This window comes from Methylobacterium sp., from assembly GCF_019745455.1.
GTDB lineage: Bacteria > Pseudomonadota > Alphaproteobacteria > Rhizobiales > Beijerinckiaceae > Methylobacterium.
On record NZ_JAIETD010000115.1, the window covers coordinates 1 to 54,945 of the forward strand.

The 54,945-nt window shown below is 68.3% G+C and carries 55 protein-coding genes and 1 pseudogene (1 of these 56 only partly in view); 29 read left to right on the plus strand and 27 right to left on the minus strand.

What is annotated here, in order from left to right; translation table 11 throughout:
• Positions 1-74: 74 nt before the first annotated feature.
• Positions 75-173, minus strand: a pseudogene (locus K2Y56_RS20100) (GIY-YIG nuclease family protein); the annotation flags it as partial.
• 196 nt (positions 174-369) lie between these two features.
• Here K2Y56_RS20100 and K2Y56_RS20105 point away from each other — a divergent pair.
• Positions 370-927, plus strand: coding sequence for a DUF4337 domain-containing protein (locus K2Y56_RS20105; protein ID WP_292511725.1), 558 nt, complete (start codon positions 370-372; stop codon positions 925-927).
• Positions 928-930: 3 nt separating this feature from the next.
• Here the strand turns inward: K2Y56_RS20105 and K2Y56_RS20110 are convergent, their stop codons facing one another.
• From K2Y56_RS20110 to K2Y56_RS20120, 3 genes are all read right to left on the minus strand, one after another.
• Entirely contained in the window at positions 931-1,869 is a 939-nt protein-coding gene (locus K2Y56_RS20110) for a prephenate/arogenate dehydrogenase family protein (protein ID WP_292511727.1), read from the minus strand.
• Positions 1,862-2,986 carry a histidinol-phosphate transaminase gene (gene hisC / locus K2Y56_RS20115; RefSeq protein ID WP_292511730.1) on the minus strand — a complete coding sequence of 375 codons (1,125 nt, stop codon included), beginning with the start codon at positions 2,984-2,986 and terminating at the stop codon, positions 1,862-1,864. Before hisC ends, K2Y56_RS20110 begins: the two co-directional genes overlap by 8 nt.
• Positions 2,987-3,090: 104 nt before the next feature.
• Entirely contained in the window at positions 3,091-3,933 is an 843-nt protein-coding gene (locus tag K2Y56_RS20120) for a chorismate mutase (RefSeq protein WP_292511733.1), read from the minus strand.
• Positions 3,934-4,152: 219 nt separating this feature from the next.
• On the opposite strand from K2Y56_RS20120, the gene K2Y56_RS20125 reads away from it, so the two are divergent.
• Positions 4,153-5,367, plus strand: coding sequence for a homoserine O-acetyltransferase (locus tag K2Y56_RS20125; protein WP_292511737.1), 1,215 nt, complete (start codon positions 4,153-4,155; stop codon positions 5,365-5,367).
• Positions 5,364-6,035: a methionine biosynthesis protein MetW gene (metW, locus tag K2Y56_RS20130; protein WP_292511740.1), complete on the plus strand. Its 672-nt coding sequence runs from the start codon at positions 5,364-5,366 to the stop codon at positions 6,033-6,035. The genes K2Y56_RS20125 and metW overlap by 4 nt, the downstream gene beginning before the upstream one ends.
• Before the next feature lie 30 nt (positions 6,036-6,065).
• Here the strand turns inward: metW and K2Y56_RS20135 are convergent, their stop codons facing one another.
• The 3 genes from K2Y56_RS20135 to K2Y56_RS20145 all read right to left on the minus strand — a co-directional run bounded on the left by K2Y56_RS20135 (position 6,066) and on the right by K2Y56_RS20145 (position 8,830).
• Positions 6,066-6,824 (minus strand): methyltransferase domain-containing protein, encoded by a 759-nt coding sequence (locus tag K2Y56_RS20135; protein ID WP_292511743.1) that lies wholly within the window; start codon positions 6,822-6,824, stop codon positions 6,066-6,068.
• A gap of 125 nt (positions 6,825-6,949) precedes the next feature.
• Positions 6,950-7,567, minus strand: coding sequence for a LysE family translocator (locus tag K2Y56_RS20140; RefSeq protein WP_292511746.1), 618 nt, complete (start codon positions 7,565-7,567; stop codon positions 6,950-6,952).
• Between the two features lie 30 nt (positions 7,568-7,597).
• Positions 7,598-8,830: an amidase gene (locus K2Y56_RS20145; RefSeq protein WP_292511748.1), complete on the minus strand. Its 1,233-nt coding sequence runs from the start codon at positions 8,828-8,830 to the stop codon at positions 7,598-7,600.
• Between the two features lie 114 nt (positions 8,831-8,944).
• On the opposite strand from K2Y56_RS20145, the gene K2Y56_RS20150 reads away from it, so the two are divergent.
• Together K2Y56_RS20150 and K2Y56_RS20155 are read left to right on the plus strand one after the other, a co-directional pair.
• Positions 8,945-9,955, plus strand: coding sequence for an extensin family protein (locus K2Y56_RS20150; protein ID WP_292511750.1), 1,011 nt, complete (start codon positions 8,945-8,947; stop codon positions 9,953-9,955).
• Positions 9,956-10,063: 108 nt separating this feature from the next.
• Entirely contained in the window at positions 10,064-10,447 is a 384-nt protein-coding gene (locus tag K2Y56_RS20155) for a nuclear transport factor 2 family protein (protein ID WP_292511751.1), read from the plus strand.
• Between the two features lie 54 nt (positions 10,448-10,501).
• Here K2Y56_RS20155 and K2Y56_RS20160 read toward each other — a convergent pair whose 3' ends face one another.
• Positions 10,502-11,233, minus strand: a complete 732-nt coding sequence (locus tag K2Y56_RS20160; RefSeq protein ID WP_292511752.1) for a GDSL-type esterase/lipase family protein — start codon at positions 11,231-11,233, stop codon at positions 10,502-10,504.
• Positions 11,234-11,523: 290 nt separating this feature from the next.
• Between K2Y56_RS20160 and K2Y56_RS20165 the strand changes: the two genes are divergently transcribed.
• The 3 genes from K2Y56_RS20165 to rlmJ are packed head-to-tail and all read left to right on the plus strand — an operon-like array spanning position 11,524 to position 13,506.
• Entirely contained in the window at positions 11,524-11,991 is a 468-nt protein-coding gene (locus tag K2Y56_RS20165; protein ID WP_292512089.1) for a hypothetical protein, read from the plus strand.
• Positions 11,988-12,656 (plus strand): ribonuclease T2, encoded by a 669-nt coding sequence (locus K2Y56_RS20170; protein ID WP_292511754.1) that lies wholly within the window; start codon positions 11,988-11,990, stop codon positions 12,654-12,656. The genes K2Y56_RS20165 and K2Y56_RS20170 overlap by 4 nt, the downstream gene beginning before the upstream one ends.
• A gap of 4 nt (positions 12,657-12,660) precedes the next feature.
• Positions 12,661-13,506, plus strand: a complete 846-nt coding sequence (gene rlmJ / locus K2Y56_RS20175; RefSeq protein WP_292511756.1) for a 23S rRNA (adenine(2030)-N(6))-methyltransferase RlmJ — start codon at positions 12,661-12,663, stop codon at positions 13,504-13,506.
• Here the strand turns inward: rlmJ and K2Y56_RS20180 are convergent.
• From K2Y56_RS20180 to leuS, 6 genes are all read right to left on the minus strand, one after another.
• Positions 13,464-13,637, minus strand: a complete 174-nt coding sequence (locus tag K2Y56_RS20180; protein WP_292511758.1) for a hypothetical protein — start codon at positions 13,635-13,637, stop codon at positions 13,464-13,466. The genes rlmJ and K2Y56_RS20180 overlap by 43 nt on opposite strands.
• Entirely contained in the window at positions 13,634-13,864 is a 231-nt protein-coding gene (locus K2Y56_RS20185) for a hypothetical protein (RefSeq protein WP_292511760.1), read from the minus strand. The genes K2Y56_RS20180 and K2Y56_RS20185 overlap by 4 nt, the downstream gene beginning before the upstream one ends.
• Complete coding sequence (gene chrA, locus K2Y56_RS20190; RefSeq protein ID WP_292512092.1) at positions 13,861-15,075, minus strand: chromate efflux transporter; 1,215 nt, start codon at positions 15,073-15,075, stop codon at positions 13,861-13,863. Before chrA ends, K2Y56_RS20185 begins: the two co-directional genes overlap by 4 nt.
• A 417-nt stretch (positions 15,076-15,492) precedes the next feature.
• On the minus strand, positions 15,493-16,521 hold the full coding sequence (holA, locus tag K2Y56_RS20195; protein WP_292511762.1) for a DNA polymerase III subunit delta: 1,029 nt from the start codon (positions 16,519-16,521) through the stop codon (positions 15,493-15,495).
• 22 nt (positions 16,522-16,543) lie between these two features.
• The gene (gene lptE / locus K2Y56_RS20200; protein ID WP_292511764.1) at positions 16,544-17,080 is read right to left on the minus strand and encodes an LPS assembly lipoprotein LptE; all 537 of its coding nucleotides are present in this window, start codon (positions 17,078-17,080) and stop codon (positions 16,544-16,546) included.
• A 388-nt stretch (positions 17,081-17,468) separates the two neighbouring features.
• Entirely contained in the window at positions 17,469-20,093 is a 2,625-nt protein-coding gene (gene leuS, locus K2Y56_RS20205; RefSeq protein WP_292511766.1) for a leucine--tRNA ligase, read from the minus strand.
• 172 nt (positions 20,094-20,265) lie between these two features.
• Between leuS and K2Y56_RS20210 the strand changes: the two genes are divergently transcribed.
• Together K2Y56_RS20210 and K2Y56_RS20215 are read left to right on the plus strand one after the other, a co-directional pair.
• Complete coding sequence (locus K2Y56_RS20210; RefSeq protein WP_292511768.1) at positions 20,266-20,955, plus strand: YggS family pyridoxal phosphate-dependent enzyme; 690 nt, start codon at positions 20,266-20,268, stop codon at positions 20,953-20,955.
• A 466-nt stretch (positions 20,956-21,421) separates the two neighbouring features.
• The gene (locus K2Y56_RS20215; protein ID WP_292511770.1) at positions 21,422-22,498 is read left to right on the plus strand and encodes an HD domain-containing phosphohydrolase; all 1,077 of its coding nucleotides are present in this window, start codon (positions 21,422-21,424) and stop codon (positions 22,496-22,498) included.
• A gap of 34 nt (positions 22,499-22,532) precedes the next feature.
• On the opposite strand, the gene K2Y56_RS20220 is transcribed toward K2Y56_RS20215, so the two are convergent.
• On the minus strand, positions 22,533-25,418 hold the full coding sequence (locus tag K2Y56_RS20220; protein ID WP_292511772.1) for a phosphoenolpyruvate carboxylase: 2,886 nt from the start codon (positions 25,416-25,418) through the stop codon (positions 22,533-22,535).
• A 325-nt stretch (positions 25,419-25,743) separates the two neighbouring features.
• On the opposite strand from K2Y56_RS20220, the gene K2Y56_RS20225 reads away from it, so the two are divergent.
• The 3 genes from K2Y56_RS20225 to K2Y56_RS20235 are packed head-to-tail and all read left to right on the plus strand — an operon-like array spanning position 25,744 to position 27,175.
• Positions 25,744-25,998 (plus strand): hypothetical protein, encoded by a 255-nt coding sequence (locus tag K2Y56_RS20225; RefSeq protein WP_292511774.1) that lies wholly within the window; start codon positions 25,744-25,746, stop codon positions 25,996-25,998.
• On the plus strand, positions 25,995-26,732 hold the full coding sequence (locus tag K2Y56_RS20230) for a hypothetical protein (protein WP_292511776.1): 738 nt from the start codon (positions 25,995-25,997) through the stop codon (positions 26,730-26,732). Before K2Y56_RS20225 ends, K2Y56_RS20230 begins: the two co-directional genes overlap by 4 nt.
• Complete coding sequence (locus K2Y56_RS20235) at positions 26,729-27,175, plus strand: cupin domain-containing protein (RefSeq protein ID WP_292511778.1); 447 nt, start codon at positions 26,729-26,731, stop codon at positions 27,173-27,175. The genes K2Y56_RS20230 and K2Y56_RS20235 overlap by 4 nt, the downstream gene beginning before the upstream one ends.
• Here the strand turns inward: K2Y56_RS20235 and K2Y56_RS20240 are convergent.
• The 3 genes from K2Y56_RS20240 to K2Y56_RS20250 form a co-directional block, all read right to left on the minus strand.
• Positions 27,117-28,034 (minus strand): EamA family transporter, encoded by a 918-nt coding sequence (locus K2Y56_RS20240; protein WP_292511780.1) that lies wholly within the window; start codon positions 28,032-28,034, stop codon positions 27,117-27,119. The two genes, K2Y56_RS20235 and K2Y56_RS20240, sit on opposite strands and share 59 nt — an antisense overlap.
• Before the next feature lie 179 nt (positions 28,035-28,213).
• Positions 28,214-28,942, minus strand: coding sequence for an acetoacetyl-CoA reductase (gene phbB / locus K2Y56_RS20245; RefSeq protein ID WP_292511782.1), 729 nt, complete (start codon positions 28,940-28,942; stop codon positions 28,214-28,216).
• A gap of 140 nt (positions 28,943-29,082) precedes the next feature.
• Complete coding sequence (locus tag K2Y56_RS20250; protein WP_292511784.1) at positions 29,083-30,261, minus strand: acetyl-CoA C-acetyltransferase; 1,179 nt, start codon at positions 30,259-30,261, stop codon at positions 29,083-29,085.
• Positions 30,262-30,574: 313 nt separating this feature from the next.
• On the opposite strand from K2Y56_RS20250, the gene phaR reads away from it, so the two are divergent.
• Together phaR and K2Y56_RS20260 are read left to right on the plus strand one after the other, a co-directional pair.
• Positions 30,575-31,180, plus strand: coding sequence for a polyhydroxyalkanoate synthesis repressor PhaR (gene phaR, locus K2Y56_RS20255; RefSeq protein ID WP_292512095.1), 606 nt, complete (start codon positions 30,575-30,577; stop codon positions 31,178-31,180).
• A 111-nt stretch (positions 31,181-31,291) separates the two neighbouring features.
• Positions 31,292-31,519, plus strand: coding sequence for a hypothetical protein (locus K2Y56_RS20260; RefSeq protein WP_292511786.1), 228 nt, complete (start codon positions 31,292-31,294; stop codon positions 31,517-31,519).
• A gap of 59 nt (positions 31,520-31,578) precedes the next feature.
• Here K2Y56_RS20260 and rpmF read toward each other — a convergent pair whose 3' ends face one another.
• Positions 31,579-31,767, minus strand: coding sequence for a 50S ribosomal protein L32 (gene rpmF / locus K2Y56_RS20265; RefSeq protein ID WP_003601373.1), 189 nt, complete (start codon positions 31,765-31,767; stop codon positions 31,579-31,581).
• A 252-nt stretch (positions 31,768-32,019) separates the two neighbouring features.
• Between rpmF and K2Y56_RS20270 the strand changes: the two genes are divergently transcribed.
• The 10 genes from K2Y56_RS20270 to K2Y56_RS20315 all read left to right on the plus strand — a co-directional run bounded on the left by K2Y56_RS20270 (position 32,020) and on the right by K2Y56_RS20315 (position 42,534).
• Entirely contained in the window at positions 32,020-32,394 is a 375-nt protein-coding gene (locus K2Y56_RS20270) for a helix-hairpin-helix domain-containing protein (protein WP_292511849.1), read from the plus strand.
• 96 nt (positions 32,395-32,490) lie between these two features.
• Positions 32,491-33,117, plus strand: a complete 627-nt coding sequence (locus tag K2Y56_RS20275) for a ribonuclease D (RefSeq protein ID WP_292511852.1) — start codon at positions 32,491-32,493, stop codon at positions 33,115-33,117.
• A 179-nt stretch (positions 33,118-33,296) separates the two neighbouring features.
• Positions 33,297-34,025 (plus strand): lipopolysaccharide-assembly, LptC-related protein, encoded by a 729-nt coding sequence (locus tag K2Y56_RS20280; protein WP_292511855.1) that lies wholly within the window; start codon positions 33,297-33,299, stop codon positions 34,023-34,025.
• Positions 34,022-34,681 (plus strand): LptA/OstA family protein, encoded by a 660-nt coding sequence (locus tag K2Y56_RS20285; RefSeq protein ID WP_292511858.1) that lies wholly within the window; start codon positions 34,022-34,024, stop codon positions 34,679-34,681. The genes K2Y56_RS20280 and K2Y56_RS20285 overlap by 4 nt, the downstream gene beginning before the upstream one ends.
• A gap of 8 nt (positions 34,682-34,689) precedes the next feature.
• A complete protein-coding gene (gene lptB / locus K2Y56_RS20290; RefSeq protein ID WP_292512098.1) occupies positions 34,690-35,556 on the plus strand; it encodes an LPS export ABC transporter ATP-binding protein in 867 nt (288 codons plus the stop codon).
• Positions 35,557-35,855: 299 nt separating this feature from the next.
• Positions 35,856-37,424 carry an RNA polymerase factor sigma-54 gene (gene rpoN, locus K2Y56_RS20295; protein WP_292511862.1) on the plus strand — a complete coding sequence of 523 codons (1,569 nt, stop codon included), beginning with the start codon at positions 35,856-35,858 and terminating at the stop codon, positions 37,422-37,424.
• A 121-nt stretch (positions 37,425-37,545) separates the two neighbouring features.
• Entirely contained in the window at positions 37,546-40,911 is a 3,366-nt protein-coding gene (locus K2Y56_RS20300) for a PAS domain S-box protein (protein WP_292511865.1), read from the plus strand.
• An 81-nt stretch (positions 40,912-40,992) separates the two neighbouring features.
• Positions 40,993-41,592 carry a ribosome-associated translation inhibitor RaiA gene (raiA, locus tag K2Y56_RS20305; RefSeq protein WP_292511869.1) on the plus strand — a complete coding sequence of 200 codons (600 nt, stop codon included), beginning with the start codon at positions 40,993-40,995 and terminating at the stop codon, positions 41,590-41,592.
• Positions 41,593-41,728: 136 nt separating this feature from the next.
• Positions 41,729-42,196 (plus strand): PTS IIA-like nitrogen regulatory protein PtsN, encoded by a 468-nt coding sequence (ptsN, locus tag K2Y56_RS20310; RefSeq protein WP_292511872.1) that lies wholly within the window; start codon positions 41,729-41,731, stop codon positions 42,194-42,196.
• On the plus strand, positions 42,196-42,534 hold the full coding sequence (locus tag K2Y56_RS20315; RefSeq protein WP_292511875.1) for a hypothetical protein: 339 nt from the start codon (positions 42,196-42,198) through the stop codon (positions 42,532-42,534). Before ptsN ends, K2Y56_RS20315 begins: the two co-directional genes overlap by 1 nt.
• 4 nt (positions 42,535-42,538) lie before the next feature.
• On the opposite strand, the gene K2Y56_RS20320 is transcribed toward K2Y56_RS20315, so the two are convergent.
• The 3 genes from K2Y56_RS20320 to ftsE all read right to left on the minus strand — a co-directional run bounded on the left by K2Y56_RS20320 (position 42,539) and on the right by ftsE (position 45,160).
• Positions 42,539-43,318: a YdcF family protein gene (locus K2Y56_RS20320; RefSeq protein WP_292511878.1), complete on the minus strand. Its 780-nt coding sequence runs from the start codon at positions 43,316-43,318 to the stop codon at positions 42,539-42,541.
• Positions 43,319-43,493: 175 nt separating this feature from the next.
• Entirely contained in the window at positions 43,494-44,462 is a 969-nt protein-coding gene (locus K2Y56_RS20325) for an ABC transporter permease (protein ID WP_292511881.1), read from the minus strand.
• 2 nt (positions 44,463-44,464) lie between these two features.
• Positions 44,465-45,160 (minus strand): cell division ATP-binding protein FtsE, encoded by a 696-nt coding sequence (gene ftsE / locus K2Y56_RS20330; protein ID WP_292511884.1) that lies wholly within the window; start codon positions 45,158-45,160, stop codon positions 44,465-44,467.
• A gap of 186 nt (positions 45,161-45,346) precedes the next feature.
• On the opposite strand from ftsE, the gene K2Y56_RS20335 reads away from it, so the two are divergent.
• From K2Y56_RS20335 to K2Y56_RS20345, 3 genes are all read left to right on the plus strand, one after another.
• Positions 45,347-46,162 carry a zinc-ribbon domain-containing protein gene (locus K2Y56_RS20335; RefSeq protein ID WP_292511887.1) on the plus strand — a complete coding sequence of 272 codons (816 nt, stop codon included), beginning with the start codon at positions 45,347-45,349 and terminating at the stop codon, positions 46,160-46,162.
• Positions 46,163-46,175: 13 nt separating this feature from the next.
• The gene (gene hpt, locus K2Y56_RS20340; protein WP_292511890.1) at positions 46,176-46,745 is read left to right on the plus strand and encodes a hypoxanthine phosphoribosyltransferase; all 570 of its coding nucleotides are present in this window, start codon (positions 46,176-46,178) and stop codon (positions 46,743-46,745) included.
• Between the two features lie 137 nt (positions 46,746-46,882).
• A complete protein-coding gene (locus K2Y56_RS20345) occupies positions 46,883-47,248 on the plus strand; it encodes a response regulator (protein WP_292511893.1) in 366 nt (121 codons plus the stop codon).
• A gap of 270 nt (positions 47,249-47,518) precedes the next feature.
• Here K2Y56_RS20345 and K2Y56_RS20350 read toward each other — a convergent pair whose 3' ends face one another.
• On the minus strand, positions 47,519-50,941 hold the full coding sequence (locus tag K2Y56_RS20350; RefSeq protein WP_292511896.1) for an acyl-[ACP]--phospholipid O-acyltransferase: 3,423 nt from the start codon (positions 50,939-50,941) through the stop codon (positions 47,519-47,521).
• 215 nt (positions 50,942-51,156) lie between these two features.
• Between K2Y56_RS20350 and K2Y56_RS20355 the strand changes: the two genes are divergently transcribed.
• Entirely contained in the window at positions 51,157-51,810 is a 654-nt protein-coding gene (locus tag K2Y56_RS20355; protein ID WP_292511899.1) for a TetR-like C-terminal domain-containing protein, read from the plus strand.
• Here K2Y56_RS20355 and K2Y56_RS20360 read toward each other — a convergent pair.
• The 4 genes in view from K2Y56_RS20360 to mnmG are tightly spaced (at most 42 nt apart) and all read right to left on the minus strand, a layout consistent with a single transcriptional unit that may run on beyond the window.
• The gene (locus tag K2Y56_RS20360) at positions 51,788-52,693 is read right to left on the minus strand and encodes a ParB/RepB/Spo0J family partition protein (protein WP_292511902.1); all 906 of its coding nucleotides are present in this window, start codon (positions 52,691-52,693) and stop codon (positions 51,788-51,790) included. The two genes, K2Y56_RS20355 and K2Y56_RS20360, sit on opposite strands and share 23 nt — an antisense overlap.
• A 42-nt stretch (positions 52,694-52,735) precedes the next feature.
• Positions 52,736-53,578 carry a ParA family protein gene (locus K2Y56_RS20365; protein WP_292511905.1) on the minus strand — a complete coding sequence of 281 codons (843 nt, stop codon included), beginning with the start codon at positions 53,576-53,578 and terminating at the stop codon, positions 52,736-52,738.
• Positions 53,575-54,210, minus strand: a complete 636-nt coding sequence (rsmG, locus tag K2Y56_RS20370) for a 16S rRNA (guanine(527)-N(7))-methyltransferase RsmG (protein ID WP_292511908.1) — start codon at positions 54,208-54,210, stop codon at positions 53,575-53,577. The genes K2Y56_RS20365 and rsmG overlap by 4 nt, the downstream gene beginning before the upstream one ends.
• Positions 54,210-54,945 carry the end of a tRNA uridine-5-carboxymethylaminomethyl(34) synthesis enzyme MnmG gene (mnmG, locus tag K2Y56_RS20375; RefSeq protein ID WP_292511911.1) on the minus strand. It continues 1,145 nt past the right edge of the window, so only the last 736 of its 1,881 coding nucleotides appear in the window; its start codon lies beyond the right edge, outside the window; the stop codon is at positions 54,210-54,212. Before mnmG ends, rsmG begins: the two co-directional genes overlap by 1 nt.

Here is a 54,945-nt window from a genome sequence, read left to right on the forward strand (position 1 = left end):
CAATCGGTGCAACACATTCCACACCAAGGGCTGGCTTGATGGCTTCGCCGACTCCACGCGATAATCCGGATAACCGATTTATGCTCACGGACACGGCGAGCCAGATTGTTGGTGACGCCGATATACAATGTTCCATGCCGGCCGCTCGCGAGCATATAGACAAAGCAAGTCATACAGGTCATTGGGCCCGGATCCCATCACGATTCTGGGCGCCCTGCACAGTTTAGCGCCTTCCGTGACCTTGTCCTGTGTTTCTGGATTCCGGGCTCGCCTGCGGCGCCCTGGAATGACGGTGCCCGACGAAACGGTTGCGCTTGGGTGCCCGATCGGTTGTGAGTCCGCGCAACGAATCGCCAACACGGGGGCATCATGTCGGGACACGGTTCTGTCGAGGGGTCGAACAAGAAGGTCGCGCTGCTGATCTCGGTGCTGGCCTTGTTCCTGGCGCTTGCCGAGACGCTGGCGAAGGGCGCGCAGACCGAGGCGCTCAGCGCCAACGTCGAATCCGCCAACCAGTGGGCGTACTTCCAGGCCCGCACCATCCGCGGCACGATCCTGCGCACCGCCGACGAGACCCTGGCGCTGACCCCGCCGGCGGGGGCCGACCCCGAGGCGATCAAGGCCAAGCGCGCCGAATGGGCGAAGAACCTTGCGCGCTGGGAATCCGACCCGGCCAGCGGCGAAGGCCGCAAGGAGCTGCAGGCGAAGGCGATCGCTTCGGAGGGCCGTCGCGACCTCGCGCTCCACCGCTATCACCAGTACGAGTTCGGCTCGGCCGCCTTCCAGATCGGGATCGTGCTGGCCTCGGCGCAGGTCATCACCGGGATCGCGGCCCTGGCCTTCCTCGGCGGCGGGCTCGGCGTGATCGGGATCGCGCTCCTCGGCTTCGGCTTCTACGCGCCACACGCCCTGCCGTTCTTTCACTGACGATCAGGGCGCCTCAGGCTTCGAGCCCGAGCGCCCACGCCCGAAATCGGGCTCGGCGGTCTCCTGGCCCATGGCGACGATGCCGCGGCGGATGGCGCGGGTGCGAGTGAACAGGGCATGGAGCGCGTCGCCGTCGCCCCACCGGATGGCCCGGGCCAGGGCCGACAGATCCTCGTTGAAGCGCCCGAGCATCTCCAGGACCGCATCCTTGTTGGCGAGGAAGACGTCGCGCCACATGGTCGGGTCGGAGGCGGCGATGCGGGTGAAATCGCGAAACCCGCCGGCCGAGAACTTGATCACTTCCGACTGCGTCACCTCCTCCAGATCGGCGGCGGTGCCGACGATGTTGTAGGCGATGAGATGCGGCACGTGGCTGGTGATGGCCAGGACGAGGTCGTGGTGCTCGGGCGTCATCGTCTCGACGATGGCGCCGATGCCTTCCCAGAAACGCTGGACCCGCTCCACCGGCTCGGGATCGCTCTCGGGCAGCGGCGTCAGGATGCACCAGCGCCCGGAGAACAGGGTCGAGAAGCCTGCATCTGGGCCGGAATACTCGGTGCCCGCCACCGGATGGGCCGGCACGAAATGGATGCCGGGCGCCAGATGCGGACTCAGCGCCTGGACCACCGCGACCTTCACGGAGCCGACATCGGAGACGATCGCGCCGGGCGTGAGATGCGCGGCCATGGCTTCGGCCACCGCCCCGACGGCCCCCACCGGCACGCACAGGATGACGAGATCGGACTCGGCCACGCCCGCGAGATCGCCGGTGACCTCGTCGGCGAGGCCGAGCGCCCTCACCCGGTCGAGCACGGCCGGATCGCGGTCGATGGCGACGATGGACTCCGCCATCCCGTAATGCCGGGCGGCGCGGGCCAGGGAGGAGCCGATCAGCCCGAGCCCGACGATGGCCAGGCGGCGCAACGGGGCAGGGTCAGCCACGTGCACCCTCCACGAACGCCGTCAGGGCATCGAGGAAGGCCTCGTTGGCCTCCTCGGCCCCCACGGTCACCCGCAGGGCGTTGGGCAACCCGTAAGCCGCCACACGCCGGACGATGATCCCGCGCGCCGTGAGGAAGGCGTCGGCATCGGCGGCATTGCGGCCGGGCTCGTTCGGAAAGTGGACGAGTAGGAAGTTCGCGACGCTCGGCGTCACTCTCAGTCCGAGGTCCGAGACGCGCTCGCTCATCCGCCGGAGCCAGTCCTCGTTATGGGCGATGGCAGCGGCCACATGCGCTTCGTCGGCGATGGCGGCGGCCCCGGCGGCGATGCCGATCCCCGACACGTTGAACGGCCCCCGGATGCGGTTGACCGCGTCGGCCACCTCCGGCGGAGCCACCATCCAGCCGATGCGCAGGGTCGCCAGACCGTGGATCTTCGAGAAGGTCCGGGTCATCACGACGTTGTCCGAGTCGAGGACGAGTTCGAGCCCGGCGCTGTAATCGTTGGCGCGAACATATTCGGCATAGGCACCGTCGAGGACGAGGAGCACGTTGCCCGGCAGGCCCGCATGCAGGCGCCGCACCTCTTCGAACGACAGGTAGGTGCCGGTCGGGTTGTTGGGGTTGGCGATGTAGACGATCCGCGTGCGCGGAGTCACGGCGGCGAGGATCGCGTCGACATCCGCCGTCAGATCGCGCTCGGGCACGACGACGGGCATGCCACCGGCCGCCAAGATCGCGATCCGGTACACGAGGAAGCCGTGCTCGGTGAAGATGCCCTCGTCGCCCGGCGCGAGGTAGGCGTAGGCGAGATTCGACAGAAGTTCGTCCGAACCGGCGCCGCAGACGATCCGGGCCGGGTCGAGCCCGTAGCGCGCGGCGATGGCCGAGCGCAGCTCTGTGGCATTGCCGTCGGGATAGAGCGCGAGCTTGCCCGCCGCCGCCTGCAACGCCGCCAGAGCCTTCGGGCTCGGCCCGAGCGGCGTCTCGTTCGAGGAGAGCTTGTGGACCTTGTGCGCGCCCGGCGCCCCGCTCTTGCCGGGCACGTAGGCCTCAATGGCGAGGACACCCGGACGAGGCATGGGTCGGGCCGGGCTTGCGTCTGTCTGAGCGGTCATCACGGGATACGGCGCCGGAAAGTGGGCGAAGCGGCCCCTCTAGCGCATTTCGCACCGCCCTGGACACCGGCGAATGCGCAAAACAATCGCCGCACCCGTCAGGATCACACCCTGAACCGGGCGGCGTGGCTGCCGATCTCGTCGAGGGCGGCCGGTCCGGCGCCGGCGCGGTCCAGGGTTTCGTGGAGCTGCCGGGCGCCGACGCCGCCAGGCACCGCCAGGAGGAGGCTGTCGCCATCGCGGGCGACGAGCTCGCCGTAGAGGTCCTGCACCGCCCGGATCGCCTGCGGCGTCGTCTCGGTGACCTTGGTCGCGTAGAGTACCCAGTCGCGCTGGGCTGCGGCCGGATCGTCGAGGGGGTTGGCGACGACGAAGACCGGGGTGCCGGCCGGATGGGTCGGCCGCTCGATGAAGGGCAGGCGCGCGATCACCTTGGGCCGCCCCTCTCCGACCAGGCCCTCCCACCAGGGAGCCGCTGCAGAGGTCGGCTCGGAATCGAGCCGGAAGATGCCGAGATCCCCGCGCGAGGCCGCTACCGCCTCGATCACGGCGAGGCAGGTCGGGTGCGGCCGGTAGGGCACCGTGAAGCCGAAATGGAACCTCACGGAATCGCGCATCGCCGCGTCCCCACCCGAGATGTCCGCATGCACGGCGAACGGCGCCTGGACCCACGTGAACGTGGCGATGATGACGCGCCAGATCCCCTCGACGGTGTCGAGGGGCAGGAGCCCGCGGTGGCGCTCGGCGACACGCCGCATCATCGAGGCCTCTCGTCCGGGCCGGAAGGCCGAGCCGGAGGCCGATGTCTTCTTCACGGCGATGAGGCGGTCGATGATCGAACCGCGCTGGATCAGCAGCGAATGCATCTCGGCATCGATCCGGTCGATCTCCGCCCGCAAGGCGGCAAGGTCCTCCAGGGGTGGGGCGGAACGCGGGGTGAAGCGCATGAGGGGTCCGGAACAGCTGGCTCGAGCAGTGTCTCTCGAGCGAAATCTGGGACTTGGTCTAAGGTCTTGTGCGGACGAGGGCCACCCGGCCTTTCGTTGACGCTCACGAGGGCGCACATTACCTCCGCTCGAACATCAGCGTCATGGCCCCAATGTCATGATGCCGTCTTTGCCGTCTTTCCAACAGTTTCACGACGGACGCGGCCGTCCGGACCCGCCATGGACACCTCCCTCGACCTCGCTCCAGCACCGGGCGCCTCCCATGAGGAGGCACGTCTGCGAGCATTCGCACCCGAGGTCTCGCAGGCCGCCGATCCGACGAGCCCCGTCGCGTCGTTCGGGCCGGACGAGCCGCTGGCGATGGATGCCGGCGTCGCGCTCAGCCCGTTCCAGATCGCCTACCAGACGGCCGGCACGCTCAATGCGGAGCGCTCAAATGCGGTCCTGATCTGCCATGCCCTCACAGGCGACCAGCATTTCGCCCACACCCATCCGGTGACGGGAAAGCCCGGCTGGTGGGAAACCCTGGTGGGGCCGGGCAAGCCGATCGACACGGATCGCTACTTCGTGATCTGCTCCAACGTCATCGGGAGCTGCATGGGCTCGACCGGGCCGGCTTCGATAGACGCCGCAACAGGGCGACCCTACGGCCTCGATTTCCCCCTCGTGACCATCCGCGACATGGTCCGGGCGCAGGCGATGCTGCTCGATCGATTGGAGATCCCCGACCTCTTCCTGTGCATCGGCGGCTCCATGGGTGGAATGCAGGTGCTGCAATGGGCGGCGAGCTATCCGGAGCGGGTCTTCGCCGCAATGCCGATCGCCACGGGCGCCCGCCACTCGGCCCAGAACATCGCCTTCCACGAGGTCGGCCGACAGGCGATCATGGCCGACCCTGCCTGGGCCGAGGGGCGCTACCTCGAAGAGGGCACCCGCCCGGCCAAGGGTCTCGGGGTCGCCCGGATGGGCGCGCACATCACCTATCTCTCGGAGCCGGCTTTGCACCGCAAGTTCGGGCGACGCTTCCAGGGCGGCTCGGCCCCGACCTTCTCGTTCAACGCCGATTTCCAGATCGAGAGCTACCTGCGCCACCAGGGTCTGAGCTTCGTCGAGCGCTTCGATGCCAACGCCTATCTCTACCTGACCCGGGCGATGGATTATTTCGACCTCGCGGCCGATCAAGGCGGCGTGCTCGCCAATGCCTTCCGGGGCACCAAGACCCGCTTCTGCGTGATGTCCTTCACCTCGGACTGGCTGTTCCCCACAGCTGATTCACGGGCGATCGTGCACGCCCTCAACGCGGCCTCGGCGCCCGTCGCCTTCGTCGAGGTCGAGAGCGACAAGGGCCACGACGCCTTCCTTCTCGACGAGCCGGTGATGTTTGCCGCCGCCAAGGGCTTCATCGAGGCCGCCGCCAGGGCGCGTGGGCTGTGACGACCCTTCGCGAGACGGCGCCCTGGCAGAGCGTCGACACCCTGCCGCGCAGCGACGGCGCCCGCGTCGACCACCTCGCGGTGCTCGGCCTCGTGCCGCCGGGCGCGCGCGTCCTCGATATCGGCTGCGGCGACGGCTCGCTCCTGGCGTTGCTGCGCGACCGGCGCGGCGTCGACGGGCGCGGCATCGAGCTCTCCCGCGAGGGCGTCAATGCCTGCCTCGCCCGCGGCCTGCCGGTGATCCAGGGCGATGCCGACACCGATCTCGAGAATTACCCCGACGATGCCTTCGACGTGGTGGTCCTCTCCCAGACCATCCAGGCGACGCGGAACCCGCGCATCGTGCTCGAACACCTGCTGCGCATCGGCCGGCAGGTGGTGATCTCGTTTCCGAATTTCGGGCATTGGCGGGTGCGGGCCGAGCTCGCCTTCCGCGGGCGGATGCCGGTGACGGCTCTGATGCCCGAGGCCTGGTACGAGACCCAGAACATCCACCATTGCACCATCCGCGACTTCGTCGGCCTCTGCCGCATGGTCGGCGCCCAGATCGAGACCGCCAGCGCCCTCAATGCCAGCGGCCGGCCGATGCGCTTCGCGATGCCCTGGTGGGTCTGGAACCTGATGGGCGCCCAAGGGGTGTTCCTGCTTCGCCGTGGCGAGCGGAGTTGAGAGGGCGCATTCGCTGTTTCACGTGAAACCTCAGAGGCGCCGAATCAGGCAGGTGGCGACCTCATAGGTCACCGCTGCACCGGCGCGATCGAATCGGCGCAATACCTTCCTCAGGGCGCCGGGCGAGGCCGCGTTTGCACCGTCGGGCGTGCCGGCGCCGATCGCCTTGAGAGAGCGGAGGAAGGCGCGCCCATCCGCATGGGTCTCGGTCAGCGGCTCCACGGAGACCGAGACCGAGCATCCGCCGATCTGCAGCGCGCGAAGGGCTTCCATCGTCGGATAGGTCGGCGTCGACGGCCGCGAGCCGGTTCCCTCATGAGCCTCGGCCCATTCGCGGAACGTGCCGGCCGCAAGAGTCGTCAAGGCGATGAGGCCGCCCGGCGCCAGCAGCCCGGCGAGGCCCATGAACGCACGGGGCAAATCCTCGAACCATTGGGCTGCGAGGCTCGATGCGACGAGATCGAAACCCGGAAGCAGGCAGGGGCGCTCGGCGTCCATCGCGAGGAAGCATGTCCCCTCGGCGAACCCGCCGCCGGCGCGGCAGCGCTCCACCATGGCTGGAGCGAGGTCCGACACGACCATCGCGGCACCTGGCAAGGCAGTGCTCAACCTGCGGGTCAGCAACCCGGTGCCGCAGCCGACTTCGAGGATCCGTGGCACCGGAGGCAGGCTTTGGGAACCGACGACGCCTGCAAGTCGAGTGGCGGCCAAGACCTGGATCGCCGCGAAGGATTCGTAATCCTCGGCGCGATCGAAGGCTCTGGCGACGGCGTGTTTCCAGGATGGCATCGGATTCGGGCGACCGGAACCGTGGCGTGGAGCGGGTGCGGCTCGACGAAGCTCCACACCGGGACAGACGGCGATCCTCTATGGCATCGACCCGGAAATTGGGACTCGGTTCGTGACCGATGGTTCTATCGGGCCGTCGCATAGGCGAACCAGACGGCGATGCCGGCCAGGACGAGGGACAGAGTTCGGCGCAACACCCTGCTTCGGCTTGGGTCTTCGAGGAAGGGCCGGGCCGCCCCGGCCAGGACGACGATGCCGGAATGGATCGCGGTGGCGATGGCAACGTAGATCGCCGACAGCAGAACCGTCTGCTGGAGCACCGCGATGCCGGCTGTGACGAAGCTCAGCAAGACGGCGACATAGAAGACCGCCGCTTTGGGGTTGAGCAGGTTCGTGACGAGACCGCGGGCGAAATAGCCCGCATCGCCCGCGGGAGCATCGGCCTTTGCGGCCGAGGTTTCGGCGTCGCGCCAACCATCCCACGACAACCATAGCAGATAGACGACCCCACCCCAGCGCAGAGCCTCGTAGGCCAGCGGCGACGTGGAAATCAGCGACGCGAGACCGAAGGCGGAGGCGAGCCCGACGGCGAGGAGGCCGAGCGCTATACCGACGGTGGCAGCGAGCCCGGCGCGTCGTCCGCTTACCGCGCTCAGAACCGCGAGATAGGCCATGTTCGGCCCCGGCGTGATCTCGATGAGAAGGCAGGTGACTGCGAATGCGACGAGGTTCTGCGTCGACATTTCCGCCTCCGTTCGAGAGGCGCGGGTGCCTCAGGCCGCAAGTGCCAGCTCGATGAACCGCGCCGCCGCCAGAGCGCGGCCGTCGTCGCCGAAGGGAGCGATGATCTGGACGCCGAGGGGCAGGCCCTCGCCGGGGACCGGCACGGTCACGCAAGGCACGCCCATCAAGGTCCATAGCCGGTTGAAACAGGATGAGCCGGTGCTGCCGAGGCCCATTGGTGCCCGGCCGGGCGCCGAGAAGGTAAGAATGACGTCGACCTCCCCGAATACGTCCTTGAGGGCACGCCGGGCGCGGTGGGCGCTGCGACGGGCGCTGTCGTAATCGTCGGCCGTGATCGCCTGCGCGGCGTCGAGCTGCGGTCCAAGCATCGGGCCGAAGGCGGCGCGATGGGCCGCGTACTCCCAGGCCAGCGCCTGGCGCGCCTCGAAATCCTGAATGGTGCCCTGGGCGTGAAAGGCGTCCGCCAGGATGTCAGGCAAGGAGATCGTCGCCACGTCTGCACCTGCCGCCTCGGCAGCGCGGACGGCGAGCGCCAGGGCCTCGATCGCCTCGGGCTCCGCTTTGCCGGCAAAATCCTGGGTCACGAGCCCGATCCGGGGAACGCCCGGTGCCTCGCCCAGGTCGATGGCCGGACGATCGGCGATCACCGCGAGGGCGTGGGCAATGTCGCGCACGCCTGCGCCGAACAGCCCGAGGGTGTCGAGGGCCCAGGAAAAGGTCTTGATCCCAACCATCGGCAGGAGCCGGAACGAGGGCTTGATCCCGGCGATGCCGCAATAGGCCGCCGGCCGGATCACCGATCCTCCTGTCTGGGTGCCGAGGGCGAGCGGCAGCATGCCCGCTGCCACCGCCGCCGCCGAGCCGGCCGAGGAGCCGCCGGGCGTATGGTCGAGGTCGCGCGGATTGCGGGTGAGCGTCGGGTCCAGGCTGGCGAAGGGGCAGGTCGTCGTCTTGGCCAGCGGCACCGCGCCAAGCCCCCGGAGCCGCGCCACGATCGCCGCATCGGCCTTCGGCTGCCAGCCGGAATAGATGGGCGAACCCATCTCGGTCGGCATGTCGGCGGTATCGATGATGTCCTTGATGCCCACCGCAATGCCGGCGAGGAGACCGGAGCGAGGGATGACCGGGTCGGCCTGATGCCGCACCAGGGCGCCGATCGCCGGCTCCTGTCGTGCGATCGCCTCCTGCGACAGGGCGATGGCTGCCTCCGGGGTCAGGCTGCCTGAAGCGATGCGAGTGCGGAGATCGAAGAGGGAAAGCATGGGCGTATCCCTTCGTCGCGGCACGGCCGCTGTCAACAGGCGTCCACAGGCACCGTGGGAAGGCGCGATCAGCGTTGACGCCCCGTTTACGCAATCCCTCGCATTCTCCCTGGCATGTGGCGTAGCGTTCTCGCGTTCTCCGCCCTTGCGCTCGTCGGCGCGGGGCTCACCGGCTGTGCGCTCAACAGGTTCGAGCAGCGCGAGCCTTGGCGCGACCAGGCCGAGCAGGCCTGCCTGTCGAAGCGCCTCGTCGAGACCACCGAGTTCATCACGCCGGCAAAGGCGATCGAGGGTCCCGGCACCTGCGGCATGCAGCAGCCGTTCCGGGTCACGCGGCTCGGCGGCGGCTCGGTCGTCATGAAGCAGCGCATGACCCTGGCCTGCCCGGCCCTCGCCGAGGCGGAAGCCTGGCTCGCCGACACGATCCAGCCGGCCGCCAACCTGTATTTCGGGCAGCCGGTGGCGGAGATCAATGCCGGCTCCTATGCCTGCCGCGGTCGCAACAATCAGGTGGGCGCCAAGCTGTCGGAGCATTCCTTCGGCAATGCCGTCGACATCATGTCGTTCAAGCTCGCCGACGGCTACGTCATCACCGTCAAGGGCGGCTGGCGCGGCACCGAGGCCGAGCAAGGCTTCCTGCGCGAGGTCTTCTACGGGGCCTGCCAACGCTTCTCGACCGTGCTGGCACCAGGCTCGGACATGTTCCACTACGACCATTTCCACGTGGATCTCGCCCGCCACGACCCGCGCGGATTGCGCCGGGTCTGCAAGCCGATCCTCAAGTTCGAGTCGCAGCTCGGCGCCGGCGGAATCGCCCGCCCGGCCACGCGCCGCCCTGCCCCGGCCTATCAGCCGGCCCCGCCGCAGGCGCCCGTCGACATCGAGGAGGACGATCCCTACGGCGTCTCGCCGATGTCCTCGCGGAACGCACCCCGTGCGCCGTCGCAGGTCGCCCGCGCGCCGGCGCCGCCCGCGCCCTCCGCCTATGCGACAGTGCCACCGGTCCGCGCCTATGCCCCTCGGCCCCCGGCCCAGCGCACGGCCCAGTTCGACGAGCCGGCGCCCGGATTCGAGGAGCCCCTGTCGCTGGCCGCGCCTGGTGCGATGCCGGGGCCGATCTACTAGGGATCACGGCTGAAGCAGGCTGCCGCCCAGGAGCGATCAGGCATGGAGGCGATCGAGCAGGCCTCAGGGCATCCATCATAGGATCCGGCCCGAACTGAGGAGGACGGCATGACCGACCTTGCGCAAAACAAGGCGAATGTGATCGCCTTCTACGAGCTGATGTTCAACGGGTGCCGGCCGCGCGAGGCCATCGAGTGCTTCGCCGGCGACGAGTACATTCAGCACAACCCGCATGTGGCGAGCGGCAAGGACGGCTTCATCGCCTATTTCGAACGCATGGCGCGGGAATGGCCCGGCAAGCGGGTCGAGGTGAGGCGGGCGATCGCGGAGGGCGATCTCGTCGTGCTTCACTGCCTCCAGCACTGGCCGGGCGACCACGATTACGCGGCCATGGACATCTTCCGGCTCGACGGCGGCGGGAAGATCGTCGAGCACTGGGACGTGCTGCAAATCCTGCCCGAAAACTCCGCCAACTCGAACGGGGTGTTCTAGGCAGACTGTCGCTCGCCGTCGATGAACGGGGTGCTCAACGAGAGCTCGCCTGCCTCATGGCGTCTTCGCCGCATCCAAAGCGCTGCGAACGGCTGCGCCGAGCGCAGCGTATCCCGGCGGCGCGAGATGCACCATGTCCGGCGTGAAACTCGCGCACTGGTCCTCCTCGCAGCGAAGGGCGGCTTCGGCAGCATCGACCATCACGGCATGGCCTCGCTCCCTCAGAAGCCCCCTCACCTCGCCGTTGAGGCTCACGCGCTCGGCGTCGCGAAACGAGGACTTCCTGCCTCTCGGCAGGATGCCCACGACGACGAGGAAGGGCTTGTGCCATAGGGTGTCGATCCGTTCGACGATCCGTCGGATGCCTTCCCGGATCGCGCAGGTTTTGTCGCCCGAACCGAGACCGTTCGTCCCGATCATCAAGAACACGGTCCTGGGTGAGAGCCGCGCATAGCGCTCGTCCTGCAGGCGCCAGAGTACGTTCTGGGTACGGTCGCCTCCGACCCCGAGATTGAGGACGTTGGGCCCGAACACCTCTTGGACCGAGGAGTCGGGCCACAGCTGTGTGAGACTGTCTCCCAGCAGGGCGGCGTCCGCATCCCGTGTCCGGCCCGCCATATCTCCGATCTGCTGAGCACGCCGGTAGGCCGTCGCGCTCTGCGGCGGCACCGGAAACGTCGCGACGGCCAGATCCGCGACATCGCATGGGGCCTCCGTGGCGCGCGCCCGAGCGGGATACAGGAGACCGAGCGCCAGCACGGCGGCGACGTAGGTTCCTCGCGTCATGGCTGACCCGATCGTGCGTTGCTCGCTTCGCAGCATCATGTCCCTTCACCATCGGTCCCGCGACGAGCGACGCCGATCGATGCCTCATGGCAGAGGCGGGTGGAAGCGGTATCCCTTCCATAGCGGAGTCGAGGCGGCGACGCGCCTCCCGATATCCTGACCTTCGCACTGTGCCCGCCAAACCCCAGCCCCTCACCAAAGCACCGTGCCACCAACCCGCGAGCTTGACAGACGGGCGGCAGGGACCATCGTCGATGACACATTTCGAACCGCTATTGGATGACGCCGGCATGCGCTCGAATCCGCTCTTCACCGCCCTCGCCCTCGGTCTGATCCTCGCAGGCGCGCTTCAGCCCGCCCTCGCCCGCTCTGCGCGCGAGGAGATCACCCCCGCCGAGGAGCGCGAGTTCCCCTTTGACGGCGACATCCCCGGTTGCCAGGATGCGAGCGTGCTCGAGCGGGTCGCGACCCAGTTCGCCGAGAAGGAGGCGAAGTTCTGGAACTCGTCGCTCACCATCGTCGCCTACGACAAGATCGAGCGAACCGCCTGGCGGCCATGGGGCCTCGACTACTACCCCCGCCGGTTCTGCTCGGCGGTGGCCACCACCTCGGACGGCGTGCGCCGCAAGGTCGATTACTCGGTGCGCGAGGGGCTCGGCCTCATCGGCGCGGGCTGGGGCGTGGAGTTCTGCGTCCACGGCCTCGACCGCAACCTCGCCTTCGCCTACGCCACGGCCTGCCGCGAAGCCCGGCCTTGAGGCGCCTTCCCGCGCTCGCCGCGGCGGCGCTGTTGGCGATCGGCGGTCAGGCGCTCGCGCAGGGCTTCGGTGGCGATCGCGGCGGCACGCCGGGCGAGTTCGACTTCTACGTCCTCGCCCTGTCGTGGTCGCCGGCCTATTGCGAGGGCACCGGCGGGCGCCGCGATGGCGACGGCCAATGCCGGCCGGGGCGTGGCCTCGGCTTCGTCGTCCATGGGCTTTGGCCGCAATATGCCCGCGGCTACCCCTCCGAATGTTCGAGCGTGGTGCGCTCTCCGACCCGCCAGGCGATCGAGGTCGCGGGCGAGGTCTACCCGTCTGAAGGGCTCGCCCGCTACGAGTGGCGCAAGCACGGCACCTGCTCGGGCCTCGACCCGACCCGTTATTTCCAGGCGACGAAGCAGGCGCGCCTCGCCGTGACGATCCCGGACGCCTTCAGGTCCGCGAACGAGGAACGGCGCGCGGCACCGATCGAGATCGCCCGCCAGTTCGTCATGGCGAACAAGGGCCTGCGCCCCGACATGATGTCGGTGACCTGCAAGAGCGGGCGTCTGCAGGAGGTGCGCATCTGCTTCTCGAAGGACCTTCGCGACTTCACTCCCTGCCCCGAACTCGCCCGCCAGAATTGCCGGGCCGGCGAGGTCACGATCGAAGCGGCGCGCTAGTCTCGTGAATTACCGCCACGCCTTCCATGCTGGCAATTTCGCCGACGTCCTCAAGCACTTCGTGCTGACGCGGGTGCTGGTCCATCTCCAGCAGAAGCCCACCGCCTTCCGGGCGATCGACACCCATGCGGGCCTCGGGTTCTACGACCTTATGGGCGACGAGGCCGGGCGCACCGGCGAGTGGCACGAAGGCTGGGGCCGCCTGGAAGACGCGTTCGCGGACGAGATCGAGGCTCTGCTCGACCCCTATCGCGCGGCCGTCGCATCCGTCAGGGCGCGCCATGGCGAGACGATCTATCCGGGTTCGCCCGCCATCATCCGCGAGTTCCTGCGGCCGGGCGACCAGGGCGTCTTCGTCGAACTCCATCCGGACGACGCCGAGACGCTGCGGGCGCGCTACAACCAGGATGCCCGCACCAAGGTGATGCATCTCGACGGCTGGACCGCCCTCAACGCGCTGATCCCGCCCCCGGAGCGCCGCGGCCTGGTGCTGATCGACCCGCCCTACGAGGAGGCCGGCGAGATCGACCGGCTCGGAGCCTCACTCGCAAAGGCGGTCGCGAAATGGCCGACGGGCATCTATCTCGCCTGGTACCCGATCAAGGATGTGGCCGCCATCGACCGCATGGTGGCCGAGTTGCACCGGGCGCTGGACCGGCCGGCCCTGCGCCTCGACCTGATGGTCTCCGAGCCCGATCCGACCCGGCTCAACGGCAACGGCCTCATCGTCGTGAACCCGCCCTGGAAGCTCGCCGAGGAGGCGGGCCTGTTCCTCCCGGCACTCGCCGAGCGGCTGGCGCGGCGCGATTACGGTGCGTTCCGGTGCGTGCCCTTCGGGGCCGAAGGGTGAGCTGAGCCCTTGATCTCGGGCGCGGGCATCGATCGGCGAAGGCTGCGCTCGTGCCAGCGCACGGCGAGATAGGCCGTGCCGAGGGCCAGCACGGGAATGCCGAACAGGACGTAGGCTTCGAGGAAGGTCATGGCTTCAGTCCCCGCAAAACGCGGCGTGCCAACAGATGTAGTGCCGTTCCGACGAACAGCCAAATGACGGAGAAGGCGACGGTCCAGATGCTGATCGGCGGCGAGTTCGGGACCTGGAAGCTCAGGGCGACGACCGGCGTCACGAAGCCCGCGATGACGAACCCGCTGCTGGCGCGGTCGAGGTTGGCGGCCAGGAGCTTGGTCTGCTCGTTCTCGATCTGGCTCATCCGAGCATCGCTCCAACCAAAGCCCCCCCGATCACCACCGACCAAGGCGGCAGTTGCCACACCGCCAGGGCGAGGTAGGCCGACGCCGCGAGCCCGGCATCGGCGGGGCCCCGGATGCCGCTGGTCCAGACCGGGTCGTAGAGGGCGGCGAGCAGGAGCCCGACCACGGCGGCATTGACGCCGGAGAGCATGCGCCGCGCCCGGACGCCGCGGCGCAGAACCTCCCAGAACGGCAGTGCCCCGAACACGAGGAGGATCGCCGGCAGGAAGATGAAGCCGAGGCAGAGGAGGGCTCCCCGCCATCCGTTCGGCTCCGGCCCCATCGCGGCCCCGAGATAGGCCGCGAAGGTGAAGAGCGGCCCCGGCACGGCCTGGGCGGCGCCGTAGCCGGCGAGGAAGGTATCCGCGCTCATCCAGCCCTTCGGCACGATCGCGGCCTGGAGCAGCGGCAGCACCACGTGGCCGCCGCCGAAGACGAGGGCGCCGGCCCGGTAGAACGCGTCGGCGAGCTGCAGCGATTGCGTCGGAAAGGCCGTCGCCAGCAGCGGCAGGGCGACGAGGAGGACGCCGTAGAGGGCGAGAGCCGCGGCCCCGAGGCGGCGGCTGAGCCTCGTCCTCCGCCCGCCGGTCTGAGCAGGAGCCGTGTCGCCCGGCAGGAACAGCCCGATCACCGCTCCCAGGAGGATCGTGCTGACCTGGCCGATCGATCCAGGGAACGCCAGGGCGACGAGGGCGGCGGCCACGAGCAGCGTCGCCCGCGCCCCGTCCGGTGCGAGATTCCGGGCCATGCCGAACACCGCCTGCGCCACGACCGCCACGGTCACGGCCTTCAGCCCATGGAGCCAGCCGCCACCGAGGCCACCCGCCATCGTCAGCCCGTACGCGAAGGCCATGAGGATGAGCACCGAGGGCAGCGTGAAGGCGGTGAAGGCCGCGAGCGCGCCGAGCGGTCCTGCCCGCATCAGGCCGAGGCCGAGGCCGACCTGGCTCGAGGCCGGGCCCGGCAGGAACTGGCACAGGGCGACGAGGTCGGCATAGGCGGCCTCGTCGAGCCAGCGCCGCCGCGCCACGAACTCGGTGCGGAAATAGCCGATATGCGCCACCGGGCCGCCGAAGGCGGTGAGCCCGAGCTTGAGGAAGGCGGAAAAGACCTCGCCGACGCTTCCCGCGGGTGCCTCGGTCTGCGGCAGGTCGGATGGCGCTGGGGCCATTGGGTGCGGGCGGGAAGCGGGAGCGACCATGTGTGAAGTTTCCGGCAGATGCCGGCCCCTACCACGCCGACGGATGTGCGTCGCGGTCAGGGACACACGCCTCTCGTCCCCCTCGCGGGGAGGAGCAGGGAGGTGGGGGTGGCTGGGTGACCCTGGGCTCGTTCAGGCGGAACCAGCCCACCCCTAACCCCTCCCCACAAGGGGGAGGGGAGTGCAGATCTCGTTTACCCTGCCGGGAAACGCGCCCTTCACCTGGAACGGATATCGATCATGACACTTGACCGTTCGAAGTGCTCGTCCTTCCCAAGGTTCGCACTTTGACGCGGCCGTCGGATCCGTCTCAACAGCGTTCGATCCTGCCGGCCGGTACTGGCCCCGCGACCCGATCGTTTCGGTCCCGTCGCGGGGCTTTTTTGTTCAGCGGCGCCTCGCCGCTTCCCCGGCGATCCTCAGCAGCGCGGACGAGGCCTGCGCATGCGCCAATTCCGGGTCGGAGCGGCGGCAGGCGAGGATCGCCTCCTGCAGGAGGCTAAGGGCATGGCGCAGGGCGGCCGGCGACCAGCGGGTGAGCTGCGTCTCGACGACGGCCTTGCGCCGGAAATGCAGGCCGCGCCAGTTCGCCACCATGGCGCTCGCGCTCTGGCCCTCGCCGGCGAGCCGCGTCGCCAGAAGGGTGAGGGCATGGCGCAGGGCGCTCCCCAGCATCACCGATGGGTCCATGCCCTCGTGGCGGAAGCGGCGGTAATCGCGCTCGACCTCGTCGCTGCGCCCGGCGAAGGCCGCGTCGATCAGCGTGTTGAGGACGCTGCCAGCGACATCGCTGACCACCGCCTCGACGTCGTCGAGGCTCACCTCGCTCCGGCCGTTGGCGTAGAGGGCGAGCTTCTCGAGTTCCGACAGGCTGGCGCGGCGGTCGCCGCCGAGGCTCGAGGCCAGGACGTCGCGGGCCTCGCGGGCGATGCGCAGGCCGCTCTCCTGCAGGGTGCGGTCGATGAGTTCGGCGAGCGCCCGGTCGTCGTCCGGGTAGCAGGGCAGCGCCAAAGCCTTGGGCGAGCGCTCGCACAGTGTCCGCAGCGGCGCGGATTTCCCGAGATCCCCGGCCTCCACCACGATCCGGGTGTCGACAAGGGTCGCAGCCAGCACCGCCTCGACAGCGGGAGCGTAATTGCGGTTGCCCGGGCGCACCCATATCGTCCGCGAACCACCGAACAGCCCGACAGTCCCCGCCTCGTCGACGAGCCGCCCGGCATCCTGGGCGAGGGCGTCGCCGTCGATCTTCACCAGGGCGAAGGGGTCGTTCGGGTCGGGCACGAAGGCTTCGGCCAGGCGCTTGGCCCGGTCGAAGACGAGGCCGGTATCGGGACCGTAGAGCAGGATGACGCCGATCCGCGGGTCCGGCCCGCGCCGGATCAGCCCTTCGACCTCGTGAGCCTTGACGAGCGTCATCGTCTTGCCCCGGCCGAGCGGCTCAGGGCTTCGTCACCAGAACGGAGGCGAGGCGGGTCTTGATCTGCTCGGCGAGCACCTTGGCGAGGCGGATCTCGGCGTCGCGGGCGGCGCGAAGCGAGGCGAAGCGCTGGATCGAACGGTCGTAGGTCGCCGTGGAGGTGGCGACGCCCTCGGTGATGATCTTGGTGCCGTCGAGGTTCTCCAGGGAGTACTTCACCGTGCCGATGATCGTGCCGGCCTCGGCGCGGCCCGTGGTCGAGGAGACGATCGGCGTCTGCACCGCCTCGCTGCCCTGCATCTTCAGGCGGTAGCGCTTGGGGGATGGCGCGCCCGAGCCGTCGAGGTCGAAGATCAGCTCGCTGCGCAGGTAATGGCCGATGCGCTCCTGCCCCTGCGCCATGCTGACATCGTCGACCTGGATCGAGGCGAGCAGCGCGACCATCGATTCGCCGGAGGCCGTCGGCCCGTAGAGCGGGCGGAAACAAGCCGAGAGGTTGAGGGAGAGGGCGCCGACAAGGGCGAGCCGCACCGCCATCCGCTTCGTCACACGCATCATGCCCGTCATCGTCCCGGCTCAGACCCCGCGGCGCCGTCTTACGGCGATCACCGGTCCTTCGTCACCCGTATAAGGCTCAAGCTTTACGATTCCAGTACGGCGGGATGGGGGCGGGCCCTGAACTCGGTTCACGGAGGAGAAGACCATGGTGCAATCGGCCGGGGCTGACGACACCAATCCCGTCATTCCGGGGCTGCCCCCGGATCTAGCCTTCGGCCAGTCCAAGGATGAACTCCGCAGAGCCCGGAATCCATAACCGCCGCGTATGCTTAAGTCGGCTCCGTCGGCGGCTATGGATTCCGGGTGCGCCTGCGGCGCCCAGGAATGACGTCGGAATGCCGACGGGCGAATCGAGTTGCATGTGTCCCGATCAGGATCCCCAGGAGCCTCACGCCACCAGGTTCACGATCCGCCCCGGCACAACGATGACCTTGCGCGGCGTCCGGCCCTCTAGAGCCTTCTGCACCGCCTCGGAGGCGAGGGTCAGGGCTTCGACCTCCTTCGGGTCGGCGCCAGCCGGGACCGTGACGTCAGCCCGCTTCTTGCCGTTGATCTGGACCGGCAGGGTGATCTCATCCTCGACCAGCAGCGAGCTTTCCACCACCGGCCAGGGCGCATGGGCGGCAAGGCCGCCACGACGAAGCGCCGACCAGCATTCCTCGGCGAGATGCGGCATCATCGGGGCGATGAGCTGCACCAGGATGCCGGCGGCCTCGTCGGCGACGGCGCGGGAGAGTCCGCCCTTGAGCGCCTCTTCGAGGGCGTTGGCGAGGGTGTAGATATGGGCGACACAGCGATTGAAGCGCAGGCGCTCGACATCCTCCTCCACCGCCGCCAGCGCCTTGTGGGCGGCCTTGCGCAGGGCCGCGTCGGCGGCACCGGCTGGCCCGTCGATGGCGGCGGCTTTTTCATCGATGGCGGCGGCCTGGGAGACGAGGCGCCAGACCCGCTGGACGAAGCGGCCGGCACCCTGGACGCCGTCCTCGGTCCAGATCACGTCGCGCTCAGGCGGCGAGTCGGAGAGCATGAACCAGCGGGCGGTGTCGGCGCCGTAGCTCGCGATGATGTCGTCGGGGTCGACCACGTTCTTCTTCGACTTCGACATCTTCTCGATGGCGCCGATGGCGATCGGCGCGTTTGTTTTCACGTGAACCGCCCGGCGCTCGCCCTCCGCCGTCTCGAACCGGATCTCGTTCGGCGGCACCCATGCGCCGGCCTCGTCCCGGTAGGTCTCGTGGACGACCATGCCTTGCGTGAACAATCCGTCGAAGGGCTCCGACACGTCGGACCAGCCGGTCGCCTTCATCGCCCGCATGAAGAAGCGGGCGTAGAGCAGGTGCAGGATCGCGTGCTCGATGCCGCCGATATACTGGTCCACCGGCAGCCAGCGTTTCACCGTGTCCGGGTCGGTCGGCGCGTCGGTGAGCCACGGCGCGGTGAAGCGGGCGTAGTACCAGGACGAATCGACGAAGGTGTCCATGGTGTCGGTCTCGCGCCGAGCCGCCGCGCCGCAGGACGGACAGGGGACGTTGCGCCAAGTGTGGTCGCGCTCGAGCGGGTTGCCGGGCGTGTCGAACGAGACCTCTTCGGGCAGGGTCACCGGCAGGTCGGCGACCGGCACCGGCACGGGGCCGCAGGTCTCGCAGTGGATGATCGGGATCGGGCAGCCCCAGTAGCGCTGGCGCGAGACGCCCCAGTCGCGAAGCCGGAACTGGACTTTTCGCGATCCCACCGGGGCATTGCCGAGCGTCTCGGCTTCGAGGCGGTCGGCCACGGCTTTGAACGCGTCGTCGGTGCTCATGCCGTCGAGGAAGCGCGAATTGATCATCCGGCCCTCGCCGTCATAGGCGGTGTCGGTGATGACGAAGCTGTCCGGGTCCTGCCCTTCCGGGCAGACCACGGGCGTGTTGCCCAGGCCGTACTTGTTCGAGAAGTCGAGATCGCGCTGGTCGTGGGCCGGGCAGCCGAAGACGGCGCCGGTGCCGTATTCCATCAGCACGAAATTCGCGACGTAGACCGGCAGCAGCCAGGACGGGTCGAGGGGGTGGCGGACCTTCAGCCCCGTGTCGAAGCCGAGCTTTTCCGCCGTATCGATCGCGGCTTGCGCGGTGCCGGTGCGGCGGCACTCGACGATGAAATCCTGCAAGGCGGGATTGGCGGCTGCCGCGTCCGCCGCGATCGGGTGATCGGCGGCGACGGCCAGGAACTTGGCGCCGAACAGCGTGTCGGGCCGCGTCGTGTAGACCTTGATCTCGCCGTCACGGCCGTCGAGCGCGAACCGGACCTCCAACCCTTCCGAGCGGCCGATCCAGTTCTTCTGCATGACGCGGACCTTCTCGGGCCAGCGCTCCAGCCCGTCGAGGGCGTCGTAGAGGTCCTGGGCGAAGTCGGTGATCTTGAAGAACCACTGGGTCAGCTCGCGCTGCTCGACGAGCGCGCCCGAGCGCCAGCCGCGCCCGTCGATGACCTGCTCGTTGGCCAGCACGGTGTTGTCGACCGGGTCCCAGTTCACCTTGGCGGTGCGGCGGGTGACGAGGCCCTTGTCCAGGAAGTCCAGGAACATTCGCTGCTGGTGCTTGTAGTAGTCGGGGTCGCAGGTCGCGATCTCCCGGCTCCAGTCGAGCGACAGGCCCATGGCCTGGAGCTGGGCGCGCATCGAGGCGATGTTGGCGTAGGTCCAGTCGCGCGGGTTGACATTGCGCTCCATGGCGGCGTTCTCGGCCGGCAGGCCGAAGGCGTCCCAGCCCATCGGATGCAGCACGTTGAAGCCGCGGGCGCGCTTGTAGCGGGCCACCACGTCGCCCATCGCGTAGTTGCGCACGTGCCCCATATGGATGCGCCCCGACGGGTAGGGGAACATCTCGAGCACGTAATAGGTCGGGCGCGGGTCGTCGTTCCCGGTGCGGTCGATTCCGGCCTGAGCCCAGGCCGCCTGCCAGCGCGGCTCGGCCTCCTTGGCATTGTAGCGCTCGATCGGGGCGGAGCGGTGGGAGGAGGTCGGGTGAGCGGTCATCGAGACTCGGGCGCCAAGGCGTTGGAAGGGCTTGATCGAAACAGCGGGATGTCGCGCCGGACTAGCACGGGGGGCCGACGGGTCAACACGCCCGCGACGGCGGGCATGCTTGCAGGCTTCGCGCCGGGTGCTACTGCCGCACCACGCTGCCACCACCCTCCGCGAGAGCACCATGGCCGAGACCGAATTCCATGCCGTCGCCCAAGGCCTTGTCACGGTGCGCGCCGGCATCCGCCGCGCCGCCGAGGATTTCGGGCGCGACCCGGCTTCGATCCACCTCGTCGCCGTCTCGAAGACCGTTGCGGCCGAGGGCATCCTGCCGGCCCTGGAGGCCGGGCAGCGGGTCTTCGGCGAGAACTACGTCCAGGAATCCAAGGCCAAGTGGCCGGGCCTGCGCGAGCGCTTCCCTGACGTGGAGCTCCACCTCGTCGGGCCGCTGCAATCGAACAAGGCGCGCGAGGCGGTGGAACTGTTCGATGTCATCCATGGGCTCGACCGGCCTTCCCTCGCCGCAGCCCTCGCCAAGGAGATCGGCCGCGTCGGGCGAGCCCCGAAGCTCCTCGTCCAGGTGAATACCGGCGACGAGCCGCAGAAGGCCGGCGTCTCGCCCGCGGACATCGACGCCTTTCTGGAGACCTGCCGCGACGGCCATGGCCTGACGATCTCGGGGCTCATGTGCATCCCGCCGGCCGAGGACCCGCCCTCGGCCCATTTCGGCCTCCTCGCCTCGATCGCCGAGCGCCACGGGCTGCCGACCCTCTCAATGGGCATGAGCGCCGACTACGAAGCGGCAATTCAGATGGGCGCGACGCATGTACGGGTCGGGACAGCAATCTTCGGATCCCGTAGCCGTCAGACCTAAGACGAAAGGTCGTATTGACAGTAAAACACCATAATTGATTTCGTAGGTATGATGACTTTGATCTTTGAATAAATCTGCGATCGCGTTCAATTTTCGTCAGGGCAAAACAGGATCGCTTAACAGATCCCCGGCAGTATCCGCGAGGAGAGCAGGCGCCACTGCGACCCGCGAGATACGTAAAAGAAGCTGGACGTGGCCTACGAGACCACCATTCGACGCCCTGAAACGGCCGCTGCCGTTGACCGACACCGTTACAGAACCGACGGAGCGGCGACGCGATCGCGCTCGTTGCGCTCCGCGACGGCATCGCGAGGCCGATCCCGGATCAAGACCGCTCGGCTGCTGTAGGGACCCCTGCGCAATCTCGGTCGGTCCCGAGCTTCTTCATCGCCATGGACGTGCGGCTTTCCGATGCTGCGCAGTGCCGGAAGGGCCAGCGAGCCCGATGGACACCTCAGAGATCATCATGACATCGCTGCTTCTCCTGACCGACATGCCGGTCCGCGGTGAACGTCTCGCCAAGAGTCTGAACCTGATCCGACACACTGTCGTGGCCGACGTACTCGACCCCGACACCTGCGAACGGACGCGGGATCTCGACGGCATCGGCGTCATCATCAGCGACGTCTCCTTCTCGCAATCATCGACCGTCGCCGCCCTGCGGTCATACATCGACCGCGTCCGCCGAACTCGGGCCAACGCCGAAAAGGTCCCCTATCTCTGTCTGCTGCACGATGACACGTCGCGCGGAAACGCGACGGCGCAGGCGTTGGGTGCCATGTGCGTTCTGCGCGCGGACCAAGCCGGCTACAGCCTCGTCAATGCCCTTGGCTCCATGCTCAAATCGGATCCGGCGGGGTCCGCTTCGATCGCCGCCGATGTCGCCTCGGCGGATGCCGCACTGACCCGGATCTTCGAGATCGGCCGCAGCGGTGGCGTCATCGCTCCAGAGCTGATCGAATCGGGCGCCGAGTTCATCAAGACGGCGCTGAGCAAGGCCGACGTGCAGACCTGGCTCGAAGTCGTCTGGCGGTTCGATGACATCACGCACCAGCACTGCCTCCTCGTGGCAGGTCTGGCGGCTGGTTTCGCCAAGGAGCTGGGCTTCAACGGTGCCGACTGCAAACGCCTGACGAAGGCTGCGCTGCTGCACGACATCGGCAAATCCAGGATTCCCGTCGCCGTCCTCAACAAGGTGGGACGCCTTGATGAGGACGAACAACGGATCATCAGGACCCATCCTGCCGTGGGCTACGACATGCTGGTGGAACACGGCTATTCGGCCGAGCTGCTCGCGGTGGTGCGCTCCCATCACGAATATCTTGACGGCACCGGATATCCTGATCGCCTGAGCGGGCGCGACATTCCCGACCTCGTGCGGTTGGCGACCATCTGCGACATCTATGCCGCCCTCATCGAACGACGCCCCTACAAGGAGCCGATGGGCGCCGGGCAAGCCTACACCATCCTGACGAACATGCAGGGCAAGCTCGATCCCGTCCTGCTCGAGGCCTTTCGGACGATCGCCGTGAGCATCCGTTGACCTGAAAGACGGCCGCCTGATCGGGATTGGCGCCTCACCCGAATGCGCCCACCTCATGCTGGATCATGCCCGTCACTTCGCGCACCCGGGAGAAGTACCGGCCGATCGGTGCGAACAAGGTCGTGTGCTCGGCCTCGTAGGTGCCCACATCGCGCGGGCCGGCCGGCTCGCCGAAATTGAGGCCCAGCGTCGGGTCCGGTGTCACGGGGAAGATGTCTTCGAGGAGGGCGAGGCAGCCGTCGACGTCGAGGCGCAGGAAGCGTTCGATCAGGGCCTCGCGGGTGATGCCCGATTGCGGCCGGAAGCCGGGGACGTGGACGGCGAGGAACCAGATCCGGTGTATCAGCGCGAGGCGGATCGCGTGGAGCAGCGTCAGCCGTGCCGACATCTTGCCGAGATCGGGTGCGGCGCCGTGCAGGCTCAGCCAATCGCAGGTGAGGCGGCCGAACAGGCGCCGGAGGTTCGGCGCGAGGTCGAGGCGCTCGAGTGCCGTGGCGATGACGACGAGTTCGTCGCGTCTCGCGTCTCGGGTGGTCCGGCGCGCCCGCTCCAGCCACATCGCCGGGTCGAGGGTGTCGATATAGGCGCGCAGCACGTCGAGGTCACTGACGCTCGCCGCATGCTGGACCATCCGGAAGGCGCGCGAGAACCGCACCGAGTCGCGGCGCATGTCGCGGAAGAGGTCCGGCGCCCGGCCAGCGGCGCGGCCCATGCCGTGGAGCGAGTTCGCGAGGTAGCCGAGCTGCTGCAGGATCGCGTTGTTGGGTATCGCCCGCATCTGGCGCGGATGGGTGATCATGACCGGGCCGCCGCCGTCGGTCTGGCGCGCCACCGGGCGCGAGCCGGTCCGGTCGAGGAGGCTGGGGCCGAAGGTGCCAAGCAGGGCCGCGTAGCCGGTATCGTCGACGAGGGCCTCCATGTCCTGGCGCACCACCGTGAAGAACTCGGTGGCGAAATCGGACTCGGCGTAGATCGGGTCGTCGGTCTCGTCGGCGCCCTCGCTGGCATCGGTGAGGACGTAATCCGCGAAGGCGTCCTCGTCCGCGATGTCGAGGGCGAAGACGTGCTCGGCGATGCGCTCCACCGTGGCCTTGGCCAGCGGCAGGGTGCCGAACATGAGGTAGCCGTCCGAGCCCTGGAAGCTCGATTCGAGCCGCACCCTGATGCCCGACGCCCGGTTGCGGCGGCGCGCATCCTCGGGCGCCAGATAGGCGAGGCGGTCGCGCAAACTCGTCGGATGCGCGCCGCGGCCGATCGATTCACCGTGGGTGTCGAAGATGGCGAGCTCGATCCCGGCGAGATCGTTCTGCACCATCAGGTCGGTGATGCGAAGGCGCAGCCGCTCGATCCAGAAGCTCGCCGCGAGTTGGCCGACATAACGGCCGGAATCCGAGTAGCCGAACTGCACGGTGAGCCGGCCGATTCGCTTGAGGTATGCACGCCAATGCGGGTTGCGCAGGGCGTCGTCGAGGACGCGGATGCCCTGTTCGAGGGCGCTCGCGGTCTCGAAGAGCGGCGTGATCTCGACCTTGTCGGCGATGCCGTAATGCCGGGCGAGCCAGAGGGCGGCGAGCAGGGTGTAGCCGGTCTCGGTCTCGGCGATGAGGAAGCGCACCGGATGGGTGCCGTCGACGTGCTTGAGAATCTGCGTGATCGTCATCATCAGCCGCGCGGCCGAGGCCCGCTCGGCGGCGAGCGCGCCGAAATCCACCGCCACCGGCTGCACGTCGTTGAGGAGGGCGTGGATGGTGGCGAGGTGCGAGCGGCGCTGCGCCGCGTCGGTGGGCTCGCCTTCCAGGTCGATGACCCGGCGCACGGCGTTGTGGATCTGGCTGGCGTTGAGCCGGAAATGCGGCAGGGCGTTCGAGAGGCCGTGCGCGGCGATGCCCGAGCGCAGGACCGCGATGGTCCGGCGGTCCTCGTCGCTCTCGGCCGCCGTGATCGCGCCGGCCAGCCCTGCGAGGATCGGCCCGGAATCGGTCTGCGCCCGTTCGCGCTCGATGATGAGGGCGAGGGCGAAGCGATGCACGGCCTCCAGCGACGGCTTGGTGCCGAGGCGCGGCGCCACCGCCAGCTGGCGGTTGACCGCCGCGAGGGCCCCTTGCGTCAGCTCGCGCACCACTTTGGTGGCGGGCACGTCGGGCAGGTGGCGCATGACACGGTCGAGCTGCATCCGCTTCGATTCGATGCGGTAGCGCAAGGTGTCCCACCAGCCGATATCGGTGCGCCCGTCGGTGTCGCAGCCGACCCAGCTGGCGATGGCGAAGGGTTTCGGCACGAGCTCGGTCCAACGGTCGGGCCAGCGGGCGCGGGCGGCATCGAGCAGGGCGCGGTTGAAGGCGTCGAGGGCCTCGCGGCCGTGATTGGCCGCGATACAGGCTTGGTCGAATTCGTCGTCGAGGCTGATCTTCGGGTCGGGCCTGGTCGAGAGCGCGGCGGCCTCTTCGATCAGCGGCGCCCGCTGCACCACGTCTGGCTCGGAGGCGGCCCTGGCGATCAGGGCCGCCACGGCTTTCGGCATGCCGAAGGTCGGGTGGGCCGTGAACACCACGGCAAAGCCGGTGCGGCCGACAAGATCGCGGAACGCCTCGAAATCGGCAGGCCCCCTCGGGATCGCTGCGACGAGGCGCGCCGGCATCGCGGCATCGGGCTGAGGTGCGGCGAGGCCGACATAGCCGCGAAGGCGCACGGCGCGCTCGGCCAAAGCCTCGCCCCGGAGACGCGCGAACAGGGCGTCGAGATCGGCCTCCTCGATCTCTCCACGGTCGAGCCGGCGGGTGATCGCCAGGGTGACGGCCAGGACCGGATTGCGGAACGGATCGTCGCTCGATTGCTCCCGCGAAGTCTCGATGAGCCCGATCAGCTCGCGCTGCAGGGTCTCGGCATCGGCGGCGGGGGCGACGGGGCTGCGGTCGAGCATGCGCATCCTGAACCTTGGCGAACTTTGCGACGGAATCGTCGGAGGCGGGCCGTCGCGGGATGATGGACCAGCCGAGGCGACACCCGTATGGCGCCCGGCTGCTCCCCACCCGCATCGCGCCGGGCCGTGCCCCCCGCGACGCAAGGACCGTTCCGCCGAAGAAGGACCCGCCCGGTCCAACCGACCATGGGGCGAGGCGCCGGGAGGCGCAACATCGTAAGGCAGATGCAAGCCGGGCAAAGCCGCTTGAGGCTCCGCCTGAGCGTGATGGTGTCGGGAAACCGGATTCCACTTTCCCGCATCATGCTCTAACGCTGTCGCCTGCATGGAAACGGTTCTGATCCTGGCCGCGCTCGCGGCCCTCGCCGTCTCCGGCGTGGTGGTCTCGGTGATCGCGGCGCGATCCGGCCGTCCGCCCCTGCGCCTGCCGCACGAGCACGATCTCGCCGACGAGGACGAGATCGACGATTTCGAGCCGCGGCCCGCGAGCCCGATCGACCGCAGCGGGGCGGTGCTCGACCTCGATCCAATCGAGCCGCGAGGCCGGCTGGAGGCACCGCATTCCGGAGAGCGCCGATGATCCGCCGCACCATCATGGCCGTGGCGGCTCTGTGGCTCGCGGGGGGGCCAGTGCATGCCCAGGCACCGCTCGAAGAGCCGGCCGCCGCCGAGACGCCCGCGAAAGGGCCGGCGCCCAAGCGCAATGAGCCCAGAGCCGCGAAGGCTCCTCCAAAGGGCGGCACCAAGCCCAGGCCCTCGACGCCGATGGCGATCCAGCCCGACGTGCCCCCGCCGAACCTCACCGTGTTGTGCGAAGGCAAACCGGCCCGCTACGCAGCAGGGTCCGGCGCCGCAATCTGGGTGCTGCGCTCGGGCGCCGCTACGGTGGAGAACCCGCTGAGGCCCCTGACACCGGATGTGACTCGTGTTCTCGAAGTCATCGTCGGCGACCGCCGGGCCACCGCCTTCGGGCCGGATTTGTCGGGCTTGCGTCGCGGCGGCGTTCCCGCTGCCCTTGGGGCGACGCTCGGCGCTCAGATCCGTTGGGACGAAGCCTTGACCCTCCTGCCCGATACCCTGGTCATCGTGTCGGAGGCGGGGGAGACCCTGGCCCGAATCCCGTTCCGCGAGTGCAGCGAGGCGCCCGCAGTGAAGCCTGACCCAGTTAAGCCGGCGCCCAAGGCCGGGGCCAGGCCCGAGGCCAAGGCCGCACCAAAGCCACGCCGACCGGCGGCCTCGGCCGAACCGACGGCCCCCAAGGGCCTGAACATTCCGCAAGGGGCCATCTCCGCCCCGCCGGAGGGGCGTCCATGACCGGTTCCGAAACGCCGACCGCCGCTTCCATCATCGCCAGGCTCGGCCTCGCGCCGCATCCCGAGGGTGGGCATTATCGTGAGACCTTTCGCGATCCCCGCGAGGTCGAGGGGCGCTCCGTCGGCAGCGCCATCTACTACCTCCTCGATGTCGGCGAGACGTCGGCCTGGCACCGGGTCGACGCCGCCGAGATCTGGTTCTGGCATGCCGGCGCGCCGATAGTGATCACCCAGAGCGCCAACGGCCATGATGCCGAGGCCCGCCATCTCGGCCCGGACATCGCCCGCGGCCAGCATCCGCAGATCGTGGTCCCGGCAGGGCATTGGCAGACTGCCACCAGTCTCGGTGCCTGGACGCTGGTAAGCTGCACCGTCTCACCGGCCTTCACCTTCGAGGGCTTCGAGATGGCTCCGCCGGATTGGCGGCCGACGCCGCGGGGCTGAAGGCGGCGCGTGCCGCGACCACGGCGCCGGCGACGATGAGGAGGCAGGCGATGCCGAGGGCTGGCGTCGCCGCGGCAAAGCTCGTCGCCACCAGGATCAGGGTCGAGAGGACCGGCGCGGCGTAGGACGAGACGCCGAGGAGGCGAATGTCGCCCCGCTTCATCCCGACATCCCACAGGTAGAACGCCGCCCCCACAGGCCCGAGGCCGAGGGCGACGAGGGCGAGCCACTGCGCCGCATCGGCCGGCCAGACCGTCTCCTCGAAGGCGAGATGGCAAACGAGGCTGAGCGCCGCCGTGGCGAGGCAAAACCCGGCCACCGCATCGGTCGGCACCGCGCCGACCCGGCGAGACAGCACCGAGTAGCCTGCCCAGACGAAGGCGCAGGCGAAGGAGGCGGCGTAGCCCGGAAGGGCGCCGGCCGGGAATTGAAGGTCGCCCCGCCCCGCGAACAGGGCGACGACCCCGGACAAACCGAGGAGCGCACCGACGACATGGCCTTGGCGCAGGCCCGCATCGCCCGGCAGCCCGGCCGAGAGCAGGACGATGAGGAGCGGCCAGAGATAGTTCAGGAGCCCGGCTTCCGCAGGCGGCGCGAGGCGGAGCGCCGTGAAATACAGCGCGTGGTAGCCGAACAATCCGCCGATCCCGAGCGCCCAGACCGCCAAAGGCTGACGTAGGGCCTTCAGTCCGGAGGGCCGGACGATCCAGCTCGCGCAGCCAAGGCAGCCGCCGATCGCGAAGGTCATCGCAGCGAGCTGGAAAGGCGGGACATTGCCCGACGCCGCCGTCAGCAGGGCGAGCAGCGACCACAGCAGAATGGCGCCGGAGCCGATCAGGGTCGCGGTGGCGGAGGTCATCGGCGATGGATCACGGCGGCGGCCTGTCATTCCGGGGCTGCGCAGCAGAGCCCGGAATGACGCTAAGGTTCGATCTGCGATGTTGATGGCCGCTGCGGTTGCGCTTTGCGTCCCCGGCTTCGACGATCTGACGTCGAGATGCAACGCGGGGCGGCAAGCCCCCCCCCCGCGTCCGGTGATCAGGCGATGTACTGCGCGCCGTTGATCGTCAGGGTCGAGCCGGTGATGAAGCCCGAATCCTCGGCGGCGAGGTATTCTACCGCGCGGGCGATCTCCTCGGCCTCGCCGAGACGGCCGACCGGGATCGTCGAGATGATCTTGTTGCGGATGTCCTCCGCCACCGCCATCACCATGTCGGTGGCGATGTAGCCGGGCGCGATCACGTTGACGGTGATGCCCTTCGAAGCGCTTTCCTGGGCGAGCGCCTTGGCAAAACCGATCACGCCGGCCTTGGCGGCCGAGTAGTTGGTCTGGCCGGCCTGACCCTTCTGGCCGTTGATCGACGAGATCAGGATGATGCGTCCGAAATTACGGGCACGCATGCCCTCGATCACCGGACGGGTGCAGGTGAACATCGAGTCGAGGTTGGTCTTGATGACCGCCTGCCACTTGTCGAACGTCATCTTGTGAAAGGCGCCGTCGCGGGTGATGCCGGCATTGTTGACGAGGACGTCGATCGGGCCGACCTCGGCCTCGACTGCCTTGATCCCGGCCTCGCAGGCGGCGGCATCGCCGACGTCGAACTTGAAGACCGGGATGCCGGTCTCGGCCTTGAAGGCGTTGGCGGCCTCGTCGTTGCCGCCGTAATTGGCGGCGACCTTGTAGCCCTTGGCCTTGAGGCCGTTCGAGATCGCAGCGCCGATGCCGCGGGTTCCGCCCGTGACGAGGGCAACACGTTGCTGGGACATGGTTTCCTCCTGAATTTTTTTATGAATTTTTGCGTCGCGTTTCGAGGTCTGGCGTGGGTCTAGCCGCCTCGGCCACCCACGCCCACCGAGTTAAATTTCGAAGGGTCTCAAGATTTCTCGAAACCGAACGAGAATCGTCCTCACACCCGCTCGATGCACATGGCGACGCCCATTCCGCCGCCGATGCAGAGGGTGGCGAGACCCTTCTTCGCATCGCGGCGCTTGAGCTCGTGCAACAGGGTGACGAGGACGCGGGCGCCCGAGGCGCCGATCGGGTGGCCGATGGCGATGGCGCCGCCATTGACGTTCACCTTGTCGGTGTCCCAGCCCATGTCCTTGTTCACGGCGAGCGCCTGGGCGGCGAAGGCCTCGTTGGCCTCGATCAGGTCGAGGTCGGACGGCTTCCAGCCGGCCTTGTCGAGGGCCTTGCGGGAGGCCGGGATGGGACCCGTACCCATCACCTTAGGGTCGACGCCGGCGGTAGCCCAGGACACGATCTTGGCCAGCGGCGTGATCCCGCGCTTCTCGGCCTCGGAGGCCGACATCAGCACGATGGCGGCGGCGCCGTCATTGAGGCCCGAGGCGTTCGCGGCGGTCACGGTGCCGTCCTTCGAGAAGGCGGGCTTGAGCTTGGCCATGGCCTCCACGGTGGCGCCATCGCGGATGTACTCGTCGGTGTCGACGATGGTGTCGCCCTTCCGGCCCGGAACGGTGACGGGGACGATCTCCTCCTTGAAGCGGCCCTCGTTGCGGGCGGCCTCGGCCTTGTTCTGCGACGCGGTGGCGAACTTGTCCTGCTCCTCACGGGTGAGCTGGAAGGCCTGCGCCACGTTCTCGGCGGTGGTGCCCATGTGGTAGCCGTTGAAGGCGTCCCAGAGCCCGTCCTTGATCATGGTGTCGACGAGCTTGATCTCGCCCATCTTCTGGCCGCCGCGCAGGTACTGCGCATGGGGCGACAGCGACATCGATTCCTGGCCGCCGGCCACGATCACGGTGGCGTCGCCGTTGGCGATCTGCTGCATGCCGATGGCGACGGTCCGCAGGCCCGAACCGCAGACCTGGTTGACGCCCCAGGCGGTCGCCTTCTCGGGGATGCCGGCCTTGATGGCGGCCTGGCGGGCCGGGTTCTGCCCGGCGCCGGCGGTGAGGACCTGACCGAAGATCACCTCGTCGACGTCGTCGGGGGAGACGCCGGCGCGCTCGAGGGCGGCCTTGATCGCCACCGCGCCGAGCTCGTGCGCGGGTACGGCGTTGAAGGCGCCGCCGAAGGAGCCAACGGGCGTGCGTGCCGCGCCGACGATGACGATGTCTTCTGCCATGGTGTCCTGTCTCCTCGATACGAGCGGCCTGCCGATGACGCCGTCGAGGGCGTGCGCGCTTTGAGCCGTTGACCGGATGAAAGCCCTCGACTTCGTGAAGTCAAGCATGGCGCTCGGGTATACCAGTCGGTTACCCTCTCAAGCAGTGCCGGAATGTAGCGAGGGCTTAGCACTATTCTGCGGGGACGAGCTGCAGATTGCTGTTTTCGTCGGCCTGGGAAAGCCTTAAGGTCTTTCCAGGAACGCAGCGATCCCTGCCGGTCCGGGAGGCGCAGGAATGAACGCTGGCATGATCGGTCGGGAGAGGCCGCAGATGGCGGAAAACGGCAAGGCCCATCACACGGTCATCAAGAAATACGCCAACCGGCGTCTCTACCACACCGGCACCTCCACCTACGTGACCCTCGAGGATCTGGCCGGCATGGTCCAGGGCGGCGAGGATTTCCTCGTCTACGACGCCCGCACGGGCGACGACATCACCCGCTCGGTGCTGACCCAGATCATCTTCGAGCAGGAGAACAAGGCCGGCGAGGACAACCTCCTGCCGGTGGCTTTCCTGCGCCAGCTCATCCGCTTCTACGGCGACAGCATGCGCACCATGGTCCCGAGCTTCCTCGAATTCTCGATGGCGAATTTCGCAAGCGACAAGGAAGGTCTTCGCGAGAAGATGACCCAGAGTTTCGGGCCGACCGTGTTCCAGAACGCGCTCGAAGAGCAGGTCCGCGCCAATATGAACTTCTTCGGCGACGCCATGAAGATGTTCACGGCCTTCGGCACCGGCCCGCTCTCGGGCATGAACAAGCCGCCGCAGGCCGTCCAGGTCTCGCCCCCCGGCCCGGCGGCCGGCAATGATCTCGACGACCTCAAGCGCCAGATGGCCGAGATGCAGTCCCGTCTCGAGGACCTCGCCAAGAAATAGGGCGCCTTCGCCCGGCCCCGGCGGGACCCATCGTTAACGAAGGTTGACGAAAGGTTAACGCCGGCCCAAGCCTTGCGCATCCCACCGCGAACGCAGCGGACGATGGATGCGATGGCACAGATCGAAACAGACGGACGTCCCCGCCCGGCACAGGGCCAGGCCCTGGTGCCCTACGGCGCGACGGCTGAGCGGGTGCTGCCGCTTCTGCGCGGCCGTCCGCTCGCCGGCTTCCTCGCCCAGCTCATCGTCAGCACCGACCCGGCCCTGAGGCCTTCGCGCGGCGACAGGACTCGCGTGGCCGCGGCGCGTTATGCGGCGACCGCTCGCGTCGGCGCATAAAAAAATCCCCTCCCCGGCGGGGAGAGGATCATGACCGGCTAACGATAAACCAGAAGAGATCAGGCTTCGGCCGACTTCACCTTGAGGACCTGGCGGCCGCGATACATGCCGGTCTTGAGGTCGATGTGGTGGGGGCGGCGCAGCTCGCCCGAATCCTTGTCCTCGACATAGGTCGGGGCCTTGAGGGCGTCGGCGGAGCGGCGCATTCCGCGCCGGGAGGGGGAGGTTTTACGCTTCGGAACGGCCATGGTCGGGTCCTGCTACGGCAAAAAGGTGCCCGAGCGCCCTCCCCTCCGGGAGAGGAAAGCCGCAGCACCGTGTTCGAACGGAGATTCGTCGGCAGCGTATAACGCGGCGCGGCGGCGCTGGCTAGAGGCGGTCTACCGACTGCCTAAACGACAGCAAAAGCCGATGTTAAGCCGTGGTTCAAGCGGGAAGTCCCCCTATGTCGTCAGATGACGCGGCCATCGTGCCGGCGCCGTCGCTTCGGGAGAAACCCCATGACGTCCTCGCTTCTGCGCACCCTCGCCGTCCTGTCCTGCCTTGCGGCCGCCCCCGCCCTGGCGCAGTCGCCGAGCCCCTCGACTCCCACCACGAAGCCCGCCACCGCCCCGACGGTGGCGCCGGTCGCCCCGCCGAAGGCTCCGGCGGCTCCCGAAGTCGCCAAGCACGATGCGGGCAAGCACACCCTGATCGACCTCAACAGCGCCACCTCCGCCGAGCTCGACGCGCTGCCGGGCATCGGGGCCGCCCGCTCCGAGGCGATCATCAAGGGCCGCCCCTACAAGGGCAAGGACGAGCTCGTCTCGAAGAAGATCCTCTCCGAGAGCGTCTATGCCGGCATCAGGGACAAGGTGATCGCCAAGCAGAAGTAAGCGGACGATCAGGGCCGGCTCGGTCCTCGAGCCGGCCTTGTTCCGCCGGGATCGGGATGTTAGGCGCCGAAGCACTCCGAACCGAGCGCCCCATCCATGCCTCCTCAGCCAATCATTCGCGCCCATCGGGGCGACCTGCCCGCCGATTACCGTCCGGGTTCGGCCATCGCGATCGACACCGAGACGCTCGGGCTCAACCCTCACCGCGACCGCCTCTGCGTCGTGCAGATCTCCCGCGGCGACGGCGAGGCCGACGTGGTGCAGATCGTTCCGGGAGGCCCGGCGCCCGAGACCCTCAAGGCGGTGCTGGCCGATCCGGCCGTGCTCAAGATCTTCCACTTCGCGAGGTTCGATCTTGCGGTGCTGTTCCAGGCCCTCGGCGTCATGCCGTCGCCGGTCTATTGCACCAAGGTCGCCTCGAAGCTCGCCCGTACCTATACCGACCGCCACGGCCTGAAGGACGTCGTCCGCGAACTCGTCGGGGTCGATCTCTCGAAGCAGCAGCAATCCTCCGATTGGGGCGCCGAGACCCTGACCCAGGCCCAGCTCGACTACGCCGCTTCGGACGTCCTCCATCTTCATGCCGCGCGCGCGCGACTCGATGCCATGCTCGCCCGCGAGGGGCGCACGGAGCTGGCGCAGAGCTGCTTCGACTTCCTGCCCACCCGTGCCCGCCTCGATCTCGCCGGCTGGCCGGACAGCGATATCTTCGCGCATACGTAATCTGCGCCGTGGAATCGTGCGCCGACGCACATGCGTGAGGTGTCGTCCGCGCTGAAGCGATTGATCATTCGTCAATCGAAAGGTCATAACTTCGCCACCGCACGCGCGCATCCGCTCGGCATCTCAAGAGATGGCCCAATCAGGCGGGGCTGTCGGCAGCGGTCTTTCTCAGGACATCCATGCAGGGGCTCGAAGCCATCGGGACGACGGGGCTGAGCGGGGCGGGTGCAAACTCGCTGCGCACCCGTGCCCATGCGCGCGCCCGCAACCACAGCACGCGGGTGAGGCGGCTTCGGGTGCTGATTCCCGCCGCCGCCCTGCTCTCGCTGGCCGGGCTCGCCGCCTATACCCTCAACCCGTTCGGCCATATCGCCCCGGGGGTGACGGTCGGGCCGGTGAGCCTGTCGGGCACCAAGGTGCGGATGGAGAGCCCTCGCCTGTCAGGCTTCCGCAAGGGCACACGCGGCTACGAGGTCACCGCCGAGGCGGCGTTGCAGGACGTACGCAAGCCGACGCTGATCGAGCTGCAATCCATGAAGGGGCGCGTCGACACCGACGACAAGGGCGGCCTCGCCCATCTCGAGGCGGCCACCGGCCTGTTCGACACCGCCAAGGAGGCCCTGACGCTCGAGCGCGACATTCGCCTCTGGACCGACAAGGGCGAGGAGGTGCGCCTGAAATCCGCCGCCGTGGACTTCAAGACCGGCGGCATCTCCTCGCGCGAGAGCGTGACGGTCACGGTGCCGAGTGGCTCGGTGGCGGCCGACAGCCTCGACGTGGTCGAGAACGGCCGCGTCATCTCCTTCATCGGCAACGTCCGCGCCGAATTCCATACCAGCGGCTCCAAGGCCGACGCGACGCGCATCCGCACGACGGAGGCGGTGCCGGCCGCCGAGGCCAAGCCATGAGTTTTCGCGCGATGTCCGTGCTCGCCGTCGCAGGCGTCCTGGTCTCCGGCGCCGCTCTGGCTCAGCCGGCCTCGAACGCCGCTCCTGCCGCGCAGCCGAAAAAGGAGCGCGGCGGCGCTCTGGGCGCCCTCGGCGGCGGCAAGGAGCCGATCAAGATCGACGCCGACCGGCTCGACGTGTTCGATCGTGAGAACAAGGCGGTTTTCGCCGGCAACGTCGTGGCGGTCCAGGGCGACAGCACCATCCGCTGCTCGACCATGACGGTGCGCTACCGGCGGGGCAGGGAAGCCAAGGCCGACAACGAGGCCGAGAAGCCGGCGGCAGCGCTTGGCGAGAACGGCATCCAGAAGGTCGAATGCGCCGGCCCCGTGACGGTGGTGCAGAAGGATCAGGTCGCCACCGGCGACAGCGCCGTCTTCGACCAGGACGCCAAGCGCATCGTGCTGACCGGCAACGTCGTCCTGAGCCAGTGCCAGAACGTCACCCGCGGTTCGCGCCTCGTCTACGACATGAATACGGGCCGCGCCAACATGGACCCGGTGGCGGGGGGGCGCGTCTCGGCGATGTTCGTGCCGCAGAAGGAAGATGGGGCGAAGGGCTGCGCTCAGCCGGCGGCCGGCAAGCCAGCCGACAAGCCGCGAGCCCAGGCGAATTGAGCGCCGCCCTGCGTTTTCCCGCCGAGACCGCGCCGGCGCGGGTCGCCTCCGCCACCCGCGGACCGACGCTGCTCTCGCGGCTGTTCGGACGCCGCGCACCGGCCGGCCAGACCGCCCTCGAGGCTGAGCGGATATTCGATGCGGGCGGCGGTCCGGGCATTCTCTCGGTCCACGGCCTGCGCAAGAGCTATGGCGCCCGCACCGTCGTGCACGAGGCCGGCCTGACCGTGCGGAACGGCGAGGCGGTGGGGCTGCTCGGCCCCAACGGCGCGGGCAAGACCACGATCTTCTACATGATCACCGGCCTCGTCTCGGCCGACCAGGGGTCGATCAGCCTCGACGGCCTCGATATCACCCGCCTGCCCATGTACCAGCGCGCTCGCCTCGGCATCGGCTACCTGCCGCAGGAGGCCTCGATCTTCCGCGGCCTGTCGGTGGAGGACAACATCCGCGCCGTGCTGGAGATGGTCGAGCCGGACAAGCGCGAGCGCGAGCGCAAGCTCGATTCGCTGCTCGAGGAATTCGACATCGCGCGCCTGCGCAGATCGCCGTCGATCGCCTTGTCCGGCGGCGAGCGGCGGCGCTGCGAGATCGCGCGGGCGCTGGCCTCATCGCCCTCCTTCATGCTGCTGGACGAGCCCTTCGCCGGCATCGACCCGATCGCGGTCGGCGACATCCAGGACCTCGTCAAGCACCTGAAGCAGCGCGGCATTGGCGTATTGATCACGGACCACAATGTCCGCGAGACCCTGGGTCTCATCGACCGCGCCTACATCGCCCATTCCGGACGCATCCTCACAGAAGGCACGCCGGATGAGATCGTCGCCAACGAGGATGCCCGCCGGCTCTACCTCGGCGAGGATTTCCGGCTCTGAGCCGGCTGAGCGCGGACGCAAGGCGCCCTTAACCGCGTTCCGCCACCGATCTCTAACCCGACCTGTCGCAGGATACCGGAAAGTCGCTCAGGATCTCTGAGGCTTGACGTATGTGAAGCCGTTTCATGTGCGTCACGCACGCCATGCCTCCGGGACAACGCCGCAGAGGCACTTTGACGGACAGGCCCGATGGCGCTAGACCTAGGTGAAGAACGAGAGAAGCAAGAATGATGCCGATAGCCGGTCACGGTTGACGGCCGCTTTCTGACCGAAGTCGTCACAAGGGTCGGGGCCAAGCCATGAGTCTGCTGCAGCGGCTGGAGATGCGTCAGGGCCAAGCCCTGGTGATGACGCCACAGCTTCTGCAGGCGATCAAGCTGCTTCAGCTCTCGCAGCTCGATCTTGCCGCCTATGTCGATGCCGAGCTGGAGCGCAATCCGCTTCTCGAACGGGCCGAGGGCGAGGCCGAGTCCGAGCGGCGCGGCGCCGATGCCGTCCCCGAGGCGGCGGGCGAGAGCACGTCGTTCGATGGCGAAGGCGAGGGCTTCGAGGGTGGCGACGCCGAGCCCTGGATCGCCACGGAACTCGGTGCCACCCAGGCTCAGATCGAGAGCGACCTCGATACCCGCCTCGACAACGTGTTCTCCGATGACAACCCGACCACCGTGCGCGAGGCGGCCACGGGCGGAGACATGCTTTCCCTGACGCCCGCCCCCTACGGCAATACCGGCGGCAGCTTCGACGGCGACGCGCCCGATTTCGAGGCGACGCTGACCTCGGAGGTCTCGCTGCGCGACCATCTCAGCGCCCAGCTCGACCTCGCCACGAAGGACCCGGTCGACCGGCTCATCGGCGGCTTCCTGATCGATGCCGTCGACGATGCCGGCTACCTGCGCGGATCGATCGACGAGGTCGCCGAGCGGCTCGGCGCCGGGATCGACCGCGTGGCGCGGGTGCTGCGCCTGGTCCAGACCTTCGATCCGCCGGGCGTGGCCGCCCGCGACCTCGCCGAGTGCCTCGCGATCCAGCTGCGCGACAAGGATCGGTTCGATCCGGCGATGCAGGCCCTGGTCTCGCGCCTCGATCTCGTGGCCAAGCGCGACTTCGCCAGCCTGCGCAGGCTCTGCGGCGTCGACGACGAGGACCTCGTCGAGATGCTGGCGGAGATCCGCCGCCTCGACCCGAAGCCCGGCCGCGCCTTCGGCTCCCGTGCGGTGGAGGTGCTGATCCCCGACGTCTTCGTGCGGGCGGCGCCGGACGGCTCGTGGCTGGTGGAGCTCAACGCCGAGGCGCTGCCGCGCGTGCTGGTCAACCAGAGCTACTATGCCCGCGTCTCGCGGGGGGCGAAGGCGGAGGGCGACAAGGCGTTCCTGTCGGAATGCCTGCAGACCGCCAATTGGCTGACCCGCAGCCTCGAGCAGCGCGCCCGCACCATCCTGAAGGTCGCCTCGGAGATCGTTCGGCAGCAGGACGCCTTCTTCCTGCACGGGGTGTCGCATCTACGTCCGCTCAACCTCAAGACCGTGGCCGAGGCGATCGGCATGCACGAATCGACCGTCTCGCGGGTGACCTCGAACAAGTCGATCGGCACCAGCCGCGGCACGCTCGAGATGAAGTACTTCTTCACCGCCGCGATCCCGGGTGCCGCCGGCACCGCCTCGCATTCCTCGGAGGCCGTGCGCCACCGCATCAAGCAGCTCGTCGACGGTGAGGCGTCGAACGACGTCCTCTCCGACGACGCCCTGGTCCAGCGCCTGCGCGACGAAGGCATCGATATCGCCCGCCGCACGGTGGCGAAGTACCGCGAGTCCCTGCGCATTCCCTCCTCGATCGAGCGTCGCCGCGAACATTTCGCCTATGCGAGATGACACTTGGCGACAGCGACGGCAGCGAAGCGTTAAGCATTGACGCTGTTGATGATGAATGGATTATACAGCCCCGCTTAGCTGACGCCGACTCGAGATCGGTCCCCGTCATAGGTCACCGTCGATGTCGACTTCTGCCGCCGGCGCTTCCGGCTTCGTCGCCACCCGGCTGACTTGGTTCGGGCTTCGCGCCCGCCTGCTGCTGCTGGTGATCGCCGCCCTTGGGCCGTTCGCAGCGTTGCAGTTCAAGGATCTCCACCAGGAACGGAGAAAGGCCGTCGCGGCCGCGATGGAGCGGGTTGAAGACGCTGCCCGCCAGGGTGCGGAGCGCTATCGGGACGCCATCGACGATGCCAGGTCGACGCTGCAGCTCCTCTCCAATGTCCCCGATGTGACGGAGGGCGCGGCAGCCGCCTGCCGGACGTTCCTGGCAGGGATCCAACGCACACGGCCTTGGGCGGAGGCCCTGTTCAGGGTGGATGCTGAGGGAATCATCACCTGCTCGACCGTCGAGGCCGCCATGGGCATCAATGTCTCGAGGCGCGACTGGTATCTCAAGACCCTCAATGCCGGCCGGTTCACGATCAGCGATTTCTTCGTCACTCTGATGCGGCAGCGCCCGACCATCGCGGCGGCTCTCCCCCTCGCGCCTGGCGAGGGGGGCGCCGTCCTGATGGCGAACCTCGACCTTGGATGGTTCGACGGCTTGGCAGAGACCATCGGCAGGACGCCGAAGACCGCTGTCTTGCTGATCGACGGGGCAGGCCGCGGCGTGTCCCGTTACCCGGCTATGGAGGGCGTGACCGGTAAGGATCTGTCCGGCATCGATTACGTACGATCGGCCTTGTCGGCCGACGAGGGTCATGTGGAGGCCAAGGGCCTGGACGGGACGGACCGCCTCTTCGGCTACAGGCGCCTGCCGGGCACGGATGCGCGCCTGCTCGTCAGTCTGGATCGGGACACCGTCCTCCAGCCGATCGACGGGGCGATCGCGAGAGCGACGCTCTCGTTCACTCTCATGATCGCCCTCATGGGCGGTGTGATATGGCTGGCCGGCAAGCGAATTTTCGTCACGCCGCTCGTTGAGGCGGGCCAAGCCCTGAGAAAGAGCGAGGCGTTCCTGCGGAGTGTCGTCGATGGATCGGGCGATTGCATCAAGGTCCTCGACCTTCGCGGAAATCTCGAATTCATCAGCCGCAACGGCCAGTGCCTGATGGAGATCGACGATGCCGATTCGATGATCGGCAAGCCCTTCGCCCGGCTCTTCCCAGCGGAGATGGAAGCCGAGATCTTATCGAAACTCGATGTTGCGCGTGCAGGCGCCACGGCTCGGTTCGACGTGGCGATCCTCACCGCGAAGGGCAACCCGCTCCATGTCGATGTCCTGATCACTCCCATCCCTGGCCCCGACGAGCGGCCAGAGCGGCTGGTGGCGATGGCCCGCGACATCACCGACCTCAAACGGATCGAGCGGGAGGTCGCGGAGAGCGAGGCCTGCTACCGGCTGTTGGCCGACAACTCCACCGACATGATCACCCATATGGATCTCGCCGGGCGGCGTCTGTTCGTTTCGCCTGGCTCGCGCGACCTGCTCGGTTACGCGCCCGAGGAACTCCTCGGCACGAGTCCGTACCAGATGCTTCATCCCGACGATGTCGAAGGCCTCCGCGGGGTGCTCGGGCGCCTGACCTCGGGCGCCGTCGAGCGCGCCGTCAACGTCAACCGTCTGCGGCACAGGAACGGGGACTGGATCTGGGTGGAGGCTTCCCTGCGACTCCTGCGGAGCGAGGACGGCCGGCCGGTGGGCTTCGTGGCCTCGATCCGCAGCATCGAGGAGCGGCGCCGGTCCGAGAACGCCCTGCGGGACAGCGAGGCTCGCTATCGCATGCTGGCGGAGACCACCAGCGACGTGATCGTCAAGCTCGACCTGTCGTTCTCCCGCGACTACGTCTCGCCCTCGTGTCGAGCGGTGTTCGGATACGATCCCGCCGAACTGCTCGGCGCCGACGCCTCGTTGCTCATGCATCCGGACAACGTCGCCGACGTCCGGGAACGGGCCGAGCGCCTCCTTGCCGGTGCGCTGGAGGGTGACTACGACAACGTCACCTACCGGATGAGACACAAGGACGGTCGCTGGATCTGGGTCGAGAACCGGGTGGGGCTGGTGCGCGACGAGGCGACCGGCCACGCACAGGGTCTCGTCTGCTCGATCCGCGACGTCTCGGAGCGCCAACGTCAGGCGGACGAGCTGCGCGCCGCCAAGGAAGCCGCAGAGCTCGCCCGCACTCATGCCGACGCGGCGAGCCGGGCAAAGACCGACTTCCTGGCCACCATGAGCCACGAGATCCGCACGCCGCTCAATGCCATCATCGGCTTCACCGGCCTGATCATGGACAAGGGCGACGAACTCCCCCCGGTCGTCCGGCGGCAGGTCGAGCTCGTGCAGTCTGCGGGAGCGGCCTTGCTCACGGTGGTCGATGACATCCTCGATTTCTCGAAGGTCGAGGCGGGAGCGATCGAGCTGGAACAACGGCCCTTCGCCCTCGGCGCGCTGATCGACAATTGCCTGTCGATCATGCGCGGGACATTGCGGGCGGGGGCTGTCGAGGTCCGGGCCAACCTCGATCCGGGATTGCCGCGCGGCGTCGTCGGCGATGAGGCGAGGTTGCGGCAGATCCTGCTCAACCTTCTGAACAATGCCGGCAAGTTCACACACGAGGGCTACATCGCCCTGTCGGTCAGGCACGAGGCGAGTTCCGCCAAGGGCGAGCGCCTGCGCTTCTCGATCAGCGATACAGGCATGGGCATTCCCATCGAGAAGCAGGCGCGGCTGTTCGAGCGATTCAGCCAGGCCGACAGCTCCATTACGCGGGATTTCGGCGGCACCGGCCTCGGTCTCGCCATCTGCAAGCGCCTCGTCGAGCTGATGGACGGCGAGATCGGGGTGTTCTCGGAAGAGAAACGGGGATCGACGTTCTGGTTCACCCTGACGCTGCCGCGCGGTCGCCTGGAACTGAGCCCGGTCACCGCGGACACGGATGGCGGCGCGCACAAGAGAGGCCGTCTCCTGCTCGTCGAAGACACGGAGATCAACCAGGTCCTGGCCCGCGCGGTGATCGAGGCGCGGGGGCACACGGTGGACGTCGTCGGCGACGGCGCCGCCGCAGTGGCTGCGGTTCAGGGCAGCGCCTACGACCTCGTGCTGATGGACGTGCAGATGCCGGGCATGGACGGGATGAGCGCCACGCGGATCATCCGGAGCACGGCTGGTCCGGGTCCGCGCCTGCCGGTCATCGCCATGACCGCCAATGTCCTGCCCGATCAGATCCGCGCCTTCCGTGAGGCCGGCATGGACGACCATGTCGGCAAGCCGTTCAAGCGCGCGGAACTCTACGCCATCATCGACCGCTGGCTGCCCGAACGCGACACGGCCGTGGGCGGCGGGTTCGGAGAGGGGATGGACGAGGCGAGGGCGACGTCGACGGCGTGAGCCGCCCGCGCCCTCACGTTGACTTCGTCCGCCGACGATCCTTAACTTCGATCACTGACACGGCGAAGAACCGGAGCTTTCATGGGATCCCTGCGCGTCACCGGCCACGGCCTCGATCTCGGCGAGGCCCTGCGCGGGCGCGTCGAGGACCGGATCGCCGCCACCCTCGGCAAATTCCTCGATGCCTCGATGAATGCGAGCGCCAGCGGGCATGTCACCCTGCGCCGCGACGGCACCGCCTATCGCACGGATTGCGTCATCCATCTCGTCACCGGCCTGACCCTCGAAGTCACCGGCGGCGCCCATGACGCGCCATCGAGCTTCGAACAGGCCGCCGACAAGCTCGAGAAGCGCCTGCGCCGCTACAAGCACCGCCTGAAGGATCACGGTGCCGGCGGCCACGACGGCGCCGGCGTCGAGGCGGCCTACGCGGTAATTGCCGCACCCGAGGACGAGGACTTCGACGACGAGGTCGCCGACGGCGATGCCCACCCTCCGGTGGTGGCCGAGAGCACCAAGACGCTCAAGCGTCATTCCGTCAGCGAGGCCGTCACTGCCCTCGACCTGACGGGGGCGCCGGTGATCGTGTTCGTTCACGCTGGCACCGGGCGCCTCAACGTCGTATACCGCCGCAGTGATGGGGCGATCGGATGGATCGATCCGCCCGAGGCTACGGCCTGATCGGTTCTCCGGTCGGAGCGGGGGCCGGTCATCGATCGAAGGGACGGCGGCCGAGGATGCGGTGCATTCCACGGTTGCGGTCTCATTCTCACTGTACGGCGTCCCTTCGGCGCCGCCGACGGGGCAGCGGTCCTCCATGCCAGTGCTGGAATTCCTCAGTCCGGATTCCGTCGTGTCCTCTCTGCGCGCCCGCGCCAAGAAGCAGGTTCTCCATGAGCTGAGCGCCCAGGCGGTGCGGCGTCTGCCTGCCCTCGACGAGGCCGAGGTTCTGGAAACCCTGCTCCAGCGCGAGCGCCTCGGCTCGACCGGCATCGGTGACGGCGTCGCCATTCCCCATGGCAAGCTGCCGGGCCTCGACCGGCTGTTCGGCCTCGTGGCCCGCCTGGAGAAGCCGGTGGATTTCGATGCGCTCGACGGCCAGCCCGTCGACATCGCTTTCCTGTTGCTTGCCCCCGAGGGGGCCGGCGCCGAACATCTGAAGGCCCTCGCGCAGGTCGCCCGGATGCTGCGGGAGCCCGGCATCCTCGACCGCGTCCGAGCGGCCCGGGACGCGAGCGCCCTCTATGCCCTCCTCACCCACACCTCCGCCTCGCAGGCCGCGTGATGACACCCGCGCCGCGATGGCCGGCATTCGGTTGCGCCATCGCCCTAGCCTTGGCTCCGCCGGTTCTGGCGCAGGCCGGTGAGGCGACAGCCTGCGCCCGCGACGTCCTCGTCGCGAGCTCGATGCAGCGCCAGGCGATCGAACAACTCGAACAGACCGGCTCGGACGATGCCGATCGATGTCGCGTCTGGCGCCGGCACGTCGAGACGATGCGGCGCGTTTCAAGCGTTTATGGCCGGTGCCTGACGGGGACCGAGCGCAGCGCCCGCCTCGCCGAGGTACAGGGGTCCGAGAAGGAGTTTTCGGGGCTCGTCCGCAGCCGCTGCAAGGGCCTGTAGGGCCTCAGTCGTTCTCACGCATCAGCGGTTCTGAGACCATCCTGATGGGCTTCCGGCGGCCGATCAGGATGGCGGCGCGGGAGGTCTCCGGGTCGTGCTCGAAGCGAGTGCGGACCCATGCGACGAGGAACTTGACGTATTCCGAGGCGAGGAGCCGGGTCGCGGAGGGGCTCTGCCACCAACGTTCGGCGAAACCCTCGGCAACGACCGGATGAGGCACGACCTTGTCGCGGCCCATCAGGGCATGGTCGAGTTCGATCAGCGTGCGCGGCATATGGTAGTTCGAGGTCACCACCGCGACTGTGCTGAAGCGGTGCAGACGCATCCAGCGCCGGGTCTCGATGGCGTTGCCGATGGTGTTCCGGGCCCGGTAGTCGAGGTCGACGCAGCACTCGATCCAGTGGCGCTGGCTCGGGTTGAGCCTGGTGATCTCGTCGCGGCTGGTGCGCTCGTTGACACCGGTGATGAGCAGGCGCCGGCCATGGCCCGCCGCCAGGAGGTCGATGGCGTCGCCGATGCGCTGAGATCCGCCCGTAAGGGCGACGATGCCGTCGGGGCGTTCGGCCAGCGGCCGCTCCCGCTGGTCGATGCAGGCGATGAAGCTGAGGAAGCCGCCGAGCAGCGCCAATGTCGCGATGCCGCCGAGCGCCGCCACGCCGCCGGCCGCGAAGCGCCAGCTGCGTTCACCGGCCTTTGCGATGCGCGCCGCGTCGGAGCGCTGGCGCGCCTCGTCCCAGGACCAGCCGAAAGCCCCGCGAGGGCTCATGGTGGTGTTGCCCGGCATCCCAGTGGTCATTCTCCCGAAGGATAGCCGCGATTGCGGCACTGCAGAGGCCACACTTTCCGCCTCCAATGCTTGCCGAATGGTTAACGGTGGCCCGGAAGGACCGGGCAGGTCAAGGCTTCGGCGATATTTTGCAAGGGGTTGGCCGCTTCATCCACGGCTTCAGGCCGAAGTTCTATGCCAGGAACCGGCGCACCGTGAGGCGAGAGACCAGGCCGGTGACCAGGGATGCGATGACGCCGATGAGGAGCACGGCGGCGTAGCCGCGCCAGCCGATCTGGAAGCTGCCGAAGAGGGCGTCGAGTTCCTCTCCCGCCGGGCCGGAGCGCCAGCCGCGCGAGACGAGGCCGGCGACGAGGAAGGTGAGCAACGCCGCGCTCGAGCCGACGATGCCGCCACGCAGGCCGAGGCCGAAGAATCGGCGCTGGAACGCGCGGGCGATGAAGTCGTCGTCGGCACCGACGAAATGCAGCACCTCCACGACCTCGCGGTTGCCCGCCATGGCGCCGCGTGTGGCGAAGGCCACGGCGAGGCCGGTGGCGAGGAGCACCAGGGCCACGACCGCGACGCCGACGCCAACGAAGGTGTTGGCCATGGTCGAGAGCCGCCGCAGCCAGAGGGCATGGTCGTCGAGACTCGCCACGCCCGGCAGGGCCTCGGTCAGGGCCGCGCGCAGGGGCTTGAGGTCCGGGCTCGGTCCCGGCGCCAGCGTCAGCGTGACGAGACGCGGCACCGGCAGATCGGAAAGGTCCAGGCCGCTGCCGAGCCAGGGTTCGAGCAGCCGCTCGGCCTCCGCCTTCGAGAAGACCCGGGTCGCCGCGATGCCGGGGGTGGCCTTTGCGATGGCCTCCGCCTTGGCGACGTCGGCGTCGATGCCCCGGCCGGGGCTCGGGCGGACCTGGATCGTCACCTCCTGCGCCACCGCGCCCTGCCACTGGTCGGCGCTTGCGGCCACCATCTCGGCGGCGCCGGCGCAGAGGGCGGCGAGAAAAGTCAGGATCGCGATGACGGCGGCGAGCGACCGGCTCGCCGCCGAATCCGTGGGCACCAGCGGCGCGTTGCGGCGCAGGGTCGCCGGCAACGCCGCCTCGCCTGCGGCGGTCGACGCTGCGACGGGACGAGGCGGCTTGACGGCTTCGCCCACCCCTAGCCCTCCACCGTCAGGCGGCCCTGGCCGAGCACGAGGCGGCGGGCATCGCAGAGGTCCATCAGGGCGAAGTCGTGGGTCGCGATCAGCACCGAGGTGCCGAGGCGGTTGAGCTCGATGAGGAGCCGCAGCAGGCGGCGGCCGAGGCCAGGATCGACGTTGCCGGTGGGCTCGTCGGCCAGGAGCAGCTCGGGCCGCGCGATGAGGGCGCGGGCGATGGCGGCGCGCTGCTTCTCCCCGCCCGAGAGGAGCGGCGGCAGGACGTGCATCCGCTCGCCGAGACCCACCCAGCGAAGCAGCTCCACCACCTCGGCCCGGTAACTCGTCTCGGCCCGGCCCTGGACGCGCAGGGGCAGGGCGACGTTCTCGTAGGTGGTGAGGTGGTCGAGCAGCCGGAAATCCTGGAACACCACGCCCATGCGCCGGCGCAGCGACGTCAGGGTGTCGCTGGCTATGCCGCTGACCTCCTCGCCGAAGACCGAGACGAGGCCCCGGGTCGGACGCACCGAGAGCAGGATGAGCCGCAGCAGCGTCGTCTTGCCGGCGCCGGAGGGGCCCGTGAGGAACTGGAACGAGTGCGGCGCGATCTGGAAGCTCACGTCGCTTAGCACCTCCGGCCCGAGACCGTAGCGCATGCCGACGCTCTCGAATTGTACGACCGGTTCCTCTGCCCCGGACAGCAGGCTGTCCCTCATGCGGTCCGGCACTCCGAGATCCCCGCCGCACTTGCCGCCCATCGCCGATGGCTCACGATCGTCCGCTCCCAAGCCCTGCTCGATTCAGCGCAGCTTCATCCGCGGTTAACCGCGTTCCGCGACAACCATGTCAGGCTTTTTGCGCCACGCGGCAACCGCCGACCGGCCCTCACGTGCGGATTCGTCATGCAGATCGTCTGCCCCGCCTGCGCGAGCGAGTACGAGATTCCCACCGATCGCGTCGGCCCCGAGGGTCGGCAGGTGCGCTGCGCCGCCTGCCGCGAGACCTGGTTCATCACCCCCGATGACGTCGCCACCGCCCAGATCGCCGAGGCCATGTCGGCCATGAGTGATCCAAGCCGCAACCGCTCCGAGGACCAGGCTGCCCTCGACGCCTGGGAATCCGCCCTGGCAGAGGAGGGCATCGCTCCGGAGGCGCCGGCCCCGGCATCGCCCGAAGCGGCGCCGGAGCCCGTCGCAGCCCCACGCCGGACGACGAAGAGGCGCGCCAAGCCGGCGCGAAAGCCGCGCGCATCCCTCAAGGCGATGGCGGCTACCGTGGCCCTCGGCCTCAGCGTCGCCGGCATCGCGGCCGTCGCACTCGTCGCCCGCACCAGCGTCGTGCGGGCGATGCCGCAGAGCGCCTCGCTCTATGCCTCGCTCGGCCTCCCCGTGAACCTGCGCGGCATCGATTTCAACGACGTCGTGGCCTTCCAGGGAAGCGGCGAAGGCGGCGGCGTCCAACTCGTGGTGGAGGGCGACATCGTTGGCGTCTCGCATCAGGGAGCCACGGTCCCGCCGATCGAAGTCGAACTGCGTGATGCGCGCGACCAGACCATCTATCGCTGGACGATACCAGCACCGCGCGCGACCCTCGACGAGCGCGAGCGCGCGCGTTTTCGCGCCAGCCTGTCGGCGCCGCCTGCGCAAGCGCGCTCGGTGCAGATCAGGTTCGCGGATCCCGCGATGGCGAAGCCCGATGCCAGCGCCAGGCGGCCGTGATATGAGCTTGGCGATGACCACGCCTTCCAGACGCGTTCGCGTCCTCTTCGACGAAATTGCCATCGCCCGCCGCAACGAGGAGCTCGCCGGCGAGATCGCCGCCTCCCGGCCGGAGGAGCTGCTCGTCGTGGCGGTTCTCAAGGGCAGCTTCATGTTCGCCGCCGACCTGCTTCGGGCCCTTCACCGCTCGGGGCTGTCGCCGCAGGTGGAGTTCGTTCACCTATCGAGCTACCGCACCGGCACCGTCTCCACCGGCCAGGTCGAGATCCTGCGCGACGTCCAGAGCGAGGTGCGCGGCCGCGACGTTCTCCTCGTGGATGACATCCTCGAATCAGGCCGAACCCTGGTCTTCGCCAAGGACCTGCTGATGGCCCGCGGCGCCAAGAGGGTGATGACGGCGGTGCTGCTGGAGAAGCCCGGCAGGCGCGCCGTCACGATCGACGCCGACTTCGTCGGCTTCCAGTGCCCGGACGCTTTCGTGGTTGGCTACGGCATGGATGCGGCTCATGCGTACCGCCAGTTGCCCTTCGTGGGGCTCGTCGATTTCGACAATCAGGAACCCGACCTCTTCGGTGGGACCTGACGACCTGAGGGCGACATTTTCGCACAGCCCCTTCGCAGAATCCTGACAAGGCCTGCTTGCGCCTTGACATGGAGGCACTGCCCTTGCGTCTCTGACCGAACGCGCCGGGCCGGCCGGCGCCAGCGAAAACGGTGTCTATGGCCCGCATCCTTCTGGTGGATGACGAAGAGACGATACGCGGCTTCCTCAAGCGTGGGCTGGAGATCGACGGACATGCCGTTGTCACCGCCAGCGACGGGAGCGACGGTCTCGACCGCCTCACCGAGGCGGCCGGCGATTTCGACCTGATGCTCACCGACATCCGCATGCCGCTGATGGACGGCATCGCCCTCGCGCTCGCTGCCAAGCGCGACTTCCCATCCCTCACCATCCTGCTGATGACGGGTTTCGCCGATCAGCGCGAACGCGCCCGCGGCCTCGACGCCATCGTCACCGACGTGCTGACGAAGCCATTCTCGCTGGCAGACCTGCGTTCGACGGTGAACCGGGCCCTGGCGGCCTGATTCCTGGGCTTCTCGTGCGGGAAACTCGGGGCATCGAGTTCAGGCTGAGGATAACTGACCGCTCCGGTGGTCAATCACTCTCGTGACAACCGCACCGTCATTCCGGGGTGCCGAAGGCGAACCCGGAGTTCATCCTTGGACTGGCCGGAGGCCAGATCCGGGGGCAGCCCCGGAATGACAGGGAGGGTGTCATCGCCGCTCGGGGATGCCGCTAACCCGAGTTGGAGAATCTTGCGCAACGTTCTGATTACAGTTCCCAGGTGAGCAACCTCACGCGGCCGCTTCCGCCTGTCCCTGCGCCCGCTCCTTGGCGAGCTTCGTCACGCCGACCTGGTCGACCTTGCCGGTGCCGAGCATCGGGACCTTATCGATCACCACCACCTCGGCCGGGATCGCGATCTCGGTCGCGCCCTTTCCCTTGGCGAAGGCCTGGTAATCGCCCCGGGTCGCGCCCTTGGCCTCGGTGAACAGGATCAGCCGCTCGCCCTTGCGCGGATCGGGGACCGAAGCGACGGCGCTCGGGGCGTTAGGCCAGAGCTCGGCCGCCAGCATCTCGATGCCGGCGAGGGAGACCATCTCGCCCGCGATCTTGGCGAAGCGCTTGGCGCGGCCCTTGATCGTGATGAAGCCGGCTTGGTCGATCGTGACGATGTCGCCGGTATCGTGCCAGTTCTCGGCCGGCGGCTCGAGGACGCCCGGCTTCTCGGCGCGCAGGTAGCCGAGCATGACGTTGGGGCCGCGCACGTACAGGCGCCCGCCCTCCTCGATGCCGGGCACCGGTTCGAGCTTCGCCTCCATGCCGGGCATGATCCGGCCGACGCTGCCGAACTTGTTGAACATCGGCGTGTTCAGCGCCAGCACCGGGCCGGTCTCGGTCACGCCGTAGCCTTCGAGAATGCGCAGGCCGAACTTCTCCGCGTAGGTCCGGCGCGTCGCCTCCTTCACCGGCTCGGCGCCGGCGAGGATGTAGCGCAGGGAGCGCAGGTCGTAGGCGTGGGCGGATTTCGCGTAGCCGGTGAGGAACGTGTCGGTACCGAACAGGATCGTGGCATTCGAGCCGTAGATGAGCTCGGGCACGATCCGGTAATGCAGCGGCGAGGGGTAGAGATAGACCGGAACGCCCGAGACCAGCGGCAGCACCAGCCCCACCGTCAGGCCGAAGGCGTGAAAGACCGGCAGGACGTTGAACACCTTGTCGGTGCGTCCGAAATCGATCCGCGCCGCCGCCTGCGCCGTGTTGGCGAGCATGTTGCGGTTGGCGAGCACCACGCCTTTGGGTGTGCCTTCGCTTCCCGAGGTGAACAGGATCGCCGCCGGGTCGTCGCCCTTGCGCTCGACGAGGGGTTTGCGCTTGGCGAGCAGGCCGCGCAGCTTGTCCAGGGTCGAGATCGTGGCGCGCACGTCTTCCAGATAGACAAGCTTCACCGCACCCTGGATCGCCTCGACGAGACTCCCGAGCCGGGCCTTTTCGATAAAGCCGCGCGAGGTCAGGATCGTCGTCACCTCGGCCGCCTTGCAGGCCGAGAGGATGTTGGCGGGGCCGGCCGAGAAGTTGATCATGGCCGGCACCCGGTCGGCCGAGGCCAGGGCGAAGAAGGTCGCGGCGGCGCCGTTGGCGTTGGGCAACATAAGGCCGATCGGGCGGCCCTCGGGCGCCAGCGGCATCAGCTTGCGGCCCAGCACCGTCGCACCCATCACGAGGCGGGAATAGGAGAGCTTGCCGGTGATCGGATCCTCCACCGCCGTGCGGCGCCAGCCGTAATCCTCGCCGGCCGCGATGAGCGATTCCATCAGGCCGCGGTCGATCGACGTCGTGTTGAAGACGAGGTCCGACATGATGCCGTAGAGGGCAGCGCCCGCGGCCTGGCGGCGGTTCTTGCCCTTGAGGGCCTCGTCGACGCTGAGCCGCACCGGCGGCATGATCGTGACCGTCACCTTCGGCCACCAGCGGCGGCGGACCTGGGCGCGGGAGAGGCGCGAGAAGGCGGTCTTCTCCAGGCCCTCGATCTTCACCGGCACCACCATGGCACCGGACTTGTCGGCGATGAGGCCGGCGCCGTCATAGACCTTCATCAGGCTGCCGGTGACGGTGAGACGGCCCTCGGGGAAGATGATCAGGGTCTCGCCGGATTTGACCGCATTGATCAGCGTGCGCGTCGCCATCGGTTTGGTCGGGTCGAGAGGCATCGCCCGTGTGATCCTGAGGAAGGGCTTCACCCACCAGCGCTGCGCGATGCCGTGGTCGATGGCGAAGACCGGCTCCTGCTCGAGCAGCGAGAGGGCAAGCGGCGCATCGAGGAACGAGACATGGTTGAGGGCGATGATGGCGTTGGGGCCGGCCGCCTCGACATTCTCCAGGCCGCGCACTTCGAGCCGGTAGAAGGCCCGGAACAGGATCGAGAGGAAGTCCCGGAACGGACTCGTCGGCATCACCTTCAGGATCACCGCGCCGGCGACGAGATTGAGGACGGAGATCAGCGCGAACAAAGCCGGCATCGACCAGCCCGCACCCTGCAGGGCTGCGAGGCCTAAGGTGCCGCCCACCATGAAGGCGGCGGTGAGGACGTTGACGGCGCCGATGACGCGGGCGCGCTTCTCCTTGTCGGTCCAGGCCTGCACGGCGGCGAAGGAAGGCACGATGTAGAGGCCGCCCGCCATGGCGAGGCCGACGAGGTCGATGGTGACGCGAAGCCCCGTGCCGGTCGCGAGGAAGGCGCCGGCGCCGAGCAATTCGCCGGTGCCTGCGGGCAGGTGGGACAGGGTCCAGGCGAGGTCGAGGCCGAACAGGCCCATCAGGACGGCGCCGATCGGCGTCGGCAGAAGCACGATGCGGCCGCTGGCGAGCCAGGAGGCGAGGCCGGAGCCGAGGGCGATGCCCACCGAGAACATGGCGAGCAGCAGGGTCACCACGGTCTCGGAGCCGTGGAGGCTGTCCTTGACCATGACGGGCAGGAGCGAGAGCACCACCGCGCCGACGAGCCAGAACCAGCTCACGATGAGCGAGCCGCGCCACAGCCGCGTATCGGACCACAGGTCGAGCAGCAGATCACGGGTCGAGCGGGCGATATTGGGATCGACCTTGAGATCGGGAGCGCCTTCGCCGGTGCGCGGGATGAACCGGGCGCAGAGCCAGCACAGGACCGCGAAGGCCATGATCATCACGCTGAAGAGCACGGGCTCTCCGCCCATGGCGGTAGCGAGACCCGCCACGATGGTGCCGAGCAGGATGGCCAGAAAGGTCGCGCCCTCGATCAGCGCGTTGCCGGCGGGCAGCTCGGCCCGCTTCAGGTGATCGGGAAGGATGCCGTACTTGATCGGACCGAACAGGGCCGCGACCACGCCGAAGAGGCCGAGGGCCACGAACAGGACCGGCACCGAGTGGAGCGAGAACCCGAGGACCGCGGTGCCGGCGGCGAAGATCTCGGCAAACTTCAGGCGCTTCGCGACCACCGCCTTGTCGTAGCGGTCGGCGAGCTGTCCGCCGAGGCCCGAGAGGATGAAGAACGGGCCGATGAAGACGGCGCTCGCGAGGGTCACCAGTGTCGCGGCGGAGGCGCCCTCGCCCGATTGCGCGACCTTGTAGAGGATCAGGAAAGCGAGCGCGTTCTTCAGGAAGTTGTCGTTGAAGGCCGAGAAGAACTGGCACCAGAACAGGGGCGCGAAGCGGCGCGCGGTCATCAATGTGCGGAACATGGTCGTCTCCTCGGCCGAGCAGCATGACTGCCCGGCTCATAACGAAGCGTCAAACCGGCACCTTCGAGTCTCGCAATCGAGCTTCTTCGGCGCTTTGAACGACGTACAAATGATGACGTCGATTGGTACGGCGTGCAATCTTGATCTCGGCCTTCGCGCCTTCTAAGCCCACGGACGGTGCGGACGCGCACGGAGCCGGGAAGCGAGGACCACAAATGCCCAAGCATCCTGCAGAACCCAACGAGGCCATCGCCGAGAAGCCCAGGCGCGGCACCGGCCCTCGCGGCGAGCACAGCCGCGACGAGTTCGCGGCCCTCGTCACCAAGGCGGCCGAGAGCCTGGTGCGGGCCGAGGGGCCACGCGGCCTCGGCATGCGTCGGCTGGCCCAAGCGATCGGCTATGCGCCGAACTCGATCTACAATGCGGTCGGCGATCTCGACGCCGTCGCCATGCGGGTGAATGCCCGGACCCTGGCGCGACTGCACGCGGCGCTCTCAGGCTCGGTCCAACCCGACCGACCGGCTCGCGACAACGCGCTGGCGGTCGCCGATACCTACCTCGCCTTCGTTGCCGCCGATCCCAAGGTCTGGAGCCTCGTCTTCGAGCATAGTCTTGCGCCGGATTCGGCGTTTCCCGAATGGTACGCGGCGGCCCTGGCGCAGGCGACCGATCTCGTCGACCGCGTGCTTCAGCCGCTGATCCCCGATGCGGCGGAGCGTCGCCAAGCGGTGGCGACCCTCTGGGCCGGCCTCCACGGCCTCGCCTCGCTCTCGACCTCGAACAAGCTCGCGGTGCTGACACCGGAGCCGCCGCGCGACCTGGCGCGACTTCTCGTCCGGCGGTTTCTCAGCTCTCCAGGGACACCTTGAACCGCCGGCACAGGCCGTCAAGTTCGGCTTCGGTCTCGTAGCGGATGCGTATCTCGCCGGGCCCGGTGCCCTTCGGCTTGAACGAGACCGGGACACCGAGGGCGCGGGCCATGGCGCGTTCCAGCGTCCGGCTGGCGGGATCGGCCTCGGTGGGTTTGCGGGAGCGCGGGCGCGGCATTTCCTCGCCCTGCTGCGTCTCGGAGGCGGCGAGCGCTTCGACTTCGCGTACGGACAGCCCCTCGGCGACGATGCGGCGGGCGACCGCCTCCGGATCCTTCACCGCGAGGAGCGCGCGGGCGTGACCGGCGGTGATCTCTCCCGCCGCGACCCGCTCCTGGATCGGCAGCGGAAGCTGGAGCAGCCGCAGCGTATTGGCGAGATGGCTGCGGCTCTTGCCGAGAATCTCGGCGAGCTCGGTCTGCGTGTAGCGGAACTCGCTCATCAGGCGCTCGTAGCCCGCCGCCTCCTCGATCGCGTTGAGGTCTGAGCGCTGCACGTTCTCCAGAATCGCATATTCGAGCGACGTGCGGTCGTCGATCTCGACTGTGACGACGGGCACCTCGTTGAGCCCAGCCCGTTGGGCCGCGCGCCAGCGGCGCTCCCCGGCCACGATCTCGTAGGTGTCCGGCACGCCGGCCAGCGCCCGCACCACGATGGGTTGGATGACGCCCCGCACCTTGATGGAGGCTGCGAGCTCGTCGAGTTCGGGGTCGTTGAAGCGCCGGCGCGGGTTGCGCGGGTTCGGGCGCAGGAACTCGACCGCGACCTTGCGCTGGGCATGGGACTTATTGGCGTCCCCGCCCTCGTCACCGAAATCACCGAAATCACCGATCAGGGCCGCCAGGCCGCGCCCCAGACGGGGTCGCACCGCATCATCCGCCATAGCCAACCGCTTCTCATCCTTTTACGCAACGAAATCAGTAAATTAGGCCGCCTGAGGCAGGCGCCCCTCACGCTGGATGATCTCCGAGGCGAGGCGCAGATAGGCCTGAGAGCCGGCGCATTTCAGATCGTAGAGCAGCACCGGCTTGCCGTGCGAGGGGGCCTCGGAAACGCGGACGTTGCGCGGGATCATGGTCTCGTAGACCTTGTCGCCCATGAAGCTGCGCACGTCCGCCACCACCTGGGCCGAGAGGTTGTTGCGCGGGTCGAACATGGTGAGGACGATGCCCTGGATGGTCAGGCGCGGGTTCAGGGCGCCGCGGACCTGCTCGACGGTGCGCAGGAGTTGGCTCAGGCCTTCGAGGGCGAAGAACTCGCATTGCAGCGGCACCAGCACCGCGTCGGCGGCGGCCAGAGCATTGATGGTGAGGAGATTGAGCGAGGGCGGGCAATCGATCAGCACGTAGGAGATGCCCTCCATCGGTCCCGACTGGCCAACCTCTTTGAGGACATGGCGCAGGCGGTGCGCGCGGTCCGCCGAACTCGCCATCTCCATCTCGAGACCGAGGAGATCCATCGTCGAGGGCGCTACGAAGAGCCGCGGGACAGCTGTCGGCACCACTGCCTCGGCGAGGGAAGCCTCACCGGCAAGCACGTGATAGGTGGATATCTTTCGTGAGCGCCGATCGATGCCGAGGCCCGTCGAGGCATTGCCCTGGGGATCGAGATCGATCACCAGCACCCGTTCGCCGATCGCCGCCAAAGCGGTCCCAAGATTGATCGCCGTCGTGGTCTTGCCGACGCCGCCCTTCTGGTTGGCGAGCGCGAGGATGCGCAAGGGGCGCTCCGGCATCGGGCCGGACGAGAGTGACGGAGGGTTCGTCATGAATCCACGCGGGAGAGGGCAGTGACGCGGACGATCCGCGCATCCGACTCGGTCCGGCTCGGCACCAAATCGTAAACGAATCTCCACTCTTGCGCGGCTTCGGTCAATTCCGCATCGACGTCACGACCCTTCGGAAACAGACCAGTGGTGCCTGTTGTCAACAACGGCTCGGTCCAGGCGAGCAACTGGCGCAAGGGTGCGAGGGCGCGGGCGCAGACAATACCGGTTCCGACATGGCTCGCGACGACATCCTCGATCCGGGCGTTGTAGACCTTCGCCGGCGCCTTGGTGAGGCGAGCGGCTTCGGTGAGGAAGGCGCATTTGCGCGCATTGCTCTCGACGAGGTCGACGGCAAAGCCTGGCCGCTCGCGCCCGGCAATGGCGAGGATGAGGCCGGGAATGCCCGCACCGGAGCCGAGGTCGAGCCAGCGCGTCGCCTCCGGCGCCAGATCGAGAAGCTGCAGCGCATCGGCGATATGCCGGGTCCAGACCTGCTTCAGGGTCGCCGGACCGACGAGGTTCTTCACGCTCTGCCAGCGCCTAAGCTGCTCGATATAGAGATCCAGGGCAGCGGATGTTTCACGTGAAACATCCGCCTGAGCCAGAACACGGGTGCGGTCGTCAATGGGCATCAGGCGCCGAGAGTCGGCGCGCGAGAACCGCGCCGAGCATGGGCAGCCAGCAACGTCAGGGCCGCCGGGGTGACACCCTCAATCCGTGCAGCTTGTCCCAAGGTCCCAGGGCGAACGGTTTCCAGCTTCGCCCGCATCTCGTTCGAAAGGCCGGGAATGGCCGCATAATCGAACCCACCCGACAGGACAACGCCCTCGTCGCGCCGGAAGGCGGCGATGTCGGCTTTCTGCCGGTCCAGATAGACCGCGTAGGTCGCATCGGTCGTAAGCCGATCCGCAATCCGCGCCGGCACCTCGGCGAGTTGCGGCCAGATTGCTGCGAGGCGGTCCCAGCCGATCTCAGGGTAGGACAGGAGTTGGTAGGCGCTGCGACGGATGCCGTCCTGATTGAGGGCGATACCCTGACCGGCGGCTTGTGAGGGCGTGAGGCTCAGGGTCTCAAGCTGCCGGCGTCCCTCGTCGAGCACAGCCTGATCCGCCTCGAAATGCGCGGCTCGGTGCGAGCCGACGCAGCCGAGTTCGATCCCCCGTGGGGTCAGTCGCTCGTCGGCATTGTCCACTCGCAACGACAACCGGTATTCCGACCGCGAGGTGAACATCCGGTAGGGCTCGCTCACCCCGTGAGTCACGAGATCGTCGATCATGACTCCGAGATAGGATTCGGCCCGGTCGAACACGGCCGGCGGCGATCCACCGACGAAGCGCGCCGCGTTGAGCCCAGCCACCATCCCTTGA

Excerpts from the sequence above, each read along its gene's own strand:
- K2Y56_RS20160 (WP_292511752.1), bottom strand. The coding sequence starts at position 11,233 with ATGACGCGAGGAACCTACGTCGCCGCCGTGCTGGCGCTCGGTCTCCTG.
- K2Y56_RS20140 (WP_292511746.1), bottom strand. The coding sequence starts at position 7,567 with ATGTCGACGCAGAACCTCGTCGCATTCGCAGTCACCTGCCTTCTCATC.
- K2Y56_RS20365 (WP_292511905.1), bottom strand. The coding sequence starts at position 53,578 with ATGACGAACCCTCCGTCACTCTCGTCCGGCCCGATGCCGGAGCGCCCC.
- K2Y56_RS20120 (WP_292511733.1), bottom strand. The coding sequence starts at position 3,933 with ATGCGCTTCACCCCGCGTTCCGCCCCACCCCTGGAGGACCTTGCCGCC.
- ptsN (WP_292511872.1), top strand. The coding sequence starts at position 41,729 with ATGCCAGTGCTGGAATTCCTCAGTCCGGATTCCGTCGTGTCCTCTCTG.
- K2Y56_RS20125 (WP_292511737.1), top strand. The coding sequence starts at position 4,153 with ATGGACACCTCCCTCGACCTCGCTCCAGCACCGGGCGCCTCCCATGAG.
- holA (WP_292511762.1), bottom strand. The coding sequence starts at position 16,521 with ATGACGCTCGTCAAGGCTCACGAGGTCGAAGGGCTGATCCGGCGCGGG.
- K2Y56_RS20285 (WP_292511858.1), top strand. The coding sequence starts at position 34,022 with ATGAGTTTTCGCGCGATGTCCGTGCTCGCCGTCGCAGGCGTCCTGGTC.
- K2Y56_RS20145 (WP_292511748.1), bottom strand. The coding sequence starts at position 8,830 with ATGCTTTCCCTCTTCGATCTCCGCACTCGCATCGCTTCAGGCAGCCTG.
- phbB (WP_292511782.1), bottom strand. The coding sequence starts at position 28,942 with ATGTCCCAGCAACGTGTTGCCCTCGTCACGGGCGGAACCCGCGGCATC.
- rpoN (WP_292511862.1), top strand. The coding sequence starts at position 35,856 with ATGAGTCTGCTGCAGCGGCTGGAGATGCGTCAGGGCCAAGCCCTGGTG.
- K2Y56_RS20220 (WP_292511772.1), bottom strand. The coding sequence starts at position 25,418 with ATGCTCGACCGCAGCCCCGTCGCCCCCGCCGCCGATGCCGAGACCCTG.
- K2Y56_RS20165 (WP_292512089.1), top strand. The coding sequence starts at position 11,524 with ATGCGCTCGAATCCGCTCTTCACCGCCCTCGCCCTCGGTCTGATCCTC.
- K2Y56_RS20345 (WP_292511893.1), top strand. The coding sequence starts at position 46,883 with ATGGCCCGCATCCTTCTGGTGGATGACGAAGAGACGATACGCGGCTTC.
- raiA (WP_292511869.1), top strand. The coding sequence starts at position 40,993 with ATGGGATCCCTGCGCGTCACCGGCCACGGCCTCGATCTCGGCGAGGCC.
- chrA (WP_292512092.1), bottom strand. The coding sequence starts at position 15,075 with ATGGCCCCAGCGCCATCCGACCTGCCGCAGACCGAGGCACCCGCGGGA.
- K2Y56_RS20150 (WP_292511750.1), top strand. The coding sequence starts at position 8,945 with ATGTGGCGTAGCGTTCTCGCGTTCTCCGCCCTTGCGCTCGTCGGCGCG.
- ftsE (WP_292511884.1), bottom strand. The coding sequence starts at position 45,160 with ATGAGGGACAGCCTGCTGTCCGGGGCAGAGGAACCGGTCGTACAATTC.
- leuS (WP_292511766.1), bottom strand. The coding sequence starts at position 20,093 with ATGACCGCTCACCCGACCTCCTCCCACCGCTCCGCCCCGATCGAGCGC.
- K2Y56_RS20155 (WP_292511751.1), top strand. The coding sequence starts at position 10,064 with ATGACCGACCTTGCGCAAAACAAGGCGAATGTGATCGCCTTCTACGAG.
- hpt (WP_292511890.1), top strand. The coding sequence starts at position 46,176 with ATGACCACGCCTTCCAGACGCGTTCGCGTCCTCTTCGACGAAATTGCC.
- rpmF (WP_003601373.1), bottom strand. The coding sequence starts at position 31,767 with ATGGCCGTTCCGAAGCGTAAAACCTCCCCCTCCCGGCGCGGAATGCGC.
- K2Y56_RS20250 (WP_292511784.1), bottom strand. The coding sequence starts at position 30,261 with ATGGCAGAAGACATCGTCATCGTCGGCGCGGCACGCACGCCCGTTGGC.
- K2Y56_RS20360 (WP_292511902.1), bottom strand. The coding sequence starts at position 52,693 with ATGGCGGATGATGCGGTGCGACCCCGTCTGGGGCGCGGCCTGGCGGCC.
- K2Y56_RS20135 (WP_292511743.1), bottom strand. The coding sequence starts at position 6,824 with ATGCCATCCTGGAAACACGCCGTCGCCAGAGCCTTCGATCGCGCCGAG.
- K2Y56_RS20315 (WP_292511875.1), top strand. The coding sequence starts at position 42,196 with ATGACACCCGCGCCGCGATGGCCGGCATTCGGTTGCGCCATCGCCCTA.
- K2Y56_RS20355 (WP_292511899.1), top strand. The coding sequence starts at position 51,157 with ATGCCCAAGCATCCTGCAGAACCCAACGAGGCCATCGCCGAGAAGCCC.
- K2Y56_RS20350 (WP_292511896.1), bottom strand. The coding sequence starts at position 50,941 with ATGTTCCGCACATTGATGACCGCGCGCCGCTTCGCGCCCCTGTTCTGG.
- phaR (WP_292512095.1), top strand. The coding sequence starts at position 30,575 with ATGGCGGAAAACGGCAAGGCCCATCACACGGTCATCAAGAAATACGCC.
- K2Y56_RS20105 (WP_292511725.1), top strand. The coding sequence starts at position 370 with ATGTCGGGACACGGTTCTGTCGAGGGGTCGAACAAGAAGGTCGCGCTG.
- K2Y56_RS20180 (WP_292511758.1), bottom strand. The coding sequence starts at position 13,637 with ATGACCTTCCTCGAAGCCTACGTCCTGTTCGGCATTCCCGTGCTGGCC.
- K2Y56_RS20185 (WP_292511760.1), bottom strand. The coding sequence starts at position 13,864 with ATGAGCCAGATCGAGAACGAGCAGACCAAGCTCCTGGCCGCCAACCTC.
- K2Y56_RS20260 (WP_292511786.1), top strand. The coding sequence starts at position 31,292 with ATGGCACAGATCGAAACAGACGGACGTCCCCGCCCGGCACAGGGCCAG.
- K2Y56_RS20320 (WP_292511878.1), bottom strand. The coding sequence starts at position 43,318 with ATGCCGGGCAACACCACCATGAGCCCTCGCGGGGCTTTCGGCTGGTCC.
- hisC (WP_292511730.1), bottom strand. The coding sequence starts at position 2,986 with ATGACCGCTCAGACAGACGCAAGCCCGGCCCGACCCATGCCTCGTCCG.
- K2Y56_RS20280 (WP_292511855.1), top strand. The coding sequence starts at position 33,297 with ATGCAGGGGCTCGAAGCCATCGGGACGACGGGGCTGAGCGGGGCGGGT.
- K2Y56_RS20210 (WP_292511768.1), top strand. The coding sequence starts at position 20,266 with ATGGCCGAGACCGAATTCCATGCCGTCGCCCAAGGCCTTGTCACGGTG.
- K2Y56_RS20300 (WP_292511865.1), top strand. The coding sequence starts at position 37,546 with ATGTCGACTTCTGCCGCCGGCGCTTCCGGCTTCGTCGCCACCCGGCTG.
- K2Y56_RS20240 (WP_292511780.1), bottom strand. The coding sequence starts at position 28,034 with ATGACCTCCGCCACCGCGACCCTGATCGGCTCCGGCGCCATTCTGCTG.
- K2Y56_RS20275 (WP_292511852.1), top strand. The coding sequence starts at position 32,491 with ATGCCTCCTCAGCCAATCATTCGCGCCCATCGGGGCGACCTGCCCGCC.
- K2Y56_RS20230 (WP_292511776.1), top strand. The coding sequence starts at position 25,995 with ATGATCCGCCGCACCATCATGGCCGTGGCGGCTCTGTGGCTCGCGGGG.
- K2Y56_RS20235 (WP_292511778.1), top strand. The coding sequence starts at position 26,729 with ATGACCGGTTCCGAAACGCCGACCGCCGCTTCCATCATCGCCAGGCTC.
- K2Y56_RS20335 (WP_292511887.1), top strand. The coding sequence starts at position 45,347 with ATGCAGATCGTCTGCCCCGCCTGCGCGAGCGAGTACGAGATTCCCACC.
- lptE (WP_292511764.1), bottom strand. The coding sequence starts at position 17,080 with ATGATGCGTGTGACGAAGCGGATGGCGGTGCGGCTCGCCCTTGTCGGC.
- K2Y56_RS20225 (WP_292511774.1), top strand. The coding sequence starts at position 25,744 with ATGGAAACGGTTCTGATCCTGGCCGCGCTCGCGGCCCTCGCCGTCTCC.
- K2Y56_RS20270 (WP_292511849.1), top strand. The coding sequence starts at position 32,020 with ATGACGTCCTCGCTTCTGCGCACCCTCGCCGTCCTGTCCTGCCTTGCG.
- rsmG (WP_292511908.1), bottom strand. The coding sequence starts at position 54,210 with ATGCCCATTGACGACCGCACCCGTGTTCTGGCTCAGGCGGATGTTTCA.
- K2Y56_RS20215 (WP_292511770.1), top strand. The coding sequence starts at position 21,422 with ATGACATCGCTGCTTCTCCTGACCGACATGCCGGTCCGCGGTGAACGT.